This window comes from Rhizobium etli CFN 42 (genome assembly GCF_000092045.1).
Taxonomy (GTDB): domain Bacteria; phylum Pseudomonadota; class Alphaproteobacteria; order Rhizobiales; family Rhizobiaceae; genus Rhizobium; species Rhizobium etli.
In genome coordinates this window covers 3,694,161-3,749,966 of sequence record NC_007761.1, presented here as the reverse complement: position 1 = coordinate 3,749,966, position 55,806 = coordinate 3,694,161, and the positions used below count along the sequence as shown (strand labels likewise).

Annotated in this window: 55 protein-coding genes (1 of these 55 cut by a window edge); 23 read left to right on the top strand and 32 right to left on the bottom strand. The window is 61.8% G+C overall.

Annotated features, from left to right (window positions below):
* Positions 1–158: the beginning of an outer membrane beta-barrel protein gene (locus tag RHE_RS18195; protein WP_011426778.1), read on the bottom strand. Its footprint begins 1,378 nt before the window's first position; the window shows 158 of its 1,536 coding nt (coding positions 1–158); the start codon lies at positions 156–158; its stop codon lies off the left edge, out of view.
* A gap of 140 nt (positions 159–298) precedes the next feature.
* Here RHE_RS18195 and RHE_RS18190 point away from each other — a divergent pair, with 140 nt between their 5' ends.
* Positions 299–1,294, top strand: a complete 996-nt coding sequence (locus RHE_RS18190; protein WP_011426777.1) for a KpsF/GutQ family sugar-phosphate isomerase — start codon at positions 299–301, stop codon at positions 1,292–1,294.
* Here RHE_RS18190 and RHE_RS18185 read toward each other — a convergent pair whose 3' ends face one another.
* The 10 genes from RHE_RS18185 to RHE_RS18140 all read right to left on the bottom strand — a co-directional run bounded on the left by RHE_RS18185 (position 1,295) and on the right by RHE_RS18140 (position 12,679).
* Positions 1,295–1,750, bottom strand: coding sequence for an NfeD family protein (locus RHE_RS18185; RefSeq protein WP_011426776.1), 456 nt, complete (start codon positions 1,748–1,750; stop codon positions 1,295–1,297).
* 3 nt (positions 1,751–1,753) lie between these two features.
* On the bottom strand, positions 1,754–2,785 hold the full coding sequence (locus RHE_RS18180; protein WP_011426775.1) for an SPFH domain-containing protein: 1,032 nt from the start codon (positions 2,783–2,785) through the stop codon (positions 1,754–1,756).
* A 143-nt stretch (positions 2,786–2,928) separates the two neighbouring features.
* On the bottom strand, positions 2,929–3,963 hold the full coding sequence (hemH, locus tag RHE_RS18175) for a ferrochelatase (protein WP_011426774.1): 1,035 nt from the start codon (positions 3,961–3,963) through the stop codon (positions 2,929–2,931).
* A gap of 123 nt (positions 3,964–4,086) precedes the next feature.
* Positions 4,087–6,093: a bifunctional metallophosphatase/5'-nucleotidase gene (locus tag RHE_RS18170; protein WP_011426773.1), complete on the bottom strand. Its 2,007-nt coding sequence runs from the start codon at positions 6,091–6,093 to the stop codon at positions 4,087–4,089.
* 285 nt (positions 6,094–6,378) lie between these two features.
* Complete coding sequence (gene omp10 / locus RHE_RS18165) at positions 6,379–6,747, bottom strand: outer membrane lipoprotein Omp10 (protein ID WP_011426772.1); 369 nt, start codon at positions 6,745–6,747, stop codon at positions 6,379–6,381.
* Positions 6,748–6,917: 170 nt separating this feature from the next.
* Positions 6,918–8,369, bottom strand: coding sequence for a homospermidine synthase (locus RHE_RS18160; protein ID WP_011426771.1), 1,452 nt, complete (start codon positions 8,367–8,369; stop codon positions 6,918–6,920).
* A 166-nt stretch (positions 8,370–8,535) separates the two neighbouring features.
* Positions 8,536–8,820 (bottom strand): YciI family protein, encoded by a 285-nt coding sequence (locus tag RHE_RS18155; RefSeq protein WP_011426770.1) that lies wholly within the window; start codon positions 8,818–8,820, stop codon positions 8,536–8,538.
* Positions 8,821–8,822: 2 nt separating this feature from the next.
* The gene (locus RHE_RS18150) at positions 8,823–9,452 is read right to left on the bottom strand and encodes an aminotransferase class IV family protein (RefSeq protein WP_042119333.1); all 630 of its coding nucleotides are present in this window, start codon (positions 9,450–9,452) and stop codon (positions 8,823–8,825) included.
* Positions 9,449–10,555, bottom strand: coding sequence for an aminodeoxychorismate synthase component I (locus RHE_RS18145; RefSeq protein ID WP_244425797.1), 1,107 nt, complete (start codon positions 10,553–10,555; stop codon positions 9,449–9,451). Before RHE_RS18145 ends, RHE_RS18150 begins: the two co-directional genes overlap by 4 nt.
* A 267-nt stretch (positions 10,556–10,822) precedes the next feature.
* Positions 10,823–12,679, bottom strand: coding sequence for a M3 family oligoendopeptidase (locus RHE_RS18140; RefSeq protein ID WP_020922245.1), 1,857 nt, complete (start codon positions 12,677–12,679; stop codon positions 10,823–10,825).
* A gap of 207 nt (positions 12,680–12,886) precedes the next feature.
* Here RHE_RS18140 and RHE_RS18135 point away from each other — a divergent pair, with 207 nt between their 5' ends.
* Together RHE_RS18135 and RHE_RS18130 are read left to right on the top strand one after the other, a co-directional pair.
* Positions 12,887–14,428, top strand: a complete 1,542-nt coding sequence (locus RHE_RS18135) for a sigma-54-dependent transcriptional regulator (protein WP_011426766.1) — start codon at positions 12,887–12,889, stop codon at positions 14,426–14,428.
* A 179-nt stretch (positions 14,429–14,607) separates the two neighbouring features.
* The gene (locus RHE_RS18130) at positions 14,608–16,449 is read left to right on the top strand and encodes a DUF882 domain-containing protein (RefSeq protein ID WP_011426765.1); all 1,842 of its coding nucleotides are present in this window, start codon (positions 14,608–14,610) and stop codon (positions 16,447–16,449) included.
* A 154-nt stretch (positions 16,450–16,603) separates the two neighbouring features.
* Here RHE_RS18130 and RHE_RS18125 read toward each other — a convergent pair whose 3' ends face one another.
* The 3 genes from RHE_RS18125 to RHE_RS18115 all read right to left on the bottom strand — a co-directional run bounded on the left by RHE_RS18125 (position 16,604) and on the right by RHE_RS18115 (position 18,079).
* On the bottom strand, positions 16,604–16,867 hold the full coding sequence (locus tag RHE_RS18125) for a DUF2312 domain-containing protein (RefSeq protein ID WP_008533181.1): 264 nt from the start codon (positions 16,865–16,867) through the stop codon (positions 16,604–16,606).
* Between the two features lie 91 nt (positions 16,868–16,958).
* Positions 16,959–17,264: a DUF1244 domain-containing protein gene (locus tag RHE_RS18120; protein ID WP_011426764.1), complete on the bottom strand. Its 306-nt coding sequence runs from the start codon at positions 17,262–17,264 to the stop codon at positions 16,959–16,961.
* Positions 17,265–17,290: 26 nt separating this feature from the next.
* The gene (locus RHE_RS18115) at positions 17,291–18,079 is read right to left on the bottom strand and encodes an N-formylglutamate amidohydrolase (RefSeq protein WP_011426763.1); all 789 of its coding nucleotides are present in this window, start codon (positions 18,077–18,079) and stop codon (positions 17,291–17,293) included.
* 198 nt (positions 18,080–18,277) lie between these two features.
* Here RHE_RS18115 and RHE_RS18110 point away from each other — a divergent pair, with 198 nt between their 5' ends.
* The 3 genes from RHE_RS18110 (at position 18,278) to RHE_RS18100 (ending at position 20,962) form a co-directional block, all read left to right on the top strand.
* Positions 18,278–18,763 carry a DUF1036 domain-containing protein gene (locus tag RHE_RS18110; RefSeq protein ID WP_011426762.1) on the top strand — a complete coding sequence of 162 codons (486 nt, stop codon included), beginning with the start codon at positions 18,278–18,280 and terminating at the stop codon, positions 18,761–18,763.
* Positions 18,763–20,202: a pyruvate kinase gene (gene pyk / locus RHE_RS18105; RefSeq protein ID WP_020922241.1), complete on the top strand. Its 1,440-nt coding sequence runs from the start codon at positions 18,763–18,765 to the stop codon at positions 20,200–20,202. Before RHE_RS18110 ends, pyk begins: the two co-directional genes overlap by 1 nt.
* A 127-nt stretch (positions 20,203–20,329) precedes the next feature.
* Positions 20,330–20,962 (top strand): LysE family translocator, encoded by a 633-nt coding sequence (locus tag RHE_RS18100; protein ID WP_011426760.1) that lies wholly within the window; start codon positions 20,330–20,332, stop codon positions 20,960–20,962.
* Positions 20,963–20,964: 2 nt separating this feature from the next.
* Here RHE_RS18100 and RHE_RS18095 read toward each other — a convergent pair whose 3' ends face one another.
* Entirely contained in the window at positions 20,965–21,519 is a 555-nt protein-coding gene (locus RHE_RS18095) for a DUF4865 family protein (RefSeq protein ID WP_011426759.1), read from the bottom strand.
* A complete protein-coding gene (locus RHE_RS18090; protein WP_011426758.1) occupies positions 21,516–21,935 on the bottom strand; it encodes a tautomerase family protein in 420 nt (139 codons plus the stop codon). The genes RHE_RS18095 and RHE_RS18090 overlap by 4 nt, the downstream gene beginning before the upstream one ends.
* Positions 21,936–22,052: 117 nt before the next feature.
* On the opposite strand from RHE_RS18090, the gene RHE_RS18085 reads away from it, so the two are divergent.
* Positions 22,053–22,949: a LysR substrate-binding domain-containing protein gene (locus RHE_RS18085; RefSeq protein ID WP_042119332.1), complete on the top strand. Its 897-nt coding sequence runs from the start codon at positions 22,053–22,055 to the stop codon at positions 22,947–22,949.
* A gap of 55 nt (positions 22,950–23,004) precedes the next feature.
* Here RHE_RS18085 and RHE_RS18080 read toward each other — a convergent pair whose 3' ends face one another.
* The 8 genes from RHE_RS18080 to RHE_RS18045 all read right to left on the bottom strand — a co-directional run bounded on the left by RHE_RS18080 (position 23,005) and on the right by RHE_RS18045 (position 29,903).
* Positions 23,005–23,979 (bottom strand): threonine ammonia-lyase, encoded by a 975-nt coding sequence (locus RHE_RS18080; RefSeq protein WP_011426756.1) that lies wholly within the window; start codon positions 23,977–23,979, stop codon positions 23,005–23,007.
* Between the two features lie 122 nt (positions 23,980–24,101).
* Entirely contained in the window at positions 24,102–25,838 is a 1,737-nt protein-coding gene (gene ggt, locus RHE_RS18075; RefSeq protein WP_011426755.1) for a gamma-glutamyltransferase, read from the bottom strand.
* Positions 25,839–25,962: 124 nt separating this feature from the next.
* Positions 25,963–27,018 (bottom strand): alpha/beta fold hydrolase, encoded by a 1,056-nt coding sequence (locus RHE_RS18070; protein ID WP_042119004.1) that lies wholly within the window; start codon positions 27,016–27,018, stop codon positions 25,963–25,965.
* 81 nt (positions 27,019–27,099) lie between these two features.
* On the bottom strand, positions 27,100–27,714 hold the full coding sequence (locus RHE_RS18065; protein ID WP_011426753.1) for a tetratricopeptide repeat protein: 615 nt from the start codon (positions 27,712–27,714) through the stop codon (positions 27,100–27,102).
* A gap of 109 nt (positions 27,715–27,823) precedes the next feature.
* Positions 27,824–27,949, bottom strand: a complete 126-nt coding sequence (gene ykgO, locus RHE_RS18060) for a type B 50S ribosomal protein L36 (RefSeq protein ID WP_003582204.1) — start codon at positions 27,947–27,949, stop codon at positions 27,824–27,826.
* 172 nt (positions 27,950–28,121) lie between these two features.
* Entirely contained in the window at positions 28,122–29,192 is a 1,071-nt protein-coding gene (locus RHE_RS18055; protein WP_042119002.1) for a 5-(carboxyamino)imidazole ribonucleotide synthase, read from the bottom strand.
* On the bottom strand, positions 29,189–29,683 hold the full coding sequence (gene purE, locus RHE_RS18050; RefSeq protein ID WP_020922233.1) for a 5-(carboxyamino)imidazole ribonucleotide mutase: 495 nt from the start codon (positions 29,681–29,683) through the stop codon (positions 29,189–29,191). Before purE ends, RHE_RS18055 begins: the two co-directional genes overlap by 4 nt.
* 16 nt (positions 29,684–29,699) lie before the next feature.
* Entirely contained in the window at positions 29,700–29,903 is a 204-nt protein-coding gene (locus tag RHE_RS18045) for a YdcH family protein (RefSeq protein WP_010028538.1), read from the bottom strand.
* A gap of 228 nt (positions 29,904–30,131) precedes the next feature.
* Between RHE_RS18045 and RHE_RS31860 the strand changes: the two genes are divergently transcribed.
* The gene (locus RHE_RS31860; protein WP_008533139.1) at positions 30,132–30,305 is read left to right on the top strand and encodes a YdcH family protein; all 174 of its coding nucleotides are present in this window, start codon (positions 30,132–30,134) and stop codon (positions 30,303–30,305) included.
* Positions 30,306–30,495: 190 nt separating this feature from the next.
* On the opposite strand, the gene RHE_RS18035 is transcribed toward RHE_RS31860, so the two are convergent.
* Both RHE_RS18035 and RHE_RS18030 read right to left on the bottom strand, forming a co-directional pair.
* Complete coding sequence (locus RHE_RS18035) at positions 30,496–30,756, bottom strand: ArsR/SmtB family transcription factor (RefSeq protein ID WP_011426750.1); 261 nt, start codon at positions 30,754–30,756, stop codon at positions 30,496–30,498.
* A gap of 67 nt (positions 30,757–30,823) precedes the next feature.
* A complete protein-coding gene (locus RHE_RS18030; protein ID WP_011426749.1) occupies positions 30,824–31,588 on the bottom strand; it encodes a sulfite exporter TauE/SafE family protein in 765 nt (254 codons plus the stop codon).
* A gap of 108 nt (positions 31,589–31,696) precedes the next feature.
* Between RHE_RS18030 and RHE_RS18025 the strand changes: the two genes are divergently transcribed.
* On the top strand, positions 31,697–32,350 hold the full coding sequence (locus RHE_RS18025) for a thiamine phosphate synthase (protein WP_020922232.1): 654 nt from the start codon (positions 31,697–31,699) through the stop codon (positions 32,348–32,350).
* Positions 32,351–32,360: 10 nt separating this feature from the next.
* A complete protein-coding gene (locus RHE_RS18020) occupies positions 32,361–33,443 on the top strand; it encodes a tetratricopeptide repeat protein (RefSeq protein ID WP_020922231.1) in 1,083 nt (360 codons plus the stop codon).
* A gap of 122 nt (positions 33,444–33,565) precedes the next feature.
* Here RHE_RS18020 and RHE_RS18015 read toward each other — a convergent pair whose 3' ends face one another.
* On the bottom strand, positions 33,566–35,308 hold the full coding sequence (locus RHE_RS18015; protein WP_082239842.1) for a chemotaxis protein: 1,743 nt from the start codon (positions 35,306–35,308) through the stop codon (positions 33,566–33,568).
* Positions 35,309–35,645: 337 nt separating this feature from the next.
* On the opposite strand from RHE_RS18015, the gene RHE_RS18010 reads away from it, so the two are divergent.
* The 13 genes from RHE_RS18010 (at position 35,646) to RHE_RS17950 (ending at position 50,583) form a co-directional block, all read left to right on the top strand.
* A complete protein-coding gene (locus RHE_RS18010; RefSeq protein ID WP_011426745.1) occupies positions 35,646–35,975 on the top strand; it encodes an STAS domain-containing protein in 330 nt (109 codons plus the stop codon).
* Positions 35,972–36,340, top strand: a complete 369-nt coding sequence (locus RHE_RS18005) for a response regulator (protein ID WP_011426744.1) — start codon at positions 35,972–35,974, stop codon at positions 36,338–36,340. The genes RHE_RS18010 and RHE_RS18005 overlap by 4 nt, the downstream gene beginning before the upstream one ends.
* Positions 36,337–38,388: a chemotaxis protein CheA gene (locus RHE_RS18000; RefSeq protein ID WP_011426743.1), complete on the top strand. Its 2,052-nt coding sequence runs from the start codon at positions 36,337–36,339 to the stop codon at positions 38,386–38,388. The genes RHE_RS18005 and RHE_RS18000 overlap by 4 nt, the downstream gene beginning before the upstream one ends.
* The gene (locus RHE_RS17995) at positions 38,385–38,894 is read left to right on the top strand and encodes a chemotaxis protein CheW (protein ID WP_011426742.1); all 510 of its coding nucleotides are present in this window, start codon (positions 38,385–38,387) and stop codon (positions 38,892–38,894) included. Before RHE_RS18000 ends, RHE_RS17995 begins: the two co-directional genes overlap by 4 nt.
* Positions 38,895–38,925: 31 nt before the next feature.
* Positions 38,926–40,629 carry a methyl-accepting chemotaxis protein gene (locus RHE_RS17990; protein WP_011426741.1) on the top strand — a complete coding sequence of 568 codons (1,704 nt, stop codon included), beginning with the start codon at positions 38,926–38,928 and terminating at the stop codon, positions 40,627–40,629.
* Positions 40,630–40,892: 263 nt separating this feature from the next.
* Entirely contained in the window at positions 40,893–42,815 is a 1,923-nt protein-coding gene (locus RHE_RS17985) for a HAMP domain-containing methyl-accepting chemotaxis protein (protein WP_042118998.1), read from the top strand.
* Between the two features lie 221 nt (positions 42,816–43,036).
* On the top strand, positions 43,037–44,863 hold the full coding sequence (locus RHE_RS17980) for a methyl-accepting chemotaxis protein (RefSeq protein WP_042118997.1): 1,827 nt from the start codon (positions 43,037–43,039) through the stop codon (positions 44,861–44,863).
* Complete coding sequence (locus RHE_RS17975) at positions 44,860–45,342, top strand: chemotaxis protein CheW (protein WP_187331698.1); 483 nt, start codon at positions 44,860–44,862, stop codon at positions 45,340–45,342. Before RHE_RS17980 ends, RHE_RS17975 begins: the two co-directional genes overlap by 4 nt.
* 27 nt (positions 45,343–45,369) lie before the next feature.
* Entirely contained in the window at positions 45,370–46,227 is an 858-nt protein-coding gene (locus RHE_RS17970; RefSeq protein WP_011426737.1) for a CheR family methyltransferase, read from the top strand.
* A gap of 8 nt (positions 46,228–46,235) precedes the next feature.
* A complete protein-coding gene (locus RHE_RS17965; protein WP_011426736.1) occupies positions 46,236–47,333 on the top strand; it encodes a protein-glutamate methylesterase/protein-glutamine glutaminase in 1,098 nt (365 codons plus the stop codon).
* 198 nt (positions 47,334–47,531) lie between these two features.
* Complete coding sequence (locus RHE_RS17960) at positions 47,532–48,332, top strand: inositol monophosphatase family protein (RefSeq protein WP_011426735.1); 801 nt, start codon at positions 47,532–47,534, stop codon at positions 48,330–48,332.
* A 112-nt stretch (positions 48,333–48,444) separates the two neighbouring features.
* A complete protein-coding gene (locus tag RHE_RS17955; protein ID WP_011426734.1) occupies positions 48,445–49,548 on the top strand; it encodes a MotA/TolQ/ExbB proton channel family protein in 1,104 nt (367 codons plus the stop codon).
* 3 nt (positions 49,549–49,551) lie between these two features.
* On the top strand, positions 49,552–50,583 hold the full coding sequence (locus RHE_RS17950) for a peptidoglycan -binding protein (RefSeq protein ID WP_011426733.1): 1,032 nt from the start codon (positions 49,552–49,554) through the stop codon (positions 50,581–50,583).
* Here RHE_RS17950 and RHE_RS17945 read toward each other — a convergent pair whose 3' ends face one another.
* The 5 genes from RHE_RS17945 to RHE_RS17925 all read right to left on the bottom strand — a co-directional run bounded on the left by RHE_RS17945 (position 50,584) and on the right by RHE_RS17925 (position 55,738).
* Positions 50,584–51,834 carry an RNA polymerase sigma factor gene (locus tag RHE_RS17945; protein ID WP_011426732.1) on the bottom strand — a complete coding sequence of 417 codons (1,251 nt, stop codon included), beginning with the start codon at positions 51,832–51,834 and terminating at the stop codon, positions 50,584–50,586.
* A gap of 7 nt (positions 51,835–51,841) precedes the next feature.
* Positions 51,842–52,180: a YciI family protein gene (locus tag RHE_RS17940; RefSeq protein ID WP_011426731.1), complete on the bottom strand. Its 339-nt coding sequence runs from the start codon at positions 52,178–52,180 to the stop codon at positions 51,842–51,844.
* Positions 52,181–52,449: 269 nt separating this feature from the next.
* Positions 52,450–52,638, bottom strand: coding sequence for a YegP family protein (locus tag RHE_RS17935; RefSeq protein WP_011426730.1), 189 nt, complete (start codon positions 52,636–52,638; stop codon positions 52,450–52,452).
* Positions 52,639–52,799: 161 nt separating this feature from the next.
* Positions 52,800–53,792, bottom strand: a complete 993-nt coding sequence (locus tag RHE_RS17930; protein ID WP_011426729.1) for a Bug family tripartite tricarboxylate transporter substrate binding protein — start codon at positions 53,790–53,792, stop codon at positions 52,800–52,802.
* Positions 53,793–53,935: 143 nt separating this feature from the next.
* On the bottom strand, positions 53,936–55,738 hold the full coding sequence (locus tag RHE_RS17925; protein WP_042118995.1) for an ABC transporter transmembrane domain-containing protein: 1,803 nt from the start codon (positions 55,736–55,738) through the stop codon (positions 53,936–53,938).
* Positions 55,739–55,806 lie beyond the last annotated feature (68 nt).

The window sequence follows — 55,806 nt, the reverse complement described above, 5'->3', positions numbered from 1 at the left end:
TCCTGACCGGCGGAGCGGCTGGCGACAGGCTGCTGTGAGGCGGACTGCGCAAGTGCCGCAGTCTGGCCGAACAGCAGTGTGCCGAACGCAGTAAAGCAGACGACACGCCTCATCGCGCGGAGCGGCGTCACACTGCTCGTCTGTTTTGGCTGGCCCATTCACTCGCCTGACATGCTTTCGGTTCTTACTCAAAGGTAAAGCCTTGTAGTTAATCATTCGTTGCCGCCGGCAAGCGCTGTTCACGATTCGGAAATGGTGCGGGGTGGACTTGGAAAGTGAAAAGGTCTAACGCATCTCCATGAACAGAAGAGCGATCAAACTCGTTGAAAACAGCGTGCTCGAATCGGCAAAACGCACGATAGAGACCGAGAAACACGGTCTGGAAGCGCTCGAACGGGCCTTTGACAACGGACTGGCCGGTCCTTTCACCCGCGCCGTCGAGATCATCGGCGACATCTCTGGCCGGGTCATCGTTACCGGCGTCGGCAAGAGCGGCCATATCGGTACCAAGCTCGCGGCGACATTCGCCTCGACCGGCACCCCCGCCTTTTTCGTGCATGCGGCCGAAGCCAATCATGGCGATCTCGGCATGATCGCACGCGATGACGTCGTCTTGGCGATTTCCAAAGGCGGCGAAAGCGCCGAGCTCAAGAGTATCATTTCCTTCACTCGGCGCTTCTCGATCCCCTTGATCGCGATCACTTGCAGCGAAGCTTCCTCGCTTGCGACAGCCGCCGACATCGTGCTTCTGGTGCCGAACGAACAGGAGGCTTGCCCCAACGGGCTGGCGCCGACGACCTCGACGCTGATGCAGCTTGCACTTGGCGATGCCTTGGCGGTCGCACTCCTGGAGGCGCGGGGCTTTACCGCCACCGATTTCCACGTTTTTCATCCCGGCGGCAAGCTGGGTGCGAGCCTGATGCATGTCGCCGATATCATGCATACCGGCGAGAAGCTGCCGCTCGTTGTCAAGGGCACGCCGATGCCGGAGGCGATCACGGTGCTGTCGCGCAAGCATTTCGGCTGCGTCGGCGTGCTCGACCCGGATGGGCGGCTATGCGGCATCGTCACCGAAGGCGACATGGCTCGGAACCTGAGCCGCAATCTTGCCGAGCTTGCCGTCGACGACATCATGACGAAAACGCCGAAGACGGTGAAACCGACGATGCTGGCGACCGCTGCCCTGGCGCTGCTCAACCAGCACCACATTGGCGCCCTGATCGTCATCGACGAGGACAGCCGGCCGATCGGGCTGGTGCACTTCCATGACTTGCTGCGGATCGGCGTCGCCTGATCAGACCGGTTCGACCCGCAGGTCGCGGCCGTGACACGAGATTACCTTCACCTGTGTTCCAACGGGCAAATCAGGCCCCATTACCTGCCATAGCGTATCGTCGAGGCGGATGCGGCCGCGGCCCTCGCGGATCGGCTCCTGCAGCGTGGCGGTGCGTCCGACAAGACTTGCGCCGCGCTGATTGAGGAAGGGCTCGTCGGTCTCGGCGTTGCGCAGCGTCAGTCGGCGGCCGGCAAAGGTCGTCGCCACGGCCAGAAGCGCAAAAAGGATCGCCTGGATTTCCCAGATCCAGAAGGCGCTGTCCCAGAAGAGCAGCGACAGTGCGCCGACGATCAAGGCCGCGAGGCCGATCCAGACCAGGAAGAAACCGGGCACGATCATTTCGGCGGCGAGCAGCACGAGGCCTGTAACCCACCAGTTCCATGGACCGAGTTCCGCGATGATCTTCGCCAGCATGGCTTATCGCTCCTGATCCGGATTGAAAGGATTGGGGGCCGGCGGATTGATCGGCGGCGTAGAGCGGATCGGCGCGGGACGCGGACGCGGCGGGGAAGGCGGCGGCGGATTGCCGGCGTCACCGAACACTTCGCGGGCGATGGCGCCGATGCCGCCCAGCGAGCCCAGGATGGAAGAGGCTTCCATCGGCATCAGCACGATCTTGGAATTGGGCGCCGAGCCGACCGCGGCGAGCGCTTCGGTGTATTTCTGGGCGACGAAATAGTTGATCGCCTGAACGTCACCGGCAGCAATCGCTTCGGAGACCATCTTCGTCGCCTTGGCTTCGGCTTCGGCCAGTCGCTCGCGGGCCTCGGCGTTGCGGAAGGCGGCCTCGCGCTGGCCTTCTGCCTGCAAAATGGCGGATTGCTTGGCGCCCTCGGCCCTGAGGATCTGCGCGTTGCGCGCGCCTTCGGCTTCCAGCACCTGGGCGCGCTTCTCGCGCTCGGCCTTCATCTGGCGGGCCATCGCATCGACGAGGTCGCGCGGCGGCTGGATGTCCTTGATTTCGACGCGGGTGACCTTGATGCCCCAAGGCTGCACCGCCTCGTCGACGACGCGCAGCAGCCGGTCATTGATCGCGTCGCGATTGGAAAGCAGTTCGTCGAGATCCATGGAACCCATAACCGAGCGGATGTTGGTCATGGTGAGATTGAGAATGGCATTTTCGAGGTGAGAAACCTGGTAGGCGGCCTGGGCGGCATTCAGAACCTGAAAGAATGCGACGGCATCGGCTGAAACCGAGGCATTGTCTTTGGTAATCACTTCCTGGGTCGGCACATTCAGCACCTGCTCCATCACGTTCATCCGCGCCCCGACGCGCTCGATGAAGGGAGTGATGAGGTTAAGGCCCGGCTCCAGCGTGCGGGTATAGCGGCCAAAGCGCTCAATGGTGTAGCGATAGCCCTGCGGCACCGTCTTGATCCCGGCAAAGAGCACCAGAATGACGAAGATGACCAGCACGATCACGACGATGTCGAAGCCGCCGAACAGCATGAAAAATTCCTCCCATCGGCGCATGCGCACGCGCCTCACAACTGATGTGGTGAATTAGCATGTTCTTTGCGAGGAAGAAATGACACGCGCATGCACCACCTCCAGGTGAAAAGGAGGTTCTCGGCAAGGTCTTTGGCTTCTTCTCAGACCCAACCCTGCAATTCGCGGCGGACCACCTTTTCCAGCACCTTCATGCCGTCATCGCTGTCGTTGAGGCAGGGGATATGGGTGAACTTGTCGCCGCCGTTCTCGTGGAAGGAATGCGCGGCTTGTTCGGCGATTTCTTCCAGCGTTTCTAGGCAGTCGGAGACGAAGCCGGGATTGATGACGGCGATACGCTTGACGCCGTCCTGAGCGAGCTTTTCCACTGTCTTGTCGGTATAGGGTTGCAGCCATTCTTCCGGCCCGAAGCGGGACTGGAAGGTGACCATGAAGTTTTCCTGGGTCAGTCCGAGCCGTTCGCGCAGGAGCCGGCCGGTCTTTTGGCATTGACAGTAATAGGGGTCGCCCTGCTTGAAATAGGACATCGGGATGCCGTGGAAGGAGGCGAGCAGCATGTCCGGCTTCCAGTCGAGCGACGAAAGATGCCTTTCGACGGACTGGGCGAGCGCCTCGATATAGGTCTCGTCGTCATGATAGTCCGGCACGGTGCGCAGCGCCGGCTGCCAGCGCATCGAGAGCAGCTTCTGGAAGGCCTTGTCGTTCACGGTCGCGGTGGTCGCTGCCGCATATTGCGGATAGAGCGGAAAGAGCAGGATGCGGTCACAGCCCTCCTGCTTCAGCGTCTCGATGCGTGAAGCGATCGACGGCGTGCCATAACGCATCGCCCAGTCGACCTTGACGTTGGCAAGATCGTGCAGGCGCTTGGCCATCAGTTCAGCCTGGTTGCGCGTGTAGGTGCGGAGATAACTTTCGTTCTTCTCCTTGTTCCAGATCAGTTCGTAGGCCTTGCCGACCTTCTGCGGACGGGTGTTGAGCACGATGCCAAAGAGGATCGGATACCATTTCCAGGGCGACCATTCGATGACGCGGCGATCGGTCAGGAACTCCTTGAGATAGCGGCGCATCGAGGTGTAGTCGGTGCCGTCGGGCGTGCCGAGATTGACCAGCAGTACGCCGATCTTGCCTGATTTGATGGCTGGATGATCCGCCGGGCGGAGTGAAATATCTGCTGTCATTCTGGCCCCAACGGTCGTTGTCTCGTCGGCTTATACGCAGCCTCGAGAACATAGTTCACCCTATAGAAAGAAAAGCCGGCCCGGGAAACCCCGAGCCGGCCGATGGTGTCGAGACAAATCGTCTTACTTTGCAGGAACCTGGATCTCCTTGCCAACCGTCAGGTGGCGCGGGTTCGGCTTGCCGTTGGCCTCAGAAAGCTTCCGCCACAGCGTGCCGTCACCATAGAAGGTCACAGCCAGATCCCAGAAAGTGTCGCCGGCCGCGATGACATGGGTGGAAGGTGTTGTCGCGGCGGGTGCGGAGGCCGCGGGCGCCGGTTCTGTCGCGGGCGCGGGAGCTGCCGGTGTTGCCGGAGCTGGCGCGGCAGGGGCAGGCTCGGTGGCTGGTGCGGGTGCGGCCGGGGCAGGCTCGGCAGCCGGAGCGGGTGCAGCCGGGGCCGCCGGGGCAGGAGCTGGCTCAGTGGCCGGTGCAGGTGCCGCCGGCGCGGGAGCCGCCGGTTCGGCAGCGGGCGCCTGTGCCACGGTCGCGCCGATTTCGGTGACGCGGCCATCGGTATAGGGCTTATAAGGCGAATGCGCGGCGACGTAGTCGGCGGTCACGTCGGCAAGATCCGGGCCGTAATCGTAAGCATTCTTGCCTTCCTTGAAAATCGAATAGCCATCGCCGCCTGATCGCATGAAGTTGTTGGTGGCGATCTTGTAGGTCTTGGCCGGATCGATCGGCGCGAACTTGTCACCCTCCTTCACCTGAACATCGCTGACGCGGCTGCCGGCAGGCTTCGACTGGTCGAACGAGAACTTCAGGCCGGCGACCTGCGGGAAGCGGCCGGCGCCCTGATCGATCTGGCTGACGCCGTTTTCGAGCGCCTTGACGACGTCCGCGCCGGTTGCTTCAAAAGTGGCGAGGGTGTTCTGGAAAGGCAGGACGGTGATGACTTCGCCCTGGGTGATATCGCCGCCGTCGATAGACGCGCGCAGGCCGCCGCCGTTCTGAATGGCGATGGTGACACCCTGGTTCCTGGTGCGGTCAAGCATGGCGTCGGCCACCAGATTACCCATCGAGCATTCCTTGACGCGGCAGACCTTGCGGTCGCCCTCGATTGGACCTTCAGAGGAGCCGATCACCTTTTTGCGCAGTTCCTCGATCGGTTTTGCCAGTTCGGCGACGCGAGCGACGACGGCCGGATCGGGTGTAAAGGACGAGTCGATCAGGATCGGGTCGCCCTTGGCATCCTTGACGACGCCATTGTCGTCGAAATTGACGACGACATCGCCGAGATACTTGCTGTAAGAGGCGGCCTGGACGACCGGCACCTTATAGCCGCCGGGGTTGTCGACCATCGTCGGATACGGGCCTTCAGCCTTCGGATCGGTATTGGAGAGCAGACTATGGGAGTGGCCGCCGACGACGACGTCGACATCCGGAATCTTGGCGATGAAAGCGAGATCACGGGGATAGCCGACATGGGTCAGCGCAATGATCTTGTTGACGCCCTGGCCCTTCAGATCCTGGACGGCTGATGTGATCGTCTGAACGTCATCTTCGATTGTGACATTCGGGCCGGGGGAGGAGAGCTCTGGCGTATCGTTGGTGACGGCCCCGACGATGCCGATCTTCTGGCCGCCAACATCGAGCACCAGCGAGAGCTTGATGCGGTCGCCGAGCTTTGAGGCGGCGCTCGCCTTGACGTTCGCGGTCACGACGGGGAATTGCACCTTGTCGAGGAAGGTCGCAAGCCCATCCTCGCTGTCGTCGAATTCATGATTGCCGACGGTCATCGCGTCGAACTTCATCAGGTTCAAAAATTCGGCTTCGGCCGCGCCCTTATAGGTGGTGTAGAAGAGCGAGCCCTGGAAATTGTCGCCGGCGTTCAGCAGGAGGACATTCTTGCCTGACAGCGCCTGGCGGCGCTGGTCGATCGCGGTCTTCAGGCGGGCGGCGCCGCCGAAGCACTCCTTCTTGCCTTCCTCTTCAGCCGAGCAGGTGGAGTCGAATTTGTTGATCGATTCGATGCGTGAATGGAAATCGTTGATATGAAGAATATTGAGTTCGTAATCTGCAAAGGCGGCGCCCGCGCTCAGCGCCAGCATGGACGCGGTCAAAAGACCGAAGCTGAAAGACTTCGTCATCCCTGTTCTCCTGATTGAGGCGAAAGATCCCCCTGATCCCCGCCAATCCCTTCCAAAGCCCGCCGGGGCGGTTTCCCAGCGAGCAGATGTTCCATCAGACGATTCACAACCGCAAGGGAAAGCTGGATCAGAAGGGATTCTTTCCAAGAGGACCGGCACAAAAAAGCGGCCAGCTCTCTAGCGGGCGTCATCCCCTTCGAGGTGAGACCAGCATCAGCAGGACAAGGTTACCAGAAAGAGACTCGCACGGTAACCAGCACAAGACCGTCAGCGCATCCGCTCTTTTCAGCCGCGGCGGGAAAGTGTGAATTGTGCACCGGAATCCGAAGTGCAGTTGAGCTGGGTAGGATTGACGAGGGCGCAATTAACCTTGGACTGTGTCTTGCGCACCAGCGAGGTCATGTTGATCTCGACCAGTGTCGGCGAGGTATTGATATAGGTGCCGGAAGCAAGAAGCTGGTTGCTATCGGTCGTGCGGGTGGTGAAGGTACCGCCCTGGAACGTGGAGACGATGCCGTTCGGATCGCTCCAGCTGCCTTCAACGCCGTTGGCGAAGGGCGTGGCTGCAACCGGCAATGGCCGTGGCTCCGGCGAAACGCAGGAGGCAAGAGCGGCCGCTGCACCGACAAGAACGAGACCAGTTCTGATTTTCATAAGGCTTCTCCCGGCGAATCGGCGTGGCGGTCACCCGCCAAGTTCGGGCAAAACATGGCGTGCGTCTGCCATGATGGCAAGGCTTGGAGCAGTGGGGACGGCATTTATACAGCCAGCGTTACAAAAATGCCCGCCTCGCGGCGGGCATCTTCAAAGTTGCACTGACAATGTCAGCGAACGAGGATGTTCCTGAACTGCCAGGGATCCTTGGTGTCGATATCCTCAGGAAACAGACCGGGACGGCCGTCGAGTGGCGTCCAGTCGGTATAGTGGCCTTCGACCGGGCCGAGATAGGGCATCTGCACGTCGAGGCAGCGCTTGTAATCGATCTCGTCGGCTTCGACGATGCCGGCCTTGGGGTTTTCCAGCGCCCAGACCATGCCAGCGAGAACGGCGGAGGTCACCTGCAGGCCGGTGGCGTTCTGGTAGGGCGCGATGCGGCGGGTTTCTTCCAGCGACAGGCGCGAGCCATACCAGTAGGCATTCTTCTCGTGACCGTAGAGCAGGACGCCGAGTTCGTCGATGCCGTCCTCGAGCTCGTCCTCGTCGAGAACGTGATGGACCGGCTGCGGCGTGCCGCCGTTGCCGAACATCTCATGCAGCGAGAGCACGGCGTCGTTGGCCGGATGGTAGGCATAGTGGCAGGTCGGACGGAAGGTGACTTCGCCGTCCTTGTCGCGGACCGTGAAGTAATCGGCGATCGAGATCGACTCGTTGTGGGTGACGAGGAAGCCGTATTGCGGGCCGGGGGTCGGGCACCAGGTGCGCACGCGCGTGTTGGCGCCCGGCTGCTCCAGGTAGATCGCCGCCTTGTTGCCCTTCTTGTGCTTCTTGGCATTCTTCGGCATCCACTGCTCGTGCGTGCCCCAGCCGAGTTCGGCCGGCTGCATGCCTTCGGAGATGAAGCCTTCGACGGACCAGGTGTTCCAGAAGACGTTGAGCGGCTTCGGATGCTTGGTGCGCTGGGTGTCACGCTCGGCGATGTGGATACCCTTGACGCCGACCTTCTTCATCAGCTTGGCCCAGCCTTCGCGATCGTGCTGGTCCGGTTCCTCGAATTTAACGCCGGTATCATTGGCGAGGTTGACGAGTGCCTGCTTGACGAACCAGGAGACCATGCCCGGATTGGCGCCGCAGGTGGAGACGGCGGTGGCGCCGCCGGGGTTTTTCGCCTTTTCCTTGCGCACCGTCTCGCGCAGCGCATAGTTGGTGCGGTCGGCATTGCTCATGCCCTTGTCGAAATAGAAGCCAAGCCAGGGCTCGACGACCGTATCGATATAGAGAACGTCGAGCTTGCGGCAGAGCTTGATGATGTCGAGCGAGGAGGTGTCGACCGAAAGGTTGACGCAGAAGCCCTGGCCTTCGCCTTTCGTCAGCAGGGGCTTCAGCAGCTCCTTGTAATTGTCCTTGGTGACATATTCCTTGATGTGGCGAACGCCGTGTTTCTTCAGGATCTCCATGTCGGAGGGTTCTTCACGCGGGTCGATGACGACCATCCGGCTCTTGTCGAATTTGAAGTGGCGCTCGATCAGCGGCAGGGTGCCGCGGCCGATGGAGCCAAAGCCGATCATCACGATCGGACCGGTAATTTCGGCATATACCGGGTGGTTCTTGTCCGTCATTCTTTTCTCCTGTGGAAGGGGACGAAGGCGATCAGCCTGAAGAATTCTTTTGAAATTGCCGCAGAAATTGCGAGGTGACCGGCTCTAACCACAAAACGGCGTCACAATAAAGAGCGTTGACCGGGAAAGGCCAAATATCGGGGCGACGAGACCATCTGACCGAAAATCAGCGTTTCAGGATTTCCAGCCCTTCGACCGTCGTCGTCACCGCAAGCTCGGTGATGTCGTATTCGGCGACGCCATGGATGGTGAAGGGATCGGCGGCGACATAGGCCTCGATTTTGGCGCGGTCGCCGATGGCGATGATCGCGCCGCCGGTGCGCGGCACCTTGCGGCCGGAGGCGAGGAACCAGCCCTTGGCATAGCCCTCCTTCACCCAGGCCATATGCGGCTCCATGTGCCTGTCGGCCTCGTCATTGGATTTGCGATAGGTGAGGGAGAGAATGAACATGATCAGCTCCTCAGGAGGTTTGCGCGGATCAGCCCGCGCAGCGAGTTGCCGACATATATCGTGCCGGCATCGAGATCGGCAACTGTCAGACGACCGACGCGGGCCTTGCGCCCACAGAGGAGTTCGGTGCGCAGCACGCCCGCAAGAAGGCCGCAGGAGATCGGCGGAGTGCGCAGAATGCCGCTTCCGTCATCGAGAAAGATGGAGGTGATGGTGCCCTCGCAGACTTCATCGCGTTCATTCAGGAGGATGACTTCGTCGGCCTCAGCCTGAGCATATTCGGCGCGGGCGGTCTCGTAGAGGGTGCGCCGTGTGGTCTTGACGCGCAGCAGCCTGTCGGCGGAGTGGAGGCGGGTCTTGGCGATACGGACCTTCCAAACGGTCTCCGGCGCCAGTGGGAAAAAGGGCGCGCTCGTCACCTCGATCTCGCCTTGCAGGTCGAAGATCAGGCGGACGCGCAGCGGGCCGCCAGCGCCGGCAACGGCTGCTTCGAGCTTTCTTTGCGCATCGGTCGGTTGCGGAAAACCGAGGCGACGGGCGGAGCGGAAAAGCCGGGCGAGATGCAGGCGCAGACGGATGAAGCCTTCGCCGGGCTGCCAGCGCAGCGTCTCGATCAGCGAAAAATCGGTCATCGAGCGATCCATTGATCGCCAACGGCAAAGCGGGCCTTGAGCAGGCATTCCTCATATTCGGCCTCGGCTGTGGAATCAAAAACGATGCCGCCGCCGACATTGAAGACCGCCCTACCGCCGCCGAAAAGCGTCACGGTGCGGATGGCGACGGAAAAACGCATGGCGCCGGTCGGCGAGATCATGCCGATTGCGCCGCAATAGGCGTCGCGTGCGGTATCTTCGAGCGCGTGGAGGATTTCCATCGCCCGTATCTTCGGGGCGCCGGTGATCGACCCACAGGGGAAGAGGGCGGCAAAGATCTCGTGGATCGATAGGTCGGGTCGAAGTCTTGCCTGCACATGGCTGACCATCTGGTGGACGGTCGGATAGGTCTCGACGTCGAAGAGCTTCGGGACATCGAGCGTGCCGACCTCGGTGATGCGGGAGATATCGTTGCGCAGGAGATCGACGATCATGCGGTTTTCCGCCTGCGTCTTGATATCGTTGCGCATGGTCTTGATGATTTCGGCATCCTCGGCGGCGGTGGCGCCGCGTTTGGCAGTGCCTTTCATCGGATGCGTCTCGATCCAGCCTTGCTCGTCGGTGCGGAAGAACAATTCGGGCGAGCGCGACAGGATGACAGGGCCGCCGAGCTCGACCAGCGCGCCGTATTTGACCGGCTGGCGCTCGATCAGCGACCAGAAGGCAGCGCGCGGGTCGCCGTTCCAGCGGGCCTCGATCGGCATGGTGAGGTTCGCCTGGTAGGCGTCACCGAGTCTGAGATGCTCGTGAAGCCGGTCGAAACGCTCTTTATATATAGGGAAATCCCAGGCGGCCTTCGGGGCCGTGAGGAATTCCTCGTTTTCGAGGCGCTGTTTCGGCTGGGCAAGCGGATGCGTATCCGGCTGCGGCGTGTCGAAAACGCCGAAAAGGAGAAGCGGTGTTTCGCGGTTTTCGTCGGCAAAGGAGGCGAGTTTTTCTTCGAAGAGATATCCGGCCTCGTAGGCCATGTAACCGGCAAGCCATTTGCCTGCTGCCTTGGCCTCTTCCATTCTGACAAGGCCGGCGAAGAATTCGGCGCGCGTTCGCGCAATGATGATCTCGGCCGGTTCGGCGAAAAGCATCACTTGGCTGGTCGCGTCGTCGCGGAAGAGAATATAGGGTTGATCGGCCACGCAACGCTTTCGATTGTTCTGCTCCCCATGGCTCGGATGCGATCGGGAGCGTCAAATATTTTCTCTCTTCTCCACTCGGGGAGAAGATGCCCGAAGGGGAATGAGGGGGTGGAGTGAAGCGACGTCCTGAGCATATGCGCAGGAGAGGTTCTGCCGTGTGGCCCCCTCATCCGCCCGCCGACACCTTCTCCCCGAGGGGAGAAGGGACTTGCTCTCTCACGCCCTATCCAAAGTCTCCAACTCGTCGATAAGCCCTTCGATCATCGACAGGCCCTGGCTCCAGAACGACGGATCGGTGGCGTCGAGGCCGAAAGGCTTCAAGAGTTCGGAGTGATGCTTGGTGCCGCCGGCCTTCAGCAGTTCGAAATACTTCTCCTGGAAGCCCTTCTCGGTCTTCTGGTAGACGGCATAGAGCGAATTGACCAGGCAATCGCCGAAGGCATAGGCGTAGACATAGAAGGGCGAATGGATGAAGTGGGGGATATAGGCCCAATAGGTCTCGTAGCCCTCTGAAATATTGATCGCCGGCCCGAGGCTTTCCGACTGGACGGAGAGCCAAAGTTCGCCGATGTCCTCGGCGGTGAGTTCGCCTGCCTTGCGGGCGGTGTGCAGCTTGCGCTCGAATTCGTAGAAGGCGATCTGGCGCACGACCGTGTTGATCATGTCCTCGACCTTCTGGGCAAGCATCGCCTTGCGCTCGCGCCTGTCGGTGGTCTTTTCCAGGAGCGCGCGGAAGGTCAGCATCTCGCCGAAGACGGAAGCGGTCTCGGCAAGTGTCAGTGGTGTCTGGCACATCAGCGCGCCCTGCGCGCCGGCAAGAACCTGGTGCACGCCGTGGCCGAGTTCGTGGGCAAGCGTCATGACGTCGCGCGGCTTGCCCATATAATTGACGAGCACGTAGGGGTGAGCCGAGGGAACCGTCGGATGAGCGAAGGCGCCGGGCGCCTTGCCTGGGCGAACCGGGGCATCGATCCATTGCTCGTCGAAGAAGCGCCTGGCGATATCGGCCATCTCGGCGGCGAAATTGCCGTAAGCCGAGAGCACCGTGTCCTTCGCGTCCGACCAGGAGATCACGGCGCTAGACGTTTCCGGAAGGGGCGCGTTGCGGTCCCAGAAATTCATCTGCTCCATGCCGAGCCATTTCGCCTTCATTTTATAATAGCGGTGCGAAAGGCGGGGATAGGCTTCCCGGACGGCGGCGGCCAAGGCGTCGACAACCTCTCGCTCGACGCGGTTTGCCAGATGCCGGGAGTCGGCGATATCCTCGAAGCCGCGCCAGCGGTCGGAGATATCCTTGTCCTTGGCAAGCGTATTGGTAATCAGCGTGAAGATGCGGATGTTCGCCTTGAAGGTTTCGGCGAGCGCCATGGCCGCCTTGCGGCGTACTTCCGGATCCTTCTCCTGCAGCATGTTCAGCGCCACCTCAAGCGGCACTTTCTCGCCATCGATCTCGTAGCGAAGCTCAGCCATGGTTTCGTCGAAGAGGCGATTGAAGGCGGAGGCCGATGTCATCGACTTTTCAAGGAAGAGCTGCTCCAGCCTGTCATCGAGCTGATAGGGCTTATCTTTGCGCAGGTCGATCAGCCAGGGGCGATAATGGCCGGCATCGGGGTCCTTGGCCATGCAAGCGTCGATGACGGCGTCGTCGATCCGGTTCAGCTCGAGTGCGAAGAACAGGAGATGGCCGGAGAATTCGGTGATCTTGGCCTGGACATCGCCGTAGAGCTTGCCGTTTGCCGGATTGGTGGTGTCGGAGAAATAAGTGAGGCCGGCAAAGGAGCCGAGACGGCCCATGATATCGTCAAGCGCCTCATATTCCTTAAGCGCCGCGCCGATGCCTTCGGCGCCGGTCATCACTGCTGCTTCGGCGAGTTTGCCCTTCCACTTTTCTTCGAAAGCGATCGCGGCCTTGCCGGCCTTTTCCATGTCGGCGACAAAGGCGGTCGACGTGGCGGAGGGATAAAGATCCTGCAGCTTCCAGACCGGCAGGTCGCCGAGCGCCGGATCGGCCGCCGCCCCGGCTGGCGCTGCTGGCGAGAAAAAAAAGCCGGCGTGCAGGGGCTCGATTTTCATGGGCGCAATTCCTCTCCACTTTATAACAGGTCTGTTTGAATAAGCGCGAGAAGGCCCCGCATCAAGGGCCTTTCGGCGCTTAAAAGGCCTCGCTTCGGCACGAAATCGGGTCTTCGCAATCGTTAAAATGCAATTATTTCTCAAAACTGGATGTTCAAGCCTTTCTGCCAGAGTGCGCTTCATGGTTTCGCATGAAGTGGAGCGACAATGACCGGTTACAATGAGCTCAAGGGAGCAGGACAAATCCTCGTGGTCGAAGACGACCCGGTGCAGCGCCGCCTGCTCAAGAACGCAATCGAGCGTCACGGCCATGTCGTGCACCAGGCGGAAAACGGCCGGATCGGCCTGGAAATGGTCAAGCGCGACAGCGGCCTTTTCAACGTCATCGTGCTCGACCTGATGATGCCCGAGATGACCGGTCTCGAATTCCTCGACGCGCTTCACGAATTCGGCACCCAGATCCCGGTCATCGTGCAGACGGGACAGGGCGGCATCGAAACCGTCGTGCAGGCGATGCGCGCCGGCGCCTTCGATTTCGTCGTCAAGCCGGTCTCACCCGAACGGATCGCTACCTCGATCTCCAACGCCATGAAGCTCGACCAGCGCGAGGTGAAGGCGCGGGCCGGACGCCGATCGCGCGCGGGCTCAGTCGGGTTCGACGACATCGTTTCGGCCAGCCCGGCGATGATCCGCGTCATCGACCTCGCGCAACGGGCAGCGCAATCGAACATTCCGGTCGTGCTCGAAGGCGAATCCGGCGTCGGCAAGGAGCTGGTGGCGCGCGCCATCCAGTCCGGCGGCGAGCGCTCCAACAAGCCGTTCGTCACCGTGAATTGCGGCGCGATCCCGCACAACCTCGTCGAAAGCATCCTCTTCGGCCACGAAAAAGGCGCCTTCACCGGCGCGACTGAACGCCACATTGGCAAATTCATGGAGGCCGACGGCGGCACGATCTTCCTCGACGAAATCGGCGACCTGCCGCTCGAAGTGCAGGTGAAGCTGCTGCGCGCCGTGCAACAGGGCGAGATCGAGACCGTCGGCGCGCGCACCGCGCATAAGGTCAACGTCCGGCTGATCTCGGCAACCAACAAGGATCTGATCGAAGAGGTCAAGAACGGTCATTTCCGCGAGGACCTTTATTACCGCCTCAATGTCTTCCCGATCACCATTCCGGCGCTGCGCAAGCGCAAGGAAGACATTCCGCATCTCGTGCGCGTCTTTGCCGACCGTTTCTCCAGCGAGCAGAAGAACGGACGCCGCATGACTGTCAATTCAGGCGCGCTGGCACTGCTGACCGCCTATGATTGGCCCGGCAATATCCGCCAGCTGGAAAACGCGATCTTCCGTGCGGTCGTTCTGGCCGAGGGGCCGGAGCTGACCGAGGCGGATTTCCCGCAGATCGCCGCCCAGCTTCCGGAATATGAGGTGGTGGATCACCTGGCGCTCGTGGCCGACAACACCGGCCTCGAGCCGGACGAGGCATATAGCGAAGAATACCGGGCGCCGACGGAGTTCCATCATCACCGCCTGTCCGAGACTTCCGAAAATGCTATCGCCAGCGTCAATCCCTCCGGAGACGTGCGCAAGCTTGCCGACGTTGAGGAGGAGCTCATCCGATTCGCACTCAAATTCTATCGTGGGCAGATGAGTCAAGTGGCGCGCAAGCTTGGCATCGGCCGGTCCACACTTTATCGCAAGCTCAAAGATTACGGCATAGATCCCGATAATCCCCAGAAAGATGCGGCTTAGGGCCCTATTTATTAAGACTCGGGCAACCACGATTTGTTACTGATCATAAACCACTTGTTAGTGGCTCGTTCACTATGTAAAGAAAAGGTTGATCATGTGTGGCATTTTTGCCATCGTGTGACCGCATTTGACAGTCATCTGAGACAGTACGGGACATTGTCTGTCTGACGGGGATCGAGTTGCCGAATCTGAATGGGAATTCCAAGCCTTCGCGCTTGAGCTGGCGTTCTTTGTGCGCCGACATCTGCGGAAAGGCAGTAAGGACGGCGGCGGCCGCCCTTCTTGCGCTTGCAGTTTCCTCACCGGTATTCGTCAGTACGCCTTCTCAAGCAGCGGGCGAAACCCGCAGTCTCAAACTCTATTTCATCCATACCGGCGAAAAAGCCGTCATCACCTACAAGCGTAACGGCAAGTTCGACCCGAAGGGTCTGGAGCAGCTGAACCGCTTTCTGCGCGACTGGCGCAAGAACCAGCCGACCAAGATGGATCCGCGTCTGTTCGACCTGATCTGGGAAGTCTATCGCCAGAGTGGTTCCCGGGATTACATCAACGTTGTCTGCGGTTTCCGTTCGCCGGCGACCAACGAGATGCTGCGCGGCCGCTCGCGTAATTCCGGCGTCGCCGAAAAGAGCCAGCACATGCTCGGCAAGGCGATGGACTTCTTCATTCCCGACGTCAAGCTTGCGACGCTGCGGGCCATCGGCATGAAGATGCAGATCGGCGGCGTCGGTTTCTATCCGAAATCCGGTTCGCCCTTCGTGCACATGGATGTCGGCGGCGTTCGCGCCTGGCCGCGCATGAGCCGCGACGAGCTCGTCCGGCTGTTCCCGAACGGCAACACCATTCACATCCCGGCCGACGGCAAGCCGCTGCCCGGCTACCAGCAGGCGATGGCCGATTACAAGCGCCGCGTCAGCGGCACGCAGATCGAGATCGCCAGCGCGTCCGAATCGGCGCCGAAGCACAAGACGCTGTTTGCAGCGCTGTTTGGCGGCGGGGCAGACGAACAGGAAGACGATTCCGATGATTCGGCTCCCGTTGCTGTCGCCAAGGCGACGCCGCCGAAGGCGGAGCCTGCTCCTGCCGAGCCGCAGCAGACCGAGGTCGCAGCCTTGAATGCGCCGGTGCCGCAGGTTCGCCCGGCCTTCAGCAACCAGCCGGCCGGCAGCGAAATGGCCAGTGCGTTGGTGGCGCCGTCTTCGGGTAATGCCGCGCAGCAGGCCCTTGCCGCGGCGCTCCCGGCCGATCAGGCCCAGCCGCAGCAATTCGCCGATCTCAGCGCCTACAGCATTCCCGTTCCCTCGCTTCTCGGTCAGCGCCGCGCGCCTGGTGACGCTGAGGTCGCGTCGGTCGATCCGAACATGCAGAACGGAATGCCGGTTCCCACCCCGGTCGAGCGCCCTGCCGTTGCCGAAAATCTGCTTGCTGCGGCGGATGCCGATCCGGAAGCGGAGGCAGACGAGGCCGATCAGGATGGCGGCCTGTCTCCTGCCATCGCCGACGCGCTTGAGCAGCAGAACAAGGATACGGAAAGCCAAGTCGGCTCGCATGAGCCTCAAATGAGCGTAGAGCAGGCAATCGCCGCCGCGATGCCGCAAAAGCCGCCCGCCGAAAGGCCGTCATTGCAGCTTGCGGCTTTGGCGCCGGCGACGAAATCGGCGAGCTTCGGTGACGCTTTCGACGCCCCGGCTGCCGAGAGCCCCGCGCCGCAGCCCCTTCCGGTCAAGGGCGGCCGTCCGACGCAGAAGGAAGCCGCCGCAGCCGATGCCAGCCGTGCGACGGTGCGTGCCGAGCCGAAGCTGACGCAGAAGATGATCTCGCAGTGGGCGCTGACCAATGCCCGTCTCGAAATGGCGTCCAAGCAGGTCAAAGCGCCGCGCTTCGTCAGCCAGACGATGCGCGCCCAACCGACCGCTGTCTATGCCGAGGGCTTCAACGTTAAGACAGCTTCGGTCGATCCGGCCCGCTTCAGCGGAACGGCCGTCAATTTCATGGAAGTGCGCAAGTTCAACACGAACTAAGCCTGCCGATCTCGTCAGACCGAAAAACCGCCGGAGTGATCCGGCGGTTTTTCTTCTGACTGTCCGAGCGATTGGCCAATTGTGGCCAGCTGGATCCGGCGCAAAAGAAAAGCCGCCGGAGGAGGCGGCTTTCGAAAGCAGCGATGTCGGCGAATCAGCCTTCCGGTGGCGCCTCGATCATGCCGAGTGCATGCAGATAGGTGTCGAGGATTGCTTCCTCCTCCATGCGCTCCTGCTCGTCCTTCTTGCGCAGGGCCACGACCTTCTTCAGAATCTTGGTATCGAAGCCCATTCCCTTGGCTTCGCCATAGACGTCCTTGATGTCGTCGGCGATGGTCTTCTTTTCTTCTTCCAGCCGTTCAATGCGCTCGATGAAAGCGCGAAGCTGATCGCGGGCGACGCCATGAGCATCAGACATCGTGTTCTCCTGATTTTTCGGTGATCAATTCGGGATGCACGTGACTGCCGCGAAGCGGCGTCACGGTCAAGCCTGTTAAAGGCCAAGCGGACTATTTGTGTGGCTTGTTCAGCTCAAATGCCGCCTTTTGCACAGGCGAGGCCTCCTTCTGGTGGAGGTTCTTCCAGTCCTCATAGGGCATGCCGTAGATCATCTCGCGCGATTCGTCGCGGGTGACCGGAACCCCTTCGGCCTCGGCGGCTTCGCGGTACCAGTTCGACAGGCAGTTGCGGCAGAAGCCGGCCAGGTTCATCAGATCGATGTTCTGGACGTCACTGCGGTCACGAAGATGCGCGACCAGACGCCGGAAGGCGGCGGCTTCGAATTCGGTCTGTTGTTTCTTGCTGAGCGCGGTCATCTCGCTCTCCTTTCATTCCGTGGGCCTCAATAGGGGCCGGTGCGCGACGGATGGACGTCGTATTCGTGCAGGGCCGGGTCGGCATTCATCGCTGTGAAAATCGGCGCCAGGCGCTCGGCCCATGCCGATATGCCGGCTTCATCGGCGATCAAATCCTGACGCACTTCGAGGAGGGCATGCGGAATGCCTGTCACCATGCAATGGCGGTACATGGTATCGCCCTTCAGAGCGCCGTCATAGGGCTCGTTATCGCCGACGACGAGGTCGGGATCAGTGCGCAGCATGTCGAGTAGCGGCCCGACGGCACGCCGGTCGCTGTCCCAGAGCACCGCGGCGTGCCAGGGTCGGGGAATGCTCTTCCACGCCGGCGTGAAGGAGTGCAGCGACAGCACCAGCGGTGCCTTACCGGTGCTATTTGCCACCGTGTCGATCGTGCCTGCTACGGCATTGTGGTAGGGGCGATGAAAGGCTTCGATCCGGTAATTCCATTCCTGCGGCGTGATCGGGTGATTGCCGGATATGACGGCGCCGTCTGAGATCTTCATGATCAGCGTCGGGTCGTCCTCCCCGCGGTTCGGGTCGATCAGCAGGCGCGAGAAACTGCCGAGCACTGCCGGCACCCCGAGCCTCACCGAAAGCTGTCGCGTCAGCCCCTCGATGCCGATGTCGTAGGCGATGTGGCGGGAGAAGGCAGACTCAGGCAGGCCGAGCCTTTCATACCGGGCGGGAAGGCGGTTCATCGCGTGATCGGCGAGGATCACCATGCCTTTGTCATGTTTTCCGGGTAGAATTTCGAAGGATTGGAAATCGTCCATGGAGGAATTGCCGTGGCCATTGCGCAGTCGCGCCCAGTGATTGCATGAGCCCGCGAGCGATTCAAGCGCGACACGCGACGAGAGCGGATATGAACCTCCGCGGGCAGTTATGAAAGGAAATATAATCGATTAGCATTGCGTTGACTTTCGGATGGCGGCGGCGCAAGAAGGCACGGATATGAATAACCGTGGAGCTATTTGGGAGCCGTGTTGATTCAAGCCGCGCCAAGTTTCCTCACGCGGTCCGGACCGCTGGTCCGACTCGCCCTGTTTGCTCTTGCAGCCGCCATGCCGTTCTTCATCGCAGATGCCGCACGCGCCGATTTTCGCGTCTGCAACGGAACGCAAAATCTGGTTGGGGTAGCGATCGGATACAGGGCCAAGGACGGCTGGATCACGGAGGGCTGGTGGCAGGTGCCGGCAACGACCTGCGCCACGCTGATCGAGGGAGAATTGCAGTCGCGCTATTATTACCTCTACGCAGAGGACGCCGCCAGGGGAGGACGGTGGACGGGGGACGTGCAGATGTGCGTGGCGGAAAACGAATTCAAGATCTCGGGCGTGCAGGATTGTTATGCGCGGGGTTACCAGAAGATGGGATTCAAGGAATATGACACGGGCCGCCAGGGCAGCTGGATGGTTCAACTCTCCGACACCCCAGGGACGCAAGAAAGTCAGAATTGATGAAGCGCAATCGCAAAATTAAAATCCTCGCCACCCTCGGGCCCGCCTCCGCCGAGGAATCGATGATCGAGAAGCTGCACCAGGCTGGTGCCGATGTCTTCCGCATCAATATGAGCCATGCGAGCCACGACCTGATGCGAACGCTCATCCAGCGCATCCGCTCGGTCGAGGCGCGCTCAGGCCGGCCGATCGGCATCCTCGCCGACCTGCAGGGACCGAAACTGCGCGTCGGCAAGTTCGTCGACAGCAAGGTTGACCTGAAACCGGGCCAGACCTTCACGCTCGACAACAATGAAGCGCTCGGCGACCAGAACCGCGTCTATCTGCCGCATCCGGAGATCCTGGAGTCGGTGCAGCCCGGCCACCGCCTGTTGATCGACGACGGCAAGCTCGCCCTTCGCGCAGAAAAATGCGACGGCAAGAGCATCGTCACGACAGTTATTTCCGGCACGCGCATCTCCGACCGCAAGGGGGTGAGCCTTCCCGACACGCTGCTTGGCGTCGGTGCGCTGACCGACAAGGACCGGTCCGATCTCGACGCCGTGCTCGCCACCGACGATGTCGACTGGGTGGCGCTTTCCTTCGTCCAGCGTCCAGACGACCTTGCCGAAGTGCGCAAGATCGCCCGCGGCCGCGTGGGCCTGATGTCCAAGATCGAGAAACCGCAGGCTCTCGAGCGTATCGAGGAGATCATCGAGCTTTCCGACGCCTTGATGGTCGCCCGCGGCGATCTCGGCGTCGAAATGCCGCTCGAATCGGTTCCCGGTATCCAGAAGCAGCTGATCCGCGCCTGCCGCCGTTCGGGCAAGCCGGTTGTCGTCGCCACACAGATGCTGGAATCGATGATCTCCGCGCCGGTTCCGACACGCGCCGAAGTTTCCGACGTCGCGACCGCAGTCTTCGAAGGGGCCGATGCCGTCATGCTCTCGGCCGAATCGGCCTCGGGCGACTATCCCGTCGAGGCCGTCTCGACCATGGCGTCGATTGCCGGCGCCATCGAGCGCGAGCCGCATTATCCAGGCATCATCTATGCCCAGCGCGCCCAGCCGGAAGCGACCGGCGCCGATGCGATCTCGCTTGCCGCCCGTCAGATTGCCGAGACGCTGAAGCTGTCGGCGATCGTCTGCTACACCTCTTCCGGCACGACGGGTCTTCGCGCCTCGCGCGAGCGCCCGCAGGTGCCGATCCTGGCATTGTCGCCGATCATCAAGACGGCACGCCGGCTTGCCGTCGTCTGGGGGCTGCATTGCGTCGTCACCCATGATGCGACCGATCTCGACGACATGGTCAACCGCGCTTGCCGCATCGTCGCCGACGAAGGGTTCGGCAAGCCGGGCGATCGCATCATCATCTCGGCCGGCGTGCCGCTCGGCACGCCCGGCGCCACCAACATGCTTCGCATCGCCTATATCGGTTCGGACGGCCAGAGCGGCATCTGATCCGATCGCATCCGTGATGAAGCCCGCTGCCTGAGAAAGGCGGCGGGCTTTTTTCGTTCATGTGACGAGGCATTGCCAAGGGTTGCGGCGCATGCAAGTCTCGATCCCCGGATTTGGAGGGATCACCATGGATGTCGTCACACTTTTGGCCTTTGCGGCCGTTTCCTTCGTCGGTATCGCGACGCCGGGGCCGACGGTGCTGCTGGCGTTGACAAATGGTTCTCGGCATGGGCTGCGCCGCGCGACCGCCGGCATGGTCGGCGCGGTTCTTTCGGATTTTCTCCTGATCGGCGCTGTGGCTGTCGGGTTGGGCGCGCTGCTTGCGGCATCGGAATTCTGGTTCTCGATGCTGAAATGGGCAGGTGCTGCCTATCTCACCTTTCTCGGCATCATGCTCTTGCGCTCGAAGGGCACGATCGATGCGGCACTGAAATCCGATGAGGCGGCCATGAGATCGTCCTTTTCGATCGGGCTGAAGAGTTTCATGGTCGCGGCAACGAACCCGAAGGGCTACCTCTTCTTCTCCGCCTTTCTGCCGCAGTTCATTGATCCCGCCCAGCCGCAGACGGCGCAGTATATGCTGCTCGCGCTTGTCTTCGCTGTGATCGATTTAATCATCATGTTCAGTTATGCTTTCTTCGGCTCGCAGGCGGTCCGTTTCCTGAAAACGTCAGGCGCCTTGTGGCTGGAACGGGCCTGCGGCGGTGCGCTGCTCGCCCTTGCCGGGTCGCTTGCCTTCTACCGCCGGGCAACGGCCTGATTTCAGGGCCGAGGCAGGGATAGGTGGCCGACTCGATAGGCCTGCGTGTGTGTGCCGATCTCAGGCAGATCTTTCCATAGCCTGAAGCGGACGCGCGTCCATGTCGTCGGTTCGAAACCGGAGACGGAGGCGAGCGCACCTCTTGCCAGATCGGCTTCGGTTTCAGCGCTTTCGGCCCGGCGAAGGTCGGCAAGCGACGCATAGGCTTGCGTCTGAAGGATGTCGCGCGTGGCAAACCGGGACGCCGCAATGTCGGGCGAGACTTCCGCCTGCCACACAATCCAGGTGCTCACCTCAGGCCAGCCGAAGGCGCCGGCGAGCGCCTCGAAGCCTGGGCCGCAGAGGAAGTCGCTCGCGCCTTCCGGTTTCTGCCAGAGATAGAAGGGCGCATAAAGATTGTCGCGGCTGCCAAACTCGTTCTTGCGGGCGCTGAGATAGGCCTTGAAGTCGAGGTTGGGAAAGCCGTCGAGCAGTGACCCTTTTTCGCAGATGCGGCGCTCGATGATCGACATGTCGTAATCGGCGGGTAGGGTGAAGCCGTATTGCATAGCGATCATGGCCGTTTCTCCACTGCACGCAGTCGCCAGTCGGGATCGGTCATCTGGGCGATGCCGGCGCCGAAGGACCAGTCCTCAGGCGCGCTGGTGCTGACGACGATCATCACGTCTTCTGGCCGCAGGCCCGGCGATTGGGCCAGCAGTTCGGCAAGCCGCCAATACAGCGCTGCCTTCATCTCCGCAGTTCGCGGCCGGCCTATCGTGACCGAAATATAGACGAAATCGTCCGAGCGCGGACCGCCGAGATAGCTGCGGTCGAAGATCAGCTCATTCTCATCATGCTGATGGATGGCCTGGAAGCGGTCGTTCTCCGGCACGTCGAAGGTCTCGACCAGTGCGCGCTGAACGTTGTCGGCAAGCGCTGCGAGATATTCCTGTGACTTGCCTTTGCGAAGAGAGATGCGAACGAAGGGCATTGGGATCTCCATGGTTCGGACCGTCCGGCGGCCTTGACAACGGCATCATCGCAGCACACGATGATGCTGAAAAGCGGAATTTTATGGATCAACTGTCCCAAAAATTGGAACTATACGATGCGGCGGACGATCTTCGATCTCGATGTGCTTCGGACCTTTTCGACCGGCATGGAGCTTGGCAATTTCGCCAAGGCGGCAGAAAAGCTCGGGCGCTCGACGTCCGCGGTCAGCGCGCAGCTGAAGAAGCTGGAGGAACAGGCGGGCACGCCAATCTTCCGCAAGGCGGGCCGCGGGCTGGCGCTGACCGATGCCGGCGAAACGATGCTCGGTTATGCCAGACGGTTGCTGGAGCTCAATGATGAGGCGGCTGCGGCCGTGCACAGCGTTGAGCTGGAAGGCTGGGTGCGGCTCGGTCTGCAGGAGGATTTCGGTGAGACCCTGTTGCCCGAGGTGCTCGGCCGTTTCGCGCGCGCTCACCCGAAAGTCCGCATCGAGGCACGGGTGGTGCGCAATGCCGAACTGCTCGAGCGAGTCATTTCAGCCAAGCTCGATCTGGCGCTCGCTTGGAGCGACGGGACGCTGTCGGCACATTGTGAGCGCATCGGTGAAGTGCCGATGTGCTGGATCGGGCCTGCCGAGGGACGGCCCGGCTGGCATGTGGCAAGCGGCGAACCGATGCCGCTTGCGTCCCTGGAGGCGCCATGCCTCTTGCGCAGTGCGGCGACCAAGGCGCTCGACGCGGCGGGAATCTCCTGGCGGCTGGCCTTCGTTAGCCCCAGTCTCGGCGGCCTCTGGGCAGCGACGGCGGCCGGCCTGGGCTTGACTATCCGCACACCGATCGGCCTGCCAACGAACGTCCGGGCGCTCACGCCAGAGGCAATCGGCCTGCCTGAGCTGCCGAAGCTCGGTCTGGTGCTGCACAGAGCCGAAGCCGAGCTGCAACCGGCTGCGGCGCGGCTTGGCGAGCTGGTTCTACAGTCCGTGCATGGCGTGCTGCACGGGACGGCAGGCTGATATCTCGATTATCCCGCGAGCGCAGAGCCCGATCACCATGAAGCCGCTCTAATACTCAGCCGAAGCGTTCCAACGCCATGGCGAAGATGTCGGTATCGACATTGCCGCCGGAGGTGACGGTGACGACGGTATCGCTTTCCAGCGCCTCGCCATGGAAAAGAGCGGCGGCCAGCGCCACGGCGCCGCCCGGCTCGACGACGATCTTCAGCCTGACGAAGGCGAGCGCCATGGCGCGTAGCGCCTCGTCGTCGGTGACGACGATGCCGGCGCCGGCGAGGCGCTTCAAGATCGGAAAGGTGATCTTGCCGGGCTGCGGCGTGATGATCGCATCGCAGATCGAACCCGACATCGAGGCGTTGCGCTCGATCCTGCCGGAGGCGAGCGAGCGGGTGGTATCGTCGAAGTCCCTGGGCTCGCACGGACGGACGCGAAAGCCGGGGGCGCTGGCTTCGAGCGCGAGCGCGATGCCGGACGTCAGTCCGCCGCCGCCGCAGGGAACGAGCACCTCGGCTTCCGTTAGGCCTTCTTCTTCCGCCTGTTCGGAGATTTCGAGGCCAGTCGTGCCTTGGCCGGCAATGACAAGCGGTTCGTCGAAAGGCTTGATCAGCGTCAGGCCGCGCTCGGCGGAGAGCCGGGCGCCGATTTCGTCGCGATCCTCATTGGCGCGGTCGTAGAGCACGACTTCGGCGCCGAAGGCGCGGGTGTTGGCGATCTTCAGCTTCGGCGCATCGCTCGGCATGATGATGACGGCGGGCACGCCGTGCAGCTTGGCGGCAAGGGCGACGCCCTGCGCATGATTGCCCGAGGAGAACGCGATGACGCCGCGCGTGCGTACGGCCGGGTCGAGGCCGGAGACGGCAGACCAGCCGCCGCGAAACTTGAAGGAACCCGAATGCTGCAGGCATTCCGCCTTCACGAACAGGCGCCGGCCGGCGATCTCGTTCAGGAATGGGGAGGAGAGAAGCGGCGTTCGGCGCGCGCGACCGCGCAGTCGAGCGCGGGCGGCAACAATCATTTCAATGCTGACCATTCGGGAATCGTCCTGCTTGCTGGGGTCGTTCATGCATAGGACGCGGCAAATGGTTTGTGAACGGTGACTTTGTCACCGTGACATGAATGACTATTGCGCCTATGCCAGCGGCTCGCCGTCCGTCAATAGCCGGCCGCCGAGCCTTCTGTCGCGCGGGCGTCCATGGCGCCGTTGTAGCGAGCGCCGCCGCCCTTTTCGATGGTGGCAAGGCTTTTGCCGCCGACGAGGATGCCGGCGGCCTGACCCCAGAGCGGCGCATCGTTGCCGCCGTCGAAGCTATAGCCCATCGCCGCAAGCGTCTTTTCCGTATCTGGCGAAAGCGCATAAGGTTCGAGATAGACCTTGTCGGGCTGCCATTGGTGATGGAAACGCGGGGCGTTGACCGCCTGGCTGATATCCATTCCGAAATCGACGACATTCAAAATCGCCTCCAGCGTGATGGTGATGATGCGCGAGCCGCCGGGGCTGCCGATCACCATGAAGGGCTTGCCGTCGCGGGTGATGATCGTCGGGCTCATCGAGGAGAGCGGCGTCTTCTTCGGGGCGATGGCGTTCGCCTCGCCCTGAACGAGACCATAAAGGTTCGGCACACCCGGCTTGGAGGTGAAATCGTCCATCTCGTTGTTGAGCAGAACGCCGGTGCCGGGCGCCACGACCGCCGCGCCGAAGGAGCCGTTCAGCGTATAGGTGACTGCAACCGCATTGCCCTCGTCGTCAATGATCGAATAATGGGTCGTCTCGTTGCTTTCCTTGCCACCGAGGGGTTTCAAGTTGGCCGAAGTCCCGGCCTTGTAGGGATCAATCTTTGCTGCGATCTCCTTGGCGTAGCTCTTATCGAGCATTTTTTCGACCGGGTTCTCGACGAAATCGGGATCGCCGAGCGCCGCGTTGCGGTCGACATAGGCGTAGCGCATCGCCTCGACCATCACATGCACGGTTTCAGCCGAGGCGTAGCCGAGATAGGCGAGCGGATAACCTTCGAGGACGTTGAGGATCTCGCAGATGATGACGCCGCCGGAGGAGGGGGGCGGCGACGAGATGATATCGTAGCCGCGGTAATTGCACTCGATCGGCTTCAGCTCGCGCACAGTGTATTGCTCGAAATCCTCCTTGGCAAGGATACCGCCCTTGGCCTGGCTCGCTTTGACGATCGCCTCGGCGGGGGCGGCCTTGTAGAAGGCGTCGGGTCCTTTTTCCGAGATGACTGCCAGGACCGTGGCGAGATCCGGCTGCGCAAGCTTTTCGCCTGACGCATAGGGGTTGCCGTCCGGTTTCAGGAAAATCTTCGCCGCTGTCTCGTCCTTGGCAAGGCGCTTGGCGCTGCCGGCGAAAATCGCGGCATCGCCCTGTTCCAGCGTGTAGCCCTCCTTGGCGAAGCGGAGCGCCGGTGCGATCAAATCCTGGCGTGAGCGGGTGCCGTATTTCTCGCGCGCCGTCTCGAAGCCCATGACGGAACCGGGAACGCCGACGGCGAGATAACCGTCAAGGCTGGCGCGCGGCACGATATCGCCTTTGCTATCGAGATACATGGTCTTCGTCGCGGCCATCGGCGCGCGCTCGCGGAAATCGAGGAAGGTCTTGGTGCCGTCTTTCAGGCGGATGGTCATGAAGCCGCCGCCGCCGAGATTGCCGGCCGAGGGATAGACGACCGCCAGCGCGTAACCGACGGCGACGGCCGCATCGACGGCGTTGCCGCCGCTCTTCAGCACCTCGACGCCGACTTCGGTCGCCAGATGCTGGGCGGTGACGACCATGCCGTGTTCGGCTTCGACCGGTGCGGGCGAGGCCGCGAAGGCCGTCGTCAGAGTTAGCGACAATGCCGATATGACGGAGATCGTCCCGATATGCAGGCGGCCCATGATTTCCCCTCCGATGGACAACAACGGAAAGACATATGGGGCTGCTGCAGCCTGCGGCAATGCGAAGAGCAGGCTTTGTTCGAGGAGGCCGGCCGAATGTCCCACAGGGACGCCGCCGGAGAGATCAAACGCGGTGGAGAGCCCCTGGCATGAGCGACGGCTGGATTTGGACCGCGGGATCGCGGAGAGGGGCGACGAGCCTCTCTTCGGCTCGGCGGGCGGCCGCTTGGAGGTCGTGCGGCTTGCCTGCGATCTTTTCCATGGCAGCGATGGCGACGTCGGTGGCGAGATAATCCGGCTTGTGGCCGACGCCGCGGATGGTGATGAGTTCGGAGCCCGCTATGTCGCGGGCGAGACCGCGTGAATGCAGGTGTTCCCAGACGATCTCGTCGCGGTCACCTGTTATGATTACGGTCGGCGCGGTGATCTGCGAATAGAGCCGCGACTGCTCCTTCACATAGGCGAGCAGTCTTTTAAAATCGGCGGCATTGTTGTGGAAGGTGCGCGGCCGCAGCACCAGCGACGGGCCGGTTTTTTCGATGTAGTCGGCAGGGCGTGGATTGGGACGGAAGACATTTAGCGTGCCCCGCTCCAGCCGCCTCAGTCCGAGCGGAACCACAATGGCGTGGTTAAAGAGCCAACCAATGACCGGCACGGTCGCCACGTGGTAATACCAGTCGATTCCGCCGGGCCACGGATGGGTGGCGGGCGCGAGGAAGAGCAGGCCTTCGGTCTTGTCCGGATGGCGCAGACCGAAGGCGGCGGTGATCGCGCCGCCGAAGGAATGGCCGACGATGATCGCCTTCTTGATGCCGCGCTTTTCCATCAGTCGGGCGATTGCATCGGCCTGACCCGAGGGTACGGTGTTCTGGGGGCCGCCGCGTTCGGAATAACCGTGCCCGGGACGATCGACGAACAGCATTTCCGCCCGGCCTTCGAGCCGGGCGCGAAAGGCGACGAGCTGATCGAGCAGATTGCCACTGGCGCCGTGAATGAAGACGAGCGCCGGCAGATCCGCATTTTTGGGACGCTCGACATGGACGGCGTTCATGCGGTAGCCGCCGACATCCGTCAATTCGCCGATATTCGGATAGGTCTGTTCGAATTGCCGCGCCTTGTAAGAGGAGTAGCCAATGGCGGCGGCGAGCGGGGCGAGAAGAGCGGAAACTTCGGCAAGCATGATCTTAACGGCGACAATCGACGGATTTTGTGAGGCCCGACGGGCATGCTCTGGCCGCAGGTCAAGTTCGGTGAGCCGGCTTCAGGTTCGATTGCCGGCCAGTTTTTCCGCAAGCATGTTGACCTGCTCCTGTGCAGTGCGATCGGCGGGATAGATGTCGAGAAACCGTTCCCAGGCCTTCAGCGTCAATTGGTCGTTGCCGGAATTGCTGAGGATCGCGGCCATGCCGGAGAGCGCGCCGAAATGGCGCGGCTCGATATTCAGCACATGTTCGATGTCGGACATCGACTTGCGGTAATTGCCCATGACGAAATTCAGCGTGGCACGGCGATTCCAGCTCTCGGCATAATCGGGCTTGAGGGCAATCGCCTCGTCGAGGAAATCGAGAGCGGCGGGATTGCGCTTTTCCTCGATCGCCTTGTCGGCCCATTGCATCAGCAGATTGATCGTCGCGCTGCCGGAATCATTCCATTCCAGACGAATTTCGTTGGCAATGCTGCTGGCCTTATCAGGATCACGCTCGCGCTTCAGCTGGCTGAAGAGCTGGTCGAGACGCTGCTTCGGCGAACTACTGGCATTCCTCTGCTCGACAATGACGTTCTTTTCCGCCGCGGTGGCCGGAAACGGGGAGGTGGAGAGGATGAAGGCGAGCGGCAGCATGGCTGACGTCAAAGCAAAAAGGCGCATGGCGGACATATTAGTCCGCCAGCGCCGAAGATCAAACAAATTAGACGTGATCACCGCAGCGACCCACCGGATGTCCGTCGACGCAATCTGCGCGGCGCACAAATCCGAATTGGCGCAATCAGCCCTGACGAGCCTTGTAGCGCGGGTTCAGCTTGTTGATGATGTAGATGCGGCCCTTGCGGCGAACGAGACGGTTGTCACGGTGGCGAGCCTTGAGCGACTTGAGCGAATTCTTGATCTTCATTTTTCTGATCCGCGATCTCTATAGGGGGAATTCACATTCGCCCGTAACTTTAACAATCAAAAGCGCGCCGTCGGGGCGCGCTCTTTAGGTGGGGGTGCAGATACCCCGTCACCTTTTCCGTGTCAACCACGTGGCGGTGTTTTTCCCAAGCTGCCAGGCCGTTTTCTCACCGCTAAAGCGGGGATTTCGGCGCCAGTGTGGTGACATGGCCCATCTTGCGGCCGGGGCGCCACTCTGTCTTGCCGTAGAGATGGACCAGCGTATCGGGGCGTCGCAGCCACTCGGGAACGGCAAGGATATCGTCGCCGATCAGGTTTTGCATGACGCAGTCGGAATGGCGGGCGCCATCGCCGAGCGGCAGGCCGGCGACGGCACGGATATGCTGCTCGAACTGGCTGACGGCGCAGGCCGCCTCGGTCCAGTGTCCCGAATTGTGGACGCGCGGAGCCATCTCGTTGGCGATCAGGCCGCCGTTCGCAAGCACGAAGAATTCGATGCCGATGACGCCGACATAGTTCAATGCCGCGAGGATTTTTTCGGCCGAACGGCGTGCGGCTTCGCCCGTCGTTGCGGAGATCGCGGCGGGAACCGTCGAGGTATGGAGGATGCCGTTGCGGTGTACGTTTTCGGCAGGATCGAAGCAAACGACCGTCCCGTCCGCGGTGCGCGCGGCGATGATCGAGACCTCGCGTTCGAAGGCGACGAAGCTTTCGAGGATCAGCGGTACGGCGCCGAGCGCGGCATAGGCGCCCTCCGGGCTGTCGGCCACCGAACGGAAAACCTTCTGTCCCTTGCCGTCATAACCGAGCCGGCGGGTCTTCAATACGCCCTGACCGCCGAAGTCCTTAAGTGCCGCCTCGAGATCGGCCTGGCTGTCGATCGCGTGAAAGCGGGCGGTGGTGATGCCGCAATCGTTGAGGAAGCGCTTTTCGATCAGGCGGTCCTGGGCGGCTTCCAGCGCCTTCGGCGGCGGATAGACCGGAATGCTGGCCGAAAGCGTTTCTGCGGCCGCGACGGGCACGTTCTCGAATTCGTAGGTGACGACATCGCAGGCGTCTGCCAGTTCGGCCAGTGCCGCCGGATCGTCATAGGCGGCGACGATCTGCCGGTTCGCCAGTTGGGCGGCGGGGCAGTCGAGTTGCGGCTCGAGGATGACAGTACGGAAATTCAATCTGGCGGCGGCGATGGCCAGCATGCGGCCCAGTTGGCCGCCGCCGACAATGCCGATCGTTCCTATGGTCATTGGTCGTCCATTGGATATTCGGCGACGGCAGCACTCTGGCGCTCGCGCCATTCATCGAGCCTGTCGGCAATCTCTTCGTCGGAAAGGGCCAGCACGGCGGCGGCGAGAAGAGCGGCGTTGACCGCACCCGCCTTGCCTATGGCGAGGGTCCCAACCGGAATGCCGGCCGGCATCTGCACGATGGAAAGAAGGCTGTCCTGGCCGGACATCGTCTTCGACTGGACCGGCACGCCGAAGACCGGCAGCGTCGTCATCGACGCGGTCATCCCTGGCAGATGCGCGGCGCCGCCAGCACCGGCGATGATGACCTTGAAGCCTTCCGCACGCGCGCCCTTGGCGAAATTCATCATGCGCTCGGGCGTACGGTGCGCTGAGATGATGCGCGCATCATAAGCGATTTCCAGCGCTTCCAGCGTGTCGGCCGCGTTTTTCATGGTCTCCCAATCGGATTGGCTGCCCATGATGATGGCGACGAGTGGTCTATCTGTCATCCTGCGGCCGTTCCTTTCAGGCAATGATGTCGGGAACGATCTGGTCTTCCAGCTTGGAGAGCTTGTCCTTGATGACGAGCTTCTTCTTCTTCATGCGCTGGATTCGCAAAGCGTCGCATCCGGTCTCGATCATGGCGTTGATCGCAGCGTCGAAATCCTCGTGCTCCTGGCGCAGACGCGCCACCATGAGCCTGATTTCCGCCTGTTCCTGATCGGCCATATGCATTCCCCGTTATCGTCCTCGGACCTTGTCCGATCTGCCGATGATTTCCGCAAGCTCCTATCACCAAATACGGGTAACGGCTAGTTAGTCTTGATCATGAATTTGCCATCTCATCTTCATCTTTTCGCCTTCGACAAGCCGTCAAAAATATGTCACAGTCCGGCGCGTTGACACCTTGATCCCCGACGATGATGGCCGGGGAGGGTAAGAGGAAGGAAGGGTCAAATGACAGTTGAAGCTCATCTTGAATCACTCCAGAAAAAGCATGTCGCTCTCGAGGAGGAGCTGCATGCACTCAGAACAGCTCCTTCGATCTCCGATACGGAAATTGCTGAATGCAAGCGCCGCAAGCTGCGCATCAAGGACGAGATTCAGCGTCTCAAGTCATCCGTCCATTAAATCTTCCCAAGGGTCGCCGGACGATCTTCTTGCGTAAGAGGTAAACCATCCATTCCGCCAAAAATTTGCAAGACCCGGTGATTTGACACCAGAATTGCGCCAGCCCGATGCTCGCGGCATCGCGGCTGGCGCGTTTGCGTCTGCTTGTCAGCAATGGCGTGATAATGAGTGCGTCAGGGCGTCATGGGCGTCAGGCCCAGAACTGATCCAGCCACAGATTGAGCTTGTCAAAGCCACGGTTGTTGACCGCATAGATGCGTTTCGTACCTTCCGAGGTCACGGAGACAAGATTGCTTTCGAGCAGTGCCTTCAGGTGCTGCGAGACAGCGGGACGACTGATCGGCAGGCCCTCGGCAAGCTCGTTGACCGTTCGCGGCGCGCGCCGCAATTCCTCCAGCAGAAAGCGCCGGTTCGGGTCGGCAATCGCAGAGAAAGGGTCCGTGTTCGACATAGCAGAAACGCTACGTCAAACCGGCCGTTGCAGCAAGGAAATTGTGCATTGCAGCGTGCTGCCGCGCTTACCAGCCGAGGCCCTCGCGCATGATCAGAAGGGCCGCGATGAGCGCCATCGTATACATGAAGGGATAAAAGATCTGCGGTTTCATGCGGCGCACGCACCAGGCGCCGGCAAGGGTGGCGAGCGGCGCGAAAGGCAGGAGCGTGGCGGAGGTCGCCAGGTTCTGCGTGTCGAGCTGGCCGAGGGCAAAGTAGGGAATGAGCTTGATGGCGTTGAGGATTGCGAAGAAGCGCACGCTGGTGCCGGTATATTCGCGCGGCTCCAGTTTGAGCGGTAGGGCATAGATCTGAAACGGCGCGCCCCCGGCATGGGCGACAAAGCTGCCATATCCGGAAAACGTGCCCCAGAGGCGGGCGGCGACCGGTCGTTGACCCCGCGGCGGGATCGACTTGCCGGCGCCGGGGCCGAAATTGTTCCAGAAATAGCGCAAGCAAAAGAGGATTGTCACCGCGCCGATGACGACGCGAAGGACATTACCGGGAACGAGCGCCGAGGTCGCCCAGCCGAGGGCAATGCCGAAAATGGCGCCCGGCAGCATGATCTTCAGTGTCGCCCAGTCGCCATGCCTGCGCCAGATGACGAGCGAGATCATGTCCATGAAGACCAGGATCGGCAGCAGGATCGCCGCCGCCTCGAGCGGCGAGACGACCAAGGCGAGAAAGGGCAGGCCGATCAGCGACAAAGCGTCGCCCATGCCGCCTTTTGCGAGGCCGACAAGCAGAACCGCGGGCACAGCGGCGTAGTAGAATGACAAGTCCTGCGGCATGCTTTCGACGTCCTCCTCTTGCAAGCCTCCTCTAACGGAACTACTCACACAAAACGAGTGCGGATCCGTCCTTTCCAGAAGGGAATTCGCAGGAAACGGAAAGACCTCATGACCGAAGCCGAAAACCGCTGCCGCCTGGTGCTCATCGTCCCTGATATCGCCGACGCCGATGAACAGGCAAGGATCGTCGCCGATGCGCTGAAGGGCGGCGATGTCGCCTCCGTCATCGTGCCGCAATATGGGCTCGACGACGGCGCCTTCCAGAAACATGCCGAAAAGCTGGTGCCGGTGATCCAGGATGCGGGGGCAGCCGCGCTGATTGCGGGCGACAGCCGTGTGGCGGGACGGGCGAAGGCCGATGGCCTGCACATTACCGGCAATGCGCAGGCACTGTCAGAGGCGATCGACAAACACGCTCCGAAGCTGATCGTCGGCGGCGGCAATGCGAGCGACCGGCACAATGCGCTGGAGATCGGCGAAGTCAGGCCGGATTATATCTTCTTCGGCAAGCTCGATGGGGATATCAAGCCGGAGGCGCATCCCAAGAACCTCGCGCTCGGCGAGTGGTGGGCCTCAATGATTGAAATCCCCTGCATCGTCATGGCCGGCACCGATCCGGCGTCGGCTCTTGCCGTCGCCGAGACCAGAGCAGAGTTCGTGGCGCTGCGGCTGGCGGTGTTCGGCGAGCCCGGTCGAGCGCCGTCCATCGTTGCCGAGATCAATGCTCTGCTTGACGAAAAAGCGCCACGGTTTGAGGATTGAAATCCCGCCCATGCCGATCCTGCCCGCCCGCCCTTTGAAATATCTGCTTGCCAGCATAATCGCCCTCACTGCGGGCGGGCCTGATATCGCTGTGGCGCAGGCACCGGACAGCGTTATCAGCCAGCCGGGCACTGCGCCGGCGTCAAGCTTTCGCACCGACCGTCTCCCCGGCGGGGATGTGAAGCCCTCGGATGGTGTCGGCGTTTTCGACCGCATGGGCGCGAAGCTGCCCGACCTCCCGCCCGAGAAAGATTACAAAGGGCCGATCGACGAGGCGTATGGCGCCTACCAGCGCGGTTATTATCTGACGGCGATGGACAAGGCGCTGCCGCGCGCCCAGCTCGGCGATCCGGCGGCGCAGACGCTGATCGGCGAAATCCTCTCGCAAGGCCTCGGCGTCAAGAAGGACGTGAAAGGCGCTGCCTTCTGGTACGGCAAGGCGGCCGAAGGCGGCGATCCTGCGGCGATGTTCAAATATGCGCTGATGCTGATGGAAGGCCAGGGTGTGCCGCGCGACAAGGTCAAAGCCGACGATTATATGCGCAAGGCGGCCGAGGCCGGCAACCCTTCGGCCGAATTCAACTGGGCGCAGATTGTTGTCGCCGACAATCCCGGCGAAAAGGGGCTGAAGCTCGCGCTGCCGTTCTACGAGAAATCGGCCGAGCAGGGCATTGCCGATTCGCAATACGCTGTCGCGCAGATCTATGCGACGCTGAAGGACCTGCCTGAGGAAAAGAAGCGGCTCGCCCGCGAGTGGATGGCGCGCGCCGCGCGCGCCGGCTTCGACACGGCCGAGCTCGATCTCGGCATCTGGCTCGTCAACGGCGTCGGTGGCCCCAAGGATTACGTCAAGGGTTTCGAATGGCTGAAACTTGCTGCCAACGGCGGCAATGTCGTTGCGCAGAACAAGCTCGCCCATCTCTACATCAACGCCATCGGCACGCCGCCGAATCCCGTCGAGGCGGCGAAGTGGTATGTGCTATCGCGCCGTGCTGGGCTTGCCGATCCCTCGCTCGAGGATTTTTATCTCGGGATCGAGGACGATCAGCAGAAGGCGGCAATCGATGCCGCCAATAAATTCCGCCGGCGATAGCCGCCGCGCGTTTCATTCTCTAAAGCATGTCGCGATCTTTCAGATTCGCTTATCATGCTTTCGGTCCTTGTTTTTCCGCACGTCTTTATCGCAAACCGCCGCCCAGTTTTGCGAGACATGCTCTAGAAAAGCGCGTCGGCGAAAAGATCGTCGTCGTTTTCGGCTTTGGCGGTCTCGGTGGGCGCTGGAATGCTCTCCTCTCTTGCCGGGATGATATCGCGATGAATGTTGCGCTCCTGGACCATCGTGTAGAGCTTGAAGATCTTGCGGTCGAGTGGTGCGATGGCCTCCGCGAGATCCGAGATATCGGCGACATCTGTGCCGGCGACGCCTTCGAGCACATCGGCGCAGCGGGCAAGGACATCGCCGAGTTCATGCTGGAAGTCGAGCTTGCCGATCAGCAGGCCGATCTTGGCGGCGACCTCGCGGCCGTTCTCGGCGAGCACCTTCAGCTCGTTTTCCATGACATTGGCCGCGGAGCGGATGTTGCCGACGGCCGAGGTCAGGCTCTCGCCCAGTCCGCCGGCCGCGGCGTCCGTGGCGGGAGCCACGCGTCCGGCGGCGGCTTCGAGCGCCGGCAGGCCGTTGACGATGGCGTCGGCGGATTCATCGAGCTTGCCGGCGAAGATGCGCAGCTCGGCGGTGACGACGTTGATCGACTTGCCTGCCTCGCCAAGCCGGCTGCAGCGCAGGTTGGTATTCAAAGCCATGTAATGAATGTCGGTCTTGACCGCTCGGATGTTGGCGATGGCTTCGGAAAGCTTGGCGGCCGTGCGGGTCGTCGAATGGCTCACCTTATCGGCCTGCCGACTTGCTGCGTCGACCTGTTTGACGATCTCGTCAGCGGCGGAAACGCTGGATTCCAGCGCGCGCATGAAATTGCCGCCGGCTTCGCCGCTTTCCATACCCATTTGATCGCGCAGCTTGAGGATTTCCTGCATGTCGTAGTCGAAACTCGCGATCGTCTTGACGACGTTCTCAGACTCCCGCTGGAAATTGACGCACATGTCGCTCATCTGCGCTGCGGTCAGATGGTGAACGACATTCTGAAGACGCTGGCGCGCACCGGCGTCGAGCCTGGCGCCATCTTCGCCAGCGAGGAAGTCTTCAAGCAGCGAAAAGGTTGCTTGTACATGTTCGATGCGCTGACGGGTGATATCGCCGATCTGCAGGGCCGATAGAGTCGAGCTGACCTTGCTCTGGACGCCGCGTGCGATCGCGCCGACCTCACGGGCGATGACCCCGAGGTTCTTGCGATGTTCGGCGATTTTGGCAGCATCGTCTTGCAGGGCTCGGGCGACGGCGGGAACGGTATCGGCGTAGCCTTTGGAAACGCTGACCCCGAAGGATGCGGCGAGTTTGACCTCTTTCTCGAGGCTGTCGAGATGGGCGGCGAAGCGATTGACCTCGTCAGTGCCCGAATAGATTCGTTCCAAAATCTCCTGCGCAAAGCCCGCGAATTCGGCAAGGCCGGCGCCGGTGATCTTTACGGTCACGGCAAAGGTTCTGAGATAACGCATGGTCTCCTGCATGTCGGCGACGTGCTTGCGCAGTTCCCTGCCGGTTTGCGCCAGCAAGATGAGCGCCTGCTGGCGGTTTTCTTCGCTGACCGGCAATGCAGTCAGGCTTTCCACCGTGGCACGGAGATCGGCGCTGGTGTCGCTCGCCTCCTTGTCGTCGAGTGCCTTGGCGACACTTTCGAGCGAATTCAGCAGGCGGTTCAGGACATCCATTACCGACAGCAGCACCGAGCCGCCCTCGAGGAAGCGCTCCTCGACTTGGCTGCGGGCAGATTCCAGGGTCTGGGTGATCCCCCGCCCCGATCTGTCGGCTGCTGCGTCGGATGATACCAGAGCGTGTGCCACATCTATACCTTTTCTTAAAACGCAGGCCATTTGACTCTATTTTTACGGGCAGAATGGAAATGTCAGGTAAACGCGCGAGACTCGCCTGCGTTGTGATTAATGAAAGGTGTGAAGGAGCGGCTCCATAAAGTTCCCAGCCAAAAGAGATTATTTAAGGCCATGTTTTCACTTTGTTATTTTTCTAAATTTCTAAACAAATACAACTTATCCTGGATGAGAATTAGGAGTCGCGGTCCGCGTTATACGACAGTTTTCTACAACCTCTGTTTACGCTGCATTAACGCTGTCGTGAGAGTCCTCTTAGGGTAGCAAGTATTTCTCGGGCCAGGAGGCTGCATTGGATACTCAGAAACAATATTGTGAATCTATAAGTTTGCCGGACGCGCTAAGCATTCGCAGTATGGCTGAAATACGTTCCAAGCTTAGTGAAGCATTTTCTAGTAAGTATGAAATTTTTCTCAGCATCCCCTCCGGTGCTGAAGCTGACCTGAGTTTCATTCAACTTATTGAGGCAGCGCGTCGCCAAGCATCAATTGATGGAAAGAGGTTCAATCTTTCTTCTCCCGTGACCGGCAATGTTCTGAAGGTACTTGAGCGCGCCGGTTTCATCGAATCCTTCGATCAAGAAGACTTAAAGTTCTGGTTGCATAAAGAGGTGACGTTATGAGTGCCAACATCCTGACGGTAGACGATTCCGCCAGCATCCGCCTGACCACAAAGGTTACGCTGACCAATGCCGGCTACAGCGTCACCGAAGCAGTCAACGGAGCGGAAGGCCTCGCGGCGGCAAAGAGCAACAGTTTCGATCTGATCGTGACCGATCTCAACATGCCTGTCATGGACGGGCTGACGATGATCGAGGAACTGCGCAAGCTGCCGGCGCAGGCAGGCGTCCCCATTATCTTTCTGACGACGGAATCGGACGCCGATCTCAAGGCCCGCGCCAAGGCCGCCGGTGCCACCGGCTGGCTGACAAAGCCATTCGACCCGGAAAATCTCGTAAAGATCGTCAAGAAGGTCTTAGGAAGATGAGCACGCTCGATCCCGTTGCCGTATTCCGCATGGAGGCTGCCGAATGCCTCGAAGCAATCGAGGCCGGTCTTCTCGACCTCACTCACCAACTCGACGATAAGGATCTCGTCGACGCGGTATTCCGCGGGCTTCACACGCTCAAGGGATCGGGCGCGATGTTCGGTTTCGAGGCGCTTGCGGCCTTTACTCATCATTGCGAAACCGCCTTCGACCGCGTCCGAAAGGGCGAGGTCGGGGCGACCAGCGAACTCGTCGCCGCCGTTCTCGCCGCCCAGGACCATATGCGTGCCCTCGTCGACCAGCCCGACGCCGATCACGGCGACACCGGGCATAAGCTTCTGGCACAGCTGCAGGCTGCGGTCGGCGCCAAGGCTGCGGCGCCCGCCACAGCGACAGCCGCCGTCGCAGCGCCCGTGCAAGAGGCGTCGGCGAAGAAGGCGAAGAACGGTTGGCGCATCCGCTTCCGTCTGCCGGCCAATTCAATGGCCAATGGCACTAATCCGCTCGGTCTGCTGGACGAACTGCGCGATCTCGGAGAATGCACCGTGCGCGCTGACACTTCGGCCATTCCGCCCCTCGACGAGCTTACTCCGACGGAACTCTACATTTCCTGGGATGTGACGCTAATGAGCGAGCAGGACCGTTCGGCGATCGACGACGTCTTCATCTTCGTGCTCGACGACATGGAACTCAGCGTCGAGGAGATCGACGGCGCGGCAGCGGCAATGGCTGCTCTGGTCGAGGCAAAGCCGGCGCCTGCCGCTGCCGCCTCAGTATCGTCACCGCCTGTCCCGGTGGTCCCCGTGCAGGAATTTCGTCCCGTCGAAGCGGTCCCCGTCAAGCGTGAGGCACCCGCCGCCATCCAGGCGAAGGCTGCCGAAAACGTGCGCGTCCCGGCAGAGCGCTTGGACGAACTGATGGACCGCGTCGGTGAACTCGTCATCGCGCAATCGCGCCTCAGCCAGCTCGCCAGCGCCAGCACCGATATTGCATTACGATCCGTCTCGGAAGAAATCGAACGTCTGTCCGGCGAATTGCGCGATACGATGATGGTGCTGCGCATGGTGCCCGTTGCGACCCTCTTTTCCCGCTTCCGCCGTCTCGTCCACGATCTTGCCCGCGAGACCGGCAAGGCGATCGAGCTGGTGATGGAGGGCGAGAGCACGGAGGTCGACAAAACGGTGATAGAGCGGCTGGCCGATCCGCTGGTGCACCTGGTGCGCAACTCGATCGATCACGGCCTCGAAGTGCCGGCCGACCGCCTTGCCGCCGGCAAGGCCAAAGCCGGCACGATAACACTTTCGGCCCGTCAGGCCGGTGGCGAGGTTATTATCTCGATTAAGGACGACGGCCGCGGCATCAACCGCGAACGGGTTCGTGCCAAGGCGGAATCCTCCGGCCTCATCCATCCGGGTCAACCGCTTTCGGACCCCGAGCTCTTGCAACTGATCTTTGCTCCCGGCTTTTCGACGGCCGCCGCGATCACCAATCTGTCCGGCCGCGGTGTCGGCATGGATGTGGTCAAGAAGACGGTTGAAGAACTTCGCGGAGCAATCGATATCGTCAGCATGCCCGGACAGGGTTCGGAGGTGTCGCTGCGCATTCCGCTGACGCTTGCCATTATCGACGGACTGCTGGTGCGTGTCGGCTCGGGCCGTTACGTCATCCCGCTTGCGGCCGTTGAGGAATGCCTCGAACTCTCGCTCGAGGAGGATCTGCGCTCGCGCGGCCGCAGCTTCATCTCGCTGCGCGACAGCCTGGTGCCGTTCCTGCGCCTGCGCGACCTTTTCCGCACCGGCACGAAACCCGACGTGCACCAGAAGGTTGTCGTCATTTCAACCGGCACGGAGCGCGTCGGCCTCGTCGTCGATCAGATCATCGGAGACCATCAGACGGTCATCAAGTCGATGTCGAAATTGCACAACGACGTGGCAACCTTTTCGGGCGCCACCATTCTCGGCGACGGCAGCGTCGCTCTCATTCTCGACATCGGGCACCTGGTTGCCGCGGGTCAGCAACAGGAGGCGCAATTGCGGGCAGCAGGATGAATGCAACAGCAGCACTCGAACGCTTCGACAATCATTGGAGCTATGCCGAGGAAGTCGAGGTCCTGACTTTCGATCTCAACGGCGAGACCTTTGCGCTGGAGGCGGCCATCGTCCAGGAAATCCTGGACCTGCTTCCGGAGACGGCGGTGCCCGGAAGCCAACCCTTCGTCGCCAGCGTCATCAATTTTCGCGGCAAGGTCATTCCGCTCGCCGACCTGCGTCTCGCCTTCGGGATGGAGGCGGCTGAAGCGACGATCGACAGCCGCTTCATCGTCATCGAGATCGATCTGCAGGGCGAGCCGACGCTCGTCGGCCTCAGAACCGACAAGGTGAACGAGGTGACGACGCTCGCAAAAACCTCGAGCGAGGCACCACCGAGCGTCGGCATGCGCTGGCGCGCCGACTACATCAACTGCCTGGTGAAGAGGGGTGGCGAATTCATCATTCTCCCGAATCTGCAGGCGATTTTTTCATCCAGGCATGATGCGGCGGGAGCCGTCACCTGACGCAGATGGATTCAACTTGGGGTTAAAGCCGATGCGACTGACAATCAAGACGAAGCTGGTGACCGCGTTCACCTTCATCATTCTTATGCTCCTGGGCACCGCCGCTTACGGTATCTTCAGCCTCGGATCGCTGAACGATACGATTGGCAATCTCCTTGCCGGCCCGGCAGCCCGCCTCGACCTTGCGCAGCAGATCAACATCGCGCAGCTCGAAGCGATCCGCCAGCAGAAGAACCTGCTCAACGCCCGTAGCGCCGACGAAGCGGCCGCGGCGATCGACAAGGGCAATCAGGCCCGCAAGGACTTCAGTGATGCCTTCAATCAAGTGTTGGCGCTTGCCACGGAAGAAGGCAAGGCGCGTTGGGCTCGTATTGCCGAATTTTCGAAGTCCTTCAACGCAGCTGACGATCAGATCCGTGACTACGTGAAGACCGGCAACGCGGAAGGCGCGAACACCATCTCCATCACGACGGCGCGCGCTGCCGCCAACGGGATCGACTCGGCACTCGCCGAAATTCTGGCGCTTGAGAAGCAGCGCATGAAGGCCGCCGACGCCGGTGCCGACGCACAGTATGAGACGACACGCACGACGATGATCGCCGTCGCTGCCGTAGCACTCCTGATTGCCGCGATGACCGCCTTCTGGATCGCCAGTACGATCAGCAAAGGCCTCAGCCGCGCCAACACCGTGGTTCGCGAAGTGTCTGAAGGCGACCTGACAAAAATGGCCGATATTACGAGCCATGACGAAATCGGCGAGCTTCTCGGCAATGTCAACATCATGATCGAACGCCTGCGGGGCGTTGTCGCCGACGCGATCTCGGCTGCCGAGAACGTCTCGTCCGGTAGCCAGGAGCTTTCTGCAAGTTCCGAACAGGTGTCGCAGGGCGCCACGGAGCAGGCCGCTTCAGCCGAAGAGGCCTCCGCCTCGATGGAGCAGATGGCCGCCAACATCAAGCAGAATGCCGACAATGCCGCCCAGACCGAAAAGATCGCCCGCCAGTCGGCTAGGGATGCCGAAGCCAGCGGCGAAGCGGTAACGCGTGCTGTCGACGCCATGCGCACGATCGCACTGAAGATCAGCATCGTGCAGGAAATCGCCCGTCAGACCGATCTGCTTGCCCTTAACGCGGCTGTGGAAGCGGCACGCGCCGGCGAGCATGGCAAGGGTTTTGCCGTCGTTGCCTCGGAGGTGCGCAAGCTTGCCGAACGCAGCCAGTCGGCCGCAGCCGAAATCAGCTCAATGTCGAGCGACACCGTCAAGGCCGCCGCCGATGCCGGTGAGATGCTGGGCCGGCTGGTGCCCGACATTCGCAAGACGGCGGAGCTGGTTTCCGAGATCAGCGCCGCCTGCCGCGAACAGGATATCGGTGCGGCTCAGATCAACGAAGCGATCCAGCAGCTCGACAAGGTGACGCAGCAGAACGCCGGCGCCTCGGAGCAGATGTCGGCAACGTCCGAGGAGCTCGCCTCCCAAGCGGAAGAACTGCAGACGTCGATCGCCTTCTTCAAGGTCGATACGACGAGCAGCGCACGGTCCGGCGCCCAGAAGATGCCGGCGAACGGCTCAGCCAAGGTGGTCAAGGCCGCCGCCCGCAAGCCTGCGCTGCAGGTCCAAAGCCAAGGCCGTGGCCAGACGGTTTCGGCTCAGCAGCAACGTCTCAAGGGCTTTGCTCTCGATATGTCGATGGGCGGTCCCGACGCCAGCGACGGCGATTTTCGGGAAAGCGCGTAGGCGCTTCCCTTGGGAGAGCGCTTATGCACCCCTCTGGGGGAGGCGTATAAGGCTCCCCCCTCATATGCTCGGGCGGCTCCGGTGGCCCGAGGCGCAAATATCCCCAACGCGTGTAGGCGTTGGCCGCTGCGACCGATCGATGTCCGGCTGCCGGGAAGTGAATGCAGTCGCTTTCCCCCTTTCAGACACATCACTTTCACGTTCGACGATCCGCGACGGGACGTCGCTGTCCAACCGTTTTGGCGCATAAAATGGGGTATCACATGCGTTTCACCATCAAACTCAAATTGGGTCTCGCTTTCGGGATCATGACGCTGCTGCTGATCGGCATTGCAGTCTATGGAAGCTTCAGTCTCGGCACCTTGAATGAGGCGAGCGGAAACATGATCGACGGCCCGGTGCGGCGGCTGGAACTGGCGTTGAACGCCAATATTGCCGAAGTCAATGCCATCCGCGCCCAGAAGAACGCGCTGCTTTCCACCGATGCCGAGGCTGCGGCCGGCTTCTACAAGGACGCGGACCAGAATCTGCAGGTGATGTTCGACGCTGTCGACGCCGGCCTTGCTATCGCCTCAGCGGAGGGCAAGCCCCATTGGGAGAAACTGCGCACCATCGGCGAAAAATTCCGTGAAAAATCGGCCCAGCTGCAGCAACTGGACGCCAGGGGTGACAAAGCGGGTGCGCTTGCCCTTTCGCTCGGTGACCTCAGAGCGATGACTGTCGACATGGGTGACGCGATTGCCGCGCTGACGGAAATCCAGCGCAAAGGCATGAAGGCGACCGATCAATCGAACACCGAGCTTTATAATTCGACCAAGCTCATTCTTACGGCCGCATCCGGCATAGCCGTCCTCATAGCTCTTGGTGCCGCCTTGTGGATCACGCTCGGCATCAATAACGGCCTCCGGAAGATCACCATGGTGGCCAACGCAGTCGCGACCGGCGACCTCAACCAGACCGTCAATGTCAGGACCAATGACGAGATCAAGGATCTCATCAATACGGTCAATACTATGACCGCCAATTTGCGTGCCACGGCGGCGCTTGCCGATCAGATCGCTATGGGTGATCTGACCACCGATGCCAAGCCGCTCTCGGACAAGGACACGCTCGCGATTGCGATGCAAAGCATGATTGCCAACCTCAGGACCACCGCGGGCATCGCCAACCAGATCGCAAATGGCGACCTCACCGTGTCTCCGAAGCCGCTCTCCGACAAGGATGCGCTGGGTCTTGCCCTGGAACAGATGGTCGAACGGCTGCGCGGTGTCGTTGCCGACGCGATCTCGGCCGCTGAGAACGTCTCGTCCGGTAGCCAGGAGCTGTCGGCAAGTTCCGAGCAGGTCTCGCAGGGGGCTACGGAACAGGCCGCTTCCGCCGAAGAGGCTTCCGCCTCGATGGAGGAAATGGCCGCCAACATCAAGCAGAATGCCGACAATGCCGCGCAGACGGAAAAGATCGCGCGTCAATCCGCCAAGGATGCGGAAGCCAGCGGCGAAGCCGTCTCCCGCGCGGTCGATGCCATGCGCACGATCGCCCAGAAGATCGGTATCGTCCAGGAAATCGCCCGGCAGACCGACCTCTTGGCTCTCAACGCTGCCGTCGAAGCCGCTCGTGCGGGTGAACACGGCAAGGGTTTTGCCGTTGTCGCCTCGGAAGTGCGCAAGCTTGCGGAGCGCAGCCAGTCAGCCGCTGCCGAAATCAGCTCGATGTCGAGCGATACCGTGACGGCCGCCCAAGAAGCCGGCGAGATGCTCGGCCGGCTGGTGCCCGACATTCGCAAGACGGCGGAGCTGGTTTCCGAGATCAGCGCCGCCTGCCGCGAACAGGATATTGGTGCGGCCCAGATCAACGAAGCGATCCAGCAACTCGACAAGGTGACGCAGCAGAATGCCGGCGCCTCGGAGCAGATGTCGGCAACTTCCGAGGAGCTCGCCTCCCAGGCGGAAGAGCTGCAGACGTCGATCGCCTTCTTCAAGGTCGACATGGCGGGTGGGCGCCGCGATCGCACACCGGCGGCCAAGATGGCGGTGCGCAGCCCAGCTCCTGCCGCCAACAAGCCGGCGGCAAAGAAGCCGGCCGCCAACAGCGTTGTCGGCCAGCAGGCACGCGTGAAGGGCTTTGCCCTCGACATGTCGATGGGCGGCCCTGACGCCGGCGACGACGATTTCAGGGAGAGCGCATGATGCTTCCCTGGGAATAGTGCATGACGTTCCCCGGGGATGGCGTGCTTTCCCTCGCAACTGTCGTGGGCCAGCCAGCACGGCCCGCGACGCATAACTCCGCCGTCCGAGGGCGGTGGCACGCCAATTCTTTCTACCTGCTTTCGCCTGCCGGAATTTCTTTGCTGCATGACGCCGCGCGCCCGGTCCACATTGTTGCTTCGCTCTCAGAGAGGGATGTTGAGATGCGTATTACGATCAAACTTAAACTCGCCGCCGCATTCGGTTTCGTCATACTCTTGTTGGTGGGGAGCGCGATTTATGGAATCATCAGCCTCGGCTCGCTGAACGACGCTGTCGGCAGCCTCATCTCCGGTCCTGCAAAAAGCCTGGAGCTGGCTCTGGAAGCCCAGACGGCCGAACTCAATGCTGTTCGCTGGCAGAAGAACGCCCTTCTGGAGATGAATCCTGAAACGGTGATCAGGGACTATCAGAACTCGGCGAAGAGCACGGATGAGATGCTTGCCTTCGCGAAAAGCGGCCAACAGCTCGCAACCGCGGAGGGCAAGCCCACCTGGGACAGGCTGATCGACCTGGCCAAACGCTTCAGTGAAGGGTCCGCTAAAGTCGCCGCCATCCAGGAAAGTGGTGACAGGGCAGGGGCCACCGCACTTTCGTCAGGAGAGGTTCGTGCTGTCGTCGTGGAACTGGAAGAAGTGTTCGACACGCTCGTCGCGCTGCAGCAGAAGGCCATGACGCAGGCCGATAACGACACCGACGTCCTCTATAGCACCACCAAGAACATGCTGATCGGCATCGCACTCGGCGCATCCGTCATCGCCTTCGCGGCTGCATTGTGGATCGCCCTCGGCGTCAACCGCGGCCTGAGCAAGATCATGAACCTTGCCAATGCCGTCGCCGCCGGCGACCTGAACCAGAAGGTGGAGATGAAGGGCAATGACGAGATCAGGGATCTCGTGGATACAATCAACCTCATGACCGATAATCTTCGAGCCACCGCCGACATTGCTATGCAAATCGCCGGCGGCGACCTGATGGTGTCGCCGAAGCCGCTTTCGGAGAAGGATACGCTTGGTATCGCGCTGGAACAGATGGTCGAACGGCTTCGCGGCGTCGTTGCCGATGCGATCTCGGCCGCTGAGAACGTCTCGTCCGGCAGCCAGGAGCTATCGGCAAGTTCCGAGCAGGTTTCGCAGGGCGCCTCGGAGCAGGCGGCCTCGGCCGAAGAGGCCTCTGCCTCGATGGAAGAAATGGCCGCCAACATCAAGCAGAACGCAGACAATGCTGCCCAGACCGAGAAGATCGCTCGCCAGTCGGCCAGGGATGCCGAAGCCAGCGGTGACGCAGTAAGGCGCGCCGTGCAGGCGATGCGGACCATCGCCGAGAAGATCGGCATCGTTCAAGAGATCGCCCGCCAGACCGATCTCCTGGCTCTTAACGCTGCTGTCGAAGCAGCTCGTGCGGGCGAACATGGCAAGGGCTTTGCGGTCGTGGCCTCCGAGGTGCGCAAGCTTGCCGAACGCAGCCAATCGGCCGCCGCCGAAATCAGCGCCATGTCGAGCGATACCGTAACGGCGGCTCAGGACGCCGGCGACATGCTCGGGCGCCTGGTTCCCGACATTCGCAAGACGGCCGAACTGGTCTCCGAAATCAGCGCGGCCTGCCGCGAGCAGGATATCGGTGCGGCGCAGATCAACGAAGCGATCCAGCAGCTGGACAAGGTTACGCAGCAGAATGCCGGCGCCTCCGAAGAAATGTCGGCAACTTCCGAGGAGCTCGCCGCCCAGGCGGAAGAGCTGCAGGCTTCGATTGCCTTCTTCAAGGTCGATATGACCGGCAGTGGCAAGGCGGCGACCGGTCGCCATGGACGCGCTGCTGCCGTCAAGATGACGGCGCGCAGCCCGGCTGCGGCCGCGATGCGCAAGCCTGCCGGCAAGGCGGCCGCAGCCAACAGCATCGCAGGCCAGCAGGCCCGCGCGAAGGGCTTTGCCCTCGATATGTCGATGGGCGGTCCCGATGACGGAGACGCCGAATTCAAGGAAAGCGCATGATCATGGCCCCTACATCTCTGGAAGCGCAATTCGTGACCTTCAGCCTCGGCGAGGAGATTTTCGCCGTGCCGGTTGAGGTTGTACGGGAAATTCTCGACCATGCGGAAGCTTTCAAGATTCCGAATGGTCCCGACTATCTGCTCGGCCTGCGCGACGTGCGCGGGCAAGGTGTGCCGACGATCGATCTCCGATTGAAGCTCGGCATGACGAAGACCGTGCCGACGCCGCATACGCGGGTGCTCGTCCTCGACGTGCCGATGGAAAGCCGGCTGCTGACGCTGGGCCTCGTCGCCGACCGAGTCTTTGAGGTCACGCCCTTTCGGCGTGACCAGATCGAGGCAGCGCCCGACATCGGCGTGCGTTGGCGCTCGGACTATATTGCAGGTGTCGTTCGCCGGGAAAACGGCTTCGTCGTCATCATCGATCTCGCGCGGCTTTTGTCGCGCGAGGACGCCTCGGCTTTGCAATCGGCCGCCTGATCCTGCATTAACGGAGTACTGCGTCCCATGAGTGTGGCAGCAATGGCGGAGACCCATTTGCCGGGCGACCGGATCAGCAAGCGCAATTTCGATAAGCTTGCCCGGTTCATCTACGACTATAGCGGCATCAAGATGCCGCCGACCAAGCTGACGATGCTTGAAGGGCGGCTGCGGCGCCGCCTTCGTGCGACCAATCATTCGACCTTCGACGATTATTGCGACTTCCTGTTTGATCACGACGGGCTTGCCCAGGAAACCGTTTACCTGATCGACGTGGTGACGACCAACAAGACCGACTTCTTCCGCGAAGCCAAGCACTTCGATTACCTGCAGAGCGTGGCGCTGCCGGCGATCACCAATAGCGGCGTTCGCACCATCCGCACCTGGAGCTCGGCCTGCTCTACGGGCGCCGAACCCTATACAATGGCAATGGTGCTGGCGGAATTCGCGGAAGGTCGCAAGGATGTTTCCTATAGCGTGCTTGCCACCGATCTTTCTACCGACGTGCTGCAGACGGCGCGCCGGGGCATCTACCCGGAAGACCTGATTGCGCCCGTGCCGCGCGACCTGCAGCGCAAGTATGTGCTGGTCGCCAAGCATCCGGACCGCAAGGAGGTGCGCATAAGCCCGAAGCTGCGCAGCAGGGTGGGGTTTGCACGGATGAATCTGATGGACGACAAATATCCGGTTGGCGACTTGATGAACATCATTTTCTGCCGCAACGTGCTGATCTACTTCGACAAGCAGACCCAGGCGGGCGTTCTCGACCGCCTCTGCAATTGCCTGGCGAAGGGCGGCTACATGTTCATCGGTCACTCCGAGTCGATCACCGGTTTTGACCTGCCGCTGAAACAGGTTTCGAACACGGTGTTTCAGCGTATCTAGAGGCGTTTATGCGCAAGAAAATCCGCGTTCTCATCATCGATGATTCTGCCAGCGTCCGGCAGACGCTGGCCCATGTGCTGGAGCAGGATCCCGATATCGAGATCATGGCGGTGGCGTCCGATCCCTTCGTGGCGGCGCGCAGGCTGCTGGACGAGATTCCCGATGTCATCACGCTCGACGTGGAGATGCCGCGCATGGACGGCATCACCTTCCTGCGCAAGCTGATGGCGCAGCGGCCGATCCCGGTCGTGATGTGCTCGTCGCTGACGGAGGCGGGTTCGGAAACGCTGATTCAGGCTTTGGAAGCGGGGGCCGTCGACGTCATTCTGAAATCGAAGATCGGCGCCGCCGACAGCCTTGCCGATGACGCCATGCGCATTCGCGAAGTCGTCAAGAGCGCCTCGCAGGCGCGGCTTTCCACCGTGCGCCGCGCCGCGGGAACCATTCGTTCCGCTTCCGCCGAGGGGCCGGCGAAGAAGCTGACGGCGGATGCCATGCTGCCGCCGCCGACGGGGCGGGCGATGGCGAAGACGACGGAGATGGTCGTCTGCGTCGGCGCCTCCACCGGCGGCACTGAGGCGCTGCGCGAATTTCTGGAGGAACTGCCTGCCAATGCGCCGGGCATGGTGATCGTCCAGCATATGCCAGAGAAATTCACCGCCGCCTTCGCCAAACGCCTGAACGGACTCTGCGAGGTCGAGGTCAAGGAAGCCGTCGACGGTGATCCGGTGCTGCGCGGCCATGTGCTGATCGCGCCTGGTGACAAGCACATGCTGCTCGAACGCCAGGGTGCGCGCTATCATGTGAGCGTGAAGACCGGGCCGCTGGTTTCCCGCCACCGGCCTTCCGTCGATGTGCTCTTCCGTTCGGCGGCGCGTTCGGCCGGCTCGAACGCCATGGGGATCATTATGACGGGCATGGGCGACGACGGTGCGCGCGGCATGCTGGAGATGCATGAAGCCGGCGCCTACACGGTGGCGCAGGACGAGGCGAGTTCGGTTGTCTTCGGCATGCCGAAAGAGGCGATTGCCAGAGGCGGGGTCGACCGCATTCTGCCACTCGATCAGATCGCCCGCGAAGTCCTGATAACGCAGCAGAAGTTCTGAGGCCGCTTCCAGTTGCGATGGCAAATGAGGCCGGCGCTTTTCAGGCCTGCGGGCAGCCATGAGGCTTCCTCTTGAAATTTCCGCGATTTTGTGGTCTTGAGGCCGCCAATCTTTGCAGCGCTGCCTGTCATGCATGTTCAGGGACATTTCCCGCCCCTGGCAGCGCGCGTCCCGTATCAGTCCCAAGGAAATGCGCCGATGGCCCGTTCAGCTCTTCTCAATGTCATGGTTCAGGCTGCTCTCAAGGCAGGAAAATCGCTGGGGCGTGATTTCGGCGAAGTGCAGAACCTGCAGGTTTCAGTGAAGGGACCGGCCGATTTCGTTTCCGCCGCCGACCGCAAGGCCGAGAAGATCGTCAGGGAAGAACTGATGAAGGCGCGTCCGACCTATGGCTTTCTTGGCGAGGAAAGCGAAGAAATCAAAGGCACCGACGGCGCGCATCGCTGGATCGTCGACCCGCTCGACGGCACGACGAACTTCCTGCACGGCATCCCTGCCTTCTCTGTCTCGATCGCGCTCGAACGCAATGGCGAGATCGTTGCCGCCGTCGTCTTCAATCCGGCGACCGACGAACTTTATACCGCCGAGCGCGGCGGCGGCGCCTTCCTCAATGACCGGCGCCTGCGCGTCGCTGCGCGCCGCGTGCTGTCGGATTGCGTCCTCGGCTGCGGTGTGCCCGCGCTTGGCAAGCGCAATCACGGCAAGTTCCTTATCGAACTGCGCCACGTGATGGGCGAAGTGGCCGGCATCCGCCGCCTGGGCGCGCCGACCCTTGATCTCGCCCATGTCGCCGCCGGACGTTTCGACGGCTTCTGGGAGGCGGAGCTTGCGCCCTGGGACATGGCGGCCGGTATCCTGCTGATCCGTGAAGCCGGTGGCTTCGCCACCGATTGGGATGGCGGAACGGCCATTCTGGAGGGCGGTGCGATCATCGCCGGCAATGAACATATCCATAAGGCGCTGATCGAGGTCATCAAGCGGCCGATTCCCGCCAAGTGAGCGCATGAAAAACCGGCTGTTGTAAAGTCACGGTTTTCGCCCCGGCATACTTCAATTCGGCACAATGTTGCTCTAGTCTCCGCCAGCAATGAGTTCGGAGGCTGCTGAACCTATGGAAAATGTGAATGTGGCGGAGATCGGCTCCACCGAAAAGACGGCCGGCGGTTATACCTACAGGCTCTCGAGCCCCATGCCCTTCCTCTGGACGATGCTGCTTTTCCTCGTCATCGTCGGGTTCATTGCCGCGATCCTCTTTCGGCAGACGCAGACCGCCTTCATGCACAATCCGGGCCTCAACGGCCTGATCCTCGGCGTTCTCGCAGTCGGAATCGTTCTTGTTTTTAATCACGTTCTGGCGCTTCGCCCCGAAGTGCGCTGGTTCAATTCCTTCCGCGCTGCCGGCAGCGCGGATAAGGTCAACCGCAACCCGCGGCTGCTTGCGCCGATGCGGGCGCTGATCGGCAGCCGCAAGAGCTCGGTGGCGCTGTCGACGACCGCGCTGCGTTCGATTCTTGATTCGATCGCCACCCGCCTCGACGAATCGCGTGACGTTTCGCGCTACCTGATCGGCCTCTTGGTCTTCCTCGGCCTGCTCGGCACGTTCTGGGGTCTCATCGGCACGATCGGTTCGATCAGCGCCGTCATCCAGTCGCTCGATCCCGGCTCGAACGGCACGGGAGACGTGCTCTCGGCGTTGAAGGAGGGACTTTCCATGCCGCTTTCCGGCATGGGGCAGGCCTTCTCGTCGTCGCTGCTGGGCCTCTCCGGTTCGCTCATTCTCGGCTTCCTCGACCTTCAGGCCGGTCGCGCGCAGAATCGCTTCTATACGGAGCTGGAAAACTGGCTCTCCTCGGTCACCGATGTCGGCTCCGATCTTGCGCCGGCGCTCGACGCCGTTGCCGGGTCTTCCTCGGACGACATGCGCGCACTCTCCGAGTATCTGCGCAAAGTCTCCGAAGAAGGCGGCGTCGGCAACCAGCGCTCTGTCGCTGCCATGGCAAGCCTTGCCGAAGGCATTCAGGGTCTGGTCAAGAATATGCGCAACGAGCAGCAGATGCTGCGTGACTGGATCGAGGCACAGCAGGACGAGGCGAAAGCCATGCGCCGCACGCTCGACCGGCTGGCCGAGCGCATCGGCCTGCAGGAGCGGGGCGGCGAGCGGGCCGAGCGCCTGCGCGAGCGCACGAGCCATGCAGAAAAGAGCGAGGGCAAGTAAGCCATGGCACTTGCCCGCAACCGCCGCCGCGAACGCACGGTGGATTACTGGCCGGGCTTCGTCGATGCGTTGTCGACGCTGCTCATTTCGATCATGTTCCTGCTGACGGTCTTCGTCGTCGGGCAGTTCATCCTAAGCCGCGAAATCACCGGGCGTGACGAGGTGCTCAATCGCCTCAATAGCCAGATCAACGAGCTGACGCAGCTTCTGGCGCTCGAAAAGGGCAGCAACCAGGATCTCCAGGATGCGGTCGCCAATTTGCAGGCTTCGCTCGCGACGGCCGAAGGCGACCGCTCGCGGCTTCAGGCGCTGCTGAACGCCGGTTCGGGCGGCCAGGATGCGGCCCAGAAGCGGATCGGCGCGATGACGCAGGAGCTCGACGAGCAGAAGCAGGTGAGCGAACGGGCGCTGAGCCAGGTCGAACTCTTGAACCAGCAGATCGCCGCGCTCCGCAGCCAGATCGCCGCGGTCGAAGCGGCGCTGCAGGCATCCGAGGAGAAGGACCGGGTCTCGCAGACCAAGATCGCCGATCTTGGCAGCCGCCTCAACGTGGCGCTGGCGGCGCGCGTGCAGGAACTGAACCGTTACCGTTCAGACTTCTTCGGCCGGTTGCGTGAAATCCTGTCAGATCGCGAGAATATCCGCATCGTCGGCGACCGGTTCGTCTTCCAGTCGGAAGTGCTGTTTCCCTCGGGCGGCGCCGATCTCAATCCGGACGGGCAGACGGAGATGGCGAAGCTCGCCGCCGCTCTTCTCGATCTCGCCAAGGAAATTCCCCCGGAGATCAACTGGGTGCTGCGTGTCGACGGCCATACCGACAATGTGCCGCTCGCCGGGACCGGCCGCTATCGCGACAACTGGGAACTCTCCTCAGAGCGTGCGATTTCGGTCGTCAAATTCCTGATCGGCCAGGGCGTGCCGGCCGACCGGCTCGTTGCCGCGGGCTTCGGAGAGTTCCAGCCAATCGCGCCGGGCGATACGCCGGATGCGCGCGCCACCAACCGCCGTATCGAGCTGAAGCTGACCGAGAAATGATCAGCCTGGCGAGGCTTGGCGCACTTGCTCCAGCCGGCTGGCGAGGAAGTTGCGCACGGCGGGACTGTCGCTGAGACCAATCGCCGTCATATAGGCATCGGCCGCCGCGATATCGTCGCCGGCGTTCGCCAGAAGAAAGGCGCGAACGGCCCAGTAGGGCTGATAGGCCGCGACGTCACGCGGATCGAGTGTGTCGATTCGCTCTAGGCCGGCGGCCGCGCTCACCGCCCTGCCGATCACCGCTGCCTGGCCGACACGTGCGCCGAGCGTCGGCTTCATTGTCACGAGTGCGGCGTAGAGCGTCGTCAGCGCCTGCCAGTCGGTCGCTCCCGAAAACCGCCGCGCCGCATGCACGGACTGGATCGCTGCCTGGCATTGGAAGGGACCAAAACGGTCGAAACTTCCGGCCTTGCGCAGCAGCACATCCGCTTCCGTAATCATGATCGCATTCCAGGTCGCCGTATCCTGCTCGTCCAGCGGTACATATCGGCCGTTGCCGTCGCGCCGGGCGCTGCGGCGCGCTTCGCAATGAAGCATAAGGGAAAGGAGACCGATCGCTTCCGGTTCGTCGGGCAATACCGTGAGAAGCGCGCGGCCGAGCCAGATAGCCTCGCCGGCGAGCGAATGGCGCTCCTCCTCACCGTCGAGGCCGTCCCAGCCGAGACCGTACGCGGCGTAGATCGCTGAGAGGACGGCCGCGAGGCGCCCCGATAGAGCGGCGCCGGAGGGGACGGCGAAGGGAACGCCGGCTTCGCGGATCTTCACCTTGGCCCGCACCAGCCGCTGGCTCATCGCTTCCGGTGACACGACGAAGCTCCGGGCGATGGTTCTCGCCTCGATTCCGAGAACCGTCTGCAGCATCAGCGCCGTATGCACTGACCTGTCGATGACGGGATGGGTGCAGGCGAAAAGCAGCTTCAGCCGCTCATCGGGAAATACGGATTTTCCGGCCTCGTTCATGCGCTCCTCCGCTTCCTCGAAGGCAAGCGATATCGTCGCCTGTGCGTTGGCCTGGACGGTGCGGTGGCGGGCGGCCTGCATGAGGTTGCGGCGCGCGGCGACCATCAGCCAGGCTTCAGGATTATCGGGGACGCCGCGTTCCGGCCAGACGCGAAGGGCCGCGGCCAGGGCTTCCGACAACGCGTCTTCCGCTGCCGGCACGTCGCGCGAGCGGGCGGCGAGAAAGGCGATCAGCTTGCCGTAGGATTGACGCGCCACCTGTTCGGCGGCGCGTCCCGCATCGGGCGGCATTGCAGCCTCACATCTGCAGGCGCGGGCGCACTTCGACCGAGCCCTTATCGGAGATCGGGACGCGCGTTGCCCATTCGAGTGCGGTGTCGATATCGGGGACCTCGATCAGGTAAAAACCGCCGAGCTGTTCCTTGACCTCCGGATAGGGGCCGTCTTGAACGTCGTGATCCTCGCCCTTGCGCCGCACGATCGTGCCGGTCTCAGGGCTCGTCAACCCGGCGCCGGCGATCACGATTCCTGCCTGGCCGATCGCCTTGATGTAGGCCATCCAGCCGTCGCGATAGACGGGATCACCGCGCCGGGCGAAATCTTCGGGGGCTTCGCGAATGATGAGGGCATATTGCATGGCAAACTCCTGATTTCATTGTTGGCCTCGATCCAGGCGTCCGGATGCCGGAGAAGGATATCCCGAAAGCCGTGACGCCGGCGGAGCGGCTCAGCCGTTCCAAGACAATGAGGCGCGGCCAACAGTCATTTCGACACGGGTTTCAAAAAATATGCGAAAAGGTGAATGGCGCATAAACTCACAAGCAAACAGGCCGGGCTCGAAGGCGCCGGCTTTGCTCGCGGATGCGGAAAGGCAGAGCGGCGTTCAAGCCGCGGCTGCCGCCTTGATCAGGCCTCGGCCTTGGTCTGGTCTACGACGTCGGCGCCGGGCGAGTTCTTCTTAATGGAGTCGATGGCGTTCAGAGCCGACGCCTTCGCCTTGTAGCCTTCGGAACTGAACATGGTTTCGCCGTTCGATGCCTTGAATCGGAAACGGAATTCGCCTGATTTGTCCTTGTAGACTTCGAATTTATACATTGATGTCTCCCAAAACGCTGAATTCCAAACCATCAGCATGGCGAAGGCTAGACCAAAATGGTGAGTTTTTCCACCACCTTAATTAGAAATGAATTGCGCAGCGTCCAATTGCCGCCGCTTCCGTCGAACGCAAGCAAGGTGAGCGGCGGCCGCGGCCGGCGTCATTCCATCTGGATGTTCGCCCCCTTGACGACCGGTCCCCATTTGGCGAGCTCGGCCTTCACATGGGCAGCGAGTTCCTCCGGCGTCGAGCCGACGACGGTGGCGCTGAATTCCTTCATGCGTTCGCTAACCGCCGGGTCTTTGAGCGCCTTGTTGGCCGAGGCGTTGAGGCGCGCCACTACCTCGCTCGGCGTGTTGGCCGGGGCAAAAAGCGCGTTCCAGGTGTAGGTCTCGTAGCCCGGTATGCCCGACTCGGCGATCGTCGGAATGTCGGGGAAGGAGGGCGCGCGCTCGGCGGTCGTCACCGCCAGCGCCCTCAGCGTGCCCGCCTTGATGTGGCTGGAGGACGAGGGGAGGTTATCGAACATGATCGGCACTTGGTTGCCGATGACGTCGTTCAACGCCGGTCCGGCGCCCTTATAGGGGATGTGCTGCATGCTGACGCCGGCCATGCTCTTGAACAGTTCGCCGGAAAGATGCAGCGGCGTGCCATTGCCCGATGAGGCGTAGCTGTATTTTTCAGGTTCAGCCTTCAGCAGCGCGATCAATTCCGGCACTGTCTTTGCCGGCAGTTCCGGATTGACGACGAGCACGTTCGGCACGATGACGAGCAGCGAGACCGGCGCGAAATCCTTCTCAGGATCATAGGGTGTCGATTTGAGGATCAGCGGATTGAGCGCGTGGGTCGCGACGGTGCCCATCAGAATGGTGTGGCCGTCGGGCTCGGCGCGGGCGACATTGCCGGCGCCGAGATTGCCACCGGCGCCGGCAACGTTCTGGACGATCACCTGCTGGCCGAGATCTTCCGACATCTTCTGCGCGACGATGCGGGCGACGACATCGGTCGAGCCGCCGGCCGCGAAGGGCACGACCAAGGTGATCGCGCGATCGGGAAAATCCGCAGCGCCGGCGGACCCGCCGAGCACAAGAGCCGCGAGCACGCCGAAGCCGAGCGCAAGGCTCGTACGTCGCCTCATGTTGGAAAGCGCCATTCCTATCTCCTCCCAAGGATTTCAACAGCCATCCCCTACCCAGGGCATGAAGAGGGTAGGGCGGGAGACGCGAAAGACAACCGCAGGAGGGCGGCAGGATTTTCAGACTTTCGTCGCGGTCTGCAGGAAAAGTGCGCGCTCGGCTATTTCGCCGGGGCGAGCACGTCCTCGTTGGCGGCATCGAATTGCAGCCGTGCCAGCCGGGCGTAGATGCCACCCTGGCGGATCAGGCTTTGATGCGTGCCTTCCTCGATGACGCGGCCCTCGTCCATAACAAGAATCCGATCGGCTTTCAGCACGGTTGCCAGACGATGGGCGATGACGAGGGTCGTTCGGCCATCGACCAGCCCGTCGAGTGCCTTCTGCACCAGCGTCTCGCTTTCGGCGTCGAGGGCAGAGGTCGCCTCGTCGAGCAGCAGTACGGGCGCGTTCTTCAGGATGGCGCGGGCAATGGCGATGCGCTGCCGCTGGCCGCCCGAGAGGGTGACGCCGCGTTCGCCGACCTCGGTCTCATAGCCGCTTTCCAGCCGGGCGATGAACTCGTCGGCCTGGGCGGCAAGGGCTGCGGCGCGGACCTCCTCACGCGAGGCGCCGGGGCGGCCGAAGGCGATGTTGTCATGGATCGAAGCGGCAAAGATGGTGACGTCCTGCGGCACGATGGCAATGCGCTGGCGCAACTCGTCCGGTGTCGTCAGCCGGGCATCGACACCGTCGATCGTCACGCTGCCCTGCTGCGGATCGTAGAAGCGCAGCAGCAGCGAAAAGACGGTGCTCTTGCCGGCGCCGGAGGGGCCGACGATGGCGACGGTTTCGCCCGGTGCGATGGCAAAGTTCAAGCCATGCAGCGCCGATTTGCCTGGACGCGAGGGATAGGCGAAATGCACGTCGGAAAATTCGACGCGGCCGCGGCTGGGCGAGGGCAGGGCTTCGGGGCTGGCAGGGGCGGCGATCGGCGAGACCTCGTCAAGAAGCTCGGTCAGGCGGTCGGCGGCGCCGGCCGCCTGCGAGAGTTCGCCCCAGACCTCCGACAGTGCGCCAAGCGATCCGGCCGAAATGACGGCATAGAGCAGGAACTGACCGAGCGTGCCGGCCGAAAGCGTGCCGGCAAGCACACTGTGGGCGCCGACCCAGAGGACCGCGACGACGCTGCCGAAGATCAGCGTGATGGCGATGCCGGTCAACAGTGCGCGTGAGCGGATGGCGGCGCGGGCGGCTTCGTAGGCGGACTCGACGGCGCTGGCGTATCGCCTCGCCGCGGCATCCTCGCCGTTGAACGCCTGTACCGTACGAGTCGCGGCGATCGTCTCGTTGGCGAAGGCGGACGCTTCGGCAAGCGTATCCTGAGCGGCGCGAGAACGCCTGCGCACCGAGCGGCCGAAGGCGACGAGCGGGAAGACGATCAGCGGGATCGCACCGATGACGAGACTGGAAAGCTTCGGCGAGGTGACGATCATCATGCCCAGGGCGCCGAGACAGAGGATGAGGTTCCTGAGCGCCACAGAGGCGGTGGCGCCGACGGCGGACTTGATCTGCGTCGTATCGGCGGTCAGCCGCGAGACGATTTCGCCGGACTGGTTGACGTCGAAGAAGGAGGGCGACAGCCGCGTCACATGGGCAAAGACGTCGCGGCGAAGATCGGCGACGATGCGCTCGCCGATGGTGATGACGAAATAATAGCGCAGCGCGCTGGCGATCGCGAGCACGACGGCCATGACCATCAGCATGGCGAAGTAGCTGTTGATGAAGCTGCCGTCGGACTGGGTGAAGCCGTGGTCGATCATGCGGCGCACGGCGAGCGGCAGCGCCAGCGAGGTGATGGCAGCAAGCGCCAGTGAAATCAGCGCACCGGCCACCATGCCGCGATAGCGCATGACATAAGGCGTCAGCCGCCCAAGCGGACGCAGCGACCGCCTTTTGTTTTCCCCAGTTTGTGCCTGTTCTGCCAAATCGTCTCCGATCGCCTCAAGGACCCGCTAATGCGGCCTGTTGGCACTTGTTATCCCGGCGTCCTTCA

Excerpts from the sequence above, each read along its gene's own strand:
- RHE_RS18100 (WP_011426760.1), top strand. The coding sequence starts at position 20,330 with ATGGATGTCGTCACACTTTTGGCCTTTGCGGCCGTTTCCTTCGTCGGT.
- RHE_RS17950 (WP_011426733.1), top strand. The coding sequence starts at position 49,552 with ATGGCACTTGCCCGCAACCGCCGCCGCGAACGCACGGTGGATTACTGG.
- RHE_RS31860 (WP_008533139.1), top strand. The coding sequence starts at position 30,132 with ATGACAGTTGAAGCTCATCTTGAATCACTCCAGAAAAAGCATGTCGCT.
- RHE_RS17935 (WP_011426730.1), bottom strand. The coding sequence starts at position 52,638 with ATGTATAAATTCGAAGTCTACAAGGACAAATCAGGCGAATTCCGTTTC.
- RHE_RS17980 (WP_042118997.1), top strand. The coding sequence starts at position 43,037 with ATGCGTATTACGATCAAACTTAAACTCGCCGCCGCATTCGGTTTCGTC.
- RHE_RS18070 (WP_042119004.1), bottom strand. The coding sequence starts at position 27,018 with ATGCTTGCCGAAGTTTCCGCTCTTCTCGCCCCGCTCGCCGCCGCCATT.
- RHE_RS17955 (WP_011426734.1), top strand. The coding sequence starts at position 48,445 with ATGGAAAATGTGAATGTGGCGGAGATCGGCTCCACCGAAAAGACGGCC.
- ykgO (WP_003582204.1), bottom strand. The coding sequence starts at position 27,949 with ATGAAGATCAAGAATTCGCTCAAGTCGCTCAAGGCTCGCCACCGTGAC.
- RHE_RS17990 (WP_011426741.1), top strand. The coding sequence starts at position 38,926 with ATGCGACTGACAATCAAGACGAAGCTGGTGACCGCGTTCACCTTCATC.
- RHE_RS17940 (WP_011426731.1), bottom strand. The coding sequence starts at position 52,180 with ATGCAATATGCCCTCATCATTCGCGAAGCCCCCGAAGATTTCGCCCGG.
- RHE_RS18140 (WP_020922245.1), bottom strand. The coding sequence starts at position 12,679 with ATGAAAATCGAGCCCCTGCACGCCGGCTTTTTTTTCTCGCCAGCAGCG.
- RHE_RS17965 (WP_011426736.1), top strand. The coding sequence starts at position 46,236 with ATGCGCAAGAAAATCCGCGTTCTCATCATCGATGATTCTGCCAGCGTC.
- RHE_RS17930 (WP_011426729.1), bottom strand. The coding sequence starts at position 53,792 with ATGGCGCTTTCCAACATGAGGCGACGTACGAGCCTTGCGCTCGGCTTC.
- RHE_RS18085 (WP_042119332.1), top strand. The coding sequence starts at position 22,053 with ATGCGGCGGACGATCTTCGATCTCGATGTGCTTCGGACCTTTTCGACC.
- RHE_RS18000 (WP_011426743.1), top strand. The coding sequence starts at position 36,337 with ATGAGCACGCTCGATCCCGTTGCCGTATTCCGCATGGAGGCTGCCGAA.
- RHE_RS18090 (WP_011426758.1), bottom strand. The coding sequence starts at position 21,935 with ATGCCCTTCGTTCGCATCTCTCTTCGCAAAGGCAAGTCACAGGAATAT.
- RHE_RS17995 (WP_011426742.1), top strand. The coding sequence starts at position 38,385 with ATGAATGCAACAGCAGCACTCGAACGCTTCGACAATCATTGGAGCTAT.
- RHE_RS18095 (WP_011426759.1), bottom strand. The coding sequence starts at position 21,519 with ATGATCGCTATGCAATACGGCTTCACCCTACCCGCCGATTACGACATG.
- pyk (WP_020922241.1), top strand. The coding sequence starts at position 18,763 with ATGAAGCGCAATCGCAAAATTAAAATCCTCGCCACCCTCGGGCCCGCC.
- RHE_RS17945 (WP_011426732.1), bottom strand. The coding sequence starts at position 51,834 with ATGCCGCCCGATGCGGGACGCGCCGCCGAACAGGTGGCGCGTCAATCC.
- RHE_RS18155 (WP_011426770.1), bottom strand. The coding sequence starts at position 8,820 with ATGTTCATTCTCTCCCTCACCTATCGCAAATCCAATGACGAGGCCGAC.
- RHE_RS18005 (WP_011426744.1), top strand. The coding sequence starts at position 35,972 with ATGAGTGCCAACATCCTGACGGTAGACGATTCCGCCAGCATCCGCCTG.
- RHE_RS17975 (WP_187331698.1), top strand. The coding sequence starts at position 44,860 with ATGATCATGGCCCCTACATCTCTGGAAGCGCAATTCGTGACCTTCAGC.
- RHE_RS18055 (WP_042119002.1), bottom strand. The coding sequence starts at position 29,192 with ATGACCATAGGAACGATCGGCATTGTCGGCGGCGGCCAACTGGGCCGC.
- RHE_RS18080 (WP_011426756.1), bottom strand. The coding sequence starts at position 23,979 with ATGGTCAGCATTGAAATGATTGTTGCCGCCCGCGCTCGACTGCGCGGT.
- RHE_RS18120 (WP_011426764.1), bottom strand. The coding sequence starts at position 17,264 with ATGACCGCGCTCAGCAAGAAACAACAGACCGAATTCGAAGCCGCCGCC.
- omp10 (WP_011426772.1), bottom strand. The coding sequence starts at position 6,747 with ATGAAAATCAGAACTGGTCTCGTTCTTGTCGGTGCAGCGGCCGCTCTT.
- RHE_RS18185 (WP_011426776.1), bottom strand. The coding sequence starts at position 1,750 with ATGCTGGCGAAGATCATCGCGGAACTCGGTCCATGGAACTGGTGGGTT.
- purE (WP_020922233.1), bottom strand. The coding sequence starts at position 29,683 with ATGACAGATAGACCACTCGTCGCCATCATCATGGGCAGCCAATCCGAT.
- RHE_RS18030 (WP_011426749.1), bottom strand. The coding sequence starts at position 31,588 with ATGCCGCAGGACTTGTCATTCTACTACGCCGCTGTGCCCGCGGTTCTG.
- hemH (WP_011426774.1), bottom strand. The coding sequence starts at position 3,963 with ATGACAGCAGATATTTCACTCCGCCCGGCGGATCATCCAGCCATCAAA.
- RHE_RS18135 (WP_011426766.1), top strand. The coding sequence starts at position 12,887 with ATGACCGGTTACAATGAGCTCAAGGGAGCAGGACAAATCCTCGTGGTC.
- RHE_RS18045 (WP_010028538.1), bottom strand. The coding sequence starts at position 29,903 with ATGGCCGATCAGGAACAGGCGGAAATCAGGCTCATGGTGGCGCGTCTG.
- RHE_RS18160 (WP_011426771.1), bottom strand. The coding sequence starts at position 8,369 with ATGACGGACAAGAACCACCCGGTATATGCCGAAATTACCGGTCCGATC.
- RHE_RS18035 (WP_011426750.1), bottom strand. The coding sequence starts at position 30,756 with ATGTCGAACACGGACCCTTTCTCTGCGATTGCCGACCCGAACCGGCGC.
- RHE_RS18180 (WP_011426775.1), bottom strand. The coding sequence starts at position 2,785 with ATGCTGTTCGGCGGCTTCGACATCGTCGTGATCGTGCTGGTCATCTTC.
- RHE_RS18150 (WP_042119333.1), bottom strand. The coding sequence starts at position 9,452 with ATGACCGATTTTTCGCTGATCGAGACGCTGCGCTGGCAGCCCGGCGAA.
- RHE_RS18115 (WP_011426763.1), bottom strand. The coding sequence starts at position 18,079 with ATGGACGATTTCCAATCCTTCGAAATTCTACCCGGAAAACATGACAAA.
- RHE_RS17960 (WP_011426735.1), top strand. The coding sequence starts at position 47,532 with ATGGCCCGTTCAGCTCTTCTCAATGTCATGGTTCAGGCTGCTCTCAAG.
- RHE_RS18145 (WP_244425797.1), bottom strand. The coding sequence starts at position 10,555 with ATGCTTTTCGCCGAACCGGCCGAGATCATCATTGCGCGAACGCGCGCC.
- RHE_RS17985 (WP_042118998.1), top strand. The coding sequence starts at position 40,893 with ATGCGTTTCACCATCAAACTCAAATTGGGTCTCGCTTTCGGGATCATG.
- RHE_RS18025 (WP_020922232.1), top strand. The coding sequence starts at position 31,697 with ATGACCGAAGCCGAAAACCGCTGCCGCCTGGTGCTCATCGTCCCTGAT.
- RHE_RS18065 (WP_011426753.1), bottom strand. The coding sequence starts at position 27,714 with ATGTCCGCCATGCGCCTTTTTGCTTTGACGTCAGCCATGCTGCCGCTC.
- RHE_RS18190 (WP_011426777.1), top strand. The coding sequence starts at position 299 with ATGAACAGAAGAGCGATCAAACTCGTTGAAAACAGCGTGCTCGAATCG.
- RHE_RS18170 (WP_011426773.1), bottom strand. The coding sequence starts at position 6,093 with ATGACGAAGTCTTTCAGCTTCGGTCTTTTGACCGCGTCCATGCTGGCG.
- RHE_RS18125 (WP_008533181.1), bottom strand. The coding sequence starts at position 16,867 with ATGTCTGATGCTCATGGCGTCGCCCGCGATCAGCTTCGCGCTTTCATC.
- RHE_RS17970 (WP_011426737.1), top strand. The coding sequence starts at position 45,370 with ATGAGTGTGGCAGCAATGGCGGAGACCCATTTGCCGGGCGACCGGATC.
- ggt (WP_011426755.1), bottom strand. The coding sequence starts at position 25,838 with ATGGGCCGCCTGCATATCGGGACGATCTCCGTCATATCGGCATTGTCG.
- RHE_RS18020 (WP_020922231.1), top strand. The coding sequence starts at position 32,361 with ATGCCGATCCTGCCCGCCCGCCCTTTGAAATATCTGCTTGCCAGCATA.